33 protein-coding genes (2 of these 33 cut by a window edge) are annotated in these 57,671 nt (G+C 64.2%); 15 read left to right on the forward strand and 18 right to left on the reverse strand.

Annotated elements, in window-relative coordinates; translation table 11 throughout:
- Together H1Q64_RS32915 and H1Q64_RS32930 are read right to left on the reverse strand one after the other, a co-directional pair.
- Positions 1-1,420, reverse strand: partial view of a DUF4347 domain-containing protein gene (locus tag H1Q64_RS32915; RefSeq protein WP_269145447.1) — the 5' portion only. 863 nt of this gene lie to the left of the window's left edge; only the first 1,420 of its 2,283 coding nucleotides appear in the window; the start codon lies at positions 1,418-1,420; its stop codon lies beyond the left edge, outside the window.
- A gap of 428 nt (positions 1,421-1,848) precedes the next feature.
- On the reverse strand, positions 1,849-4,710 hold the full coding sequence (locus H1Q64_RS32930) for a DUF4347 domain-containing protein (protein WP_269145448.1): 2,862 nt from the start codon (positions 4,708-4,710) through the stop codon (positions 1,849-1,851).
- Between the two features lie 741 nt (positions 4,711-5,451).
- Between H1Q64_RS32930 and H1Q64_RS32945 the strand changes: the two genes are divergently transcribed.
- Positions 5,452-6,399 carry a recombinase family protein gene (locus tag H1Q64_RS32945; protein WP_237908286.1) on the forward strand — a complete coding sequence of 316 codons (948 nt, stop codon included), beginning with the start codon at positions 5,452-5,454 and terminating at the stop codon, positions 6,397-6,399.
- Between the two features lie 410 nt (positions 6,400-6,809).
- Here the strand turns inward: H1Q64_RS32945 and H1Q64_RS32950 are convergent, their stop codons facing one another.
- From H1Q64_RS32950 to H1Q64_RS32995, 10 genes are all read right to left on the reverse strand, one after another.
- Entirely contained in the window at positions 6,810-8,849 is a 2,040-nt protein-coding gene (locus tag H1Q64_RS32950; protein ID WP_237908287.1) for a hypothetical protein, read from the reverse strand.
- A gap of 590 nt (positions 8,850-9,439) precedes the next feature.
- Positions 9,440-11,017 (reverse strand): class I SAM-dependent methyltransferase, encoded by a 1,578-nt coding sequence (locus H1Q64_RS32955; protein ID WP_237908288.1) that lies wholly within the window; start codon positions 11,015-11,017, stop codon positions 9,440-9,442.
- An 83-nt stretch (positions 11,018-11,100) separates the two neighbouring features.
- A complete protein-coding gene (locus tag H1Q64_RS32960) occupies positions 11,101-13,713 on the reverse strand; it encodes a hypothetical protein (protein ID WP_237908289.1) in 2,613 nt (870 codons plus the stop codon).
- 67 nt (positions 13,714-13,780) lie between these two features.
- On the reverse strand, positions 13,781-14,140 hold the full coding sequence (locus H1Q64_RS32965) for a hypothetical protein (protein WP_237908290.1): 360 nt from the start codon (positions 14,138-14,140) through the stop codon (positions 13,781-13,783).
- Positions 14,141-14,334: 194 nt separating this feature from the next.
- Positions 14,335-14,835: an HAD family hydrolase gene (locus H1Q64_RS32970; protein ID WP_237908291.1), complete on the reverse strand. Its 501-nt coding sequence runs from the start codon at positions 14,833-14,835 to the stop codon at positions 14,335-14,337.
- A 144-nt stretch (positions 14,836-14,979) separates the two neighbouring features.
- Positions 14,980-15,918 carry a replication protein RepA gene (locus H1Q64_RS32975; protein WP_109067617.1) on the reverse strand — a complete coding sequence of 313 codons (939 nt, stop codon included), beginning with the start codon at positions 15,916-15,918 and terminating at the stop codon, positions 14,980-14,982.
- A 504-nt stretch (positions 15,919-16,422) separates the two neighbouring features.
- The gene (locus H1Q64_RS32980; RefSeq protein ID WP_237908292.1) at positions 16,423-17,382 is read right to left on the reverse strand and encodes a UDP-glucuronic acid decarboxylase family protein; all 960 of its coding nucleotides are present in this window, start codon (positions 17,380-17,382) and stop codon (positions 16,423-16,425) included.
- Between the two features lie 148 nt (positions 17,383-17,530).
- Entirely contained in the window at positions 17,531-19,405 is a 1,875-nt protein-coding gene (gene cysC / locus H1Q64_RS32985; RefSeq protein ID WP_237908293.1) for an adenylyl-sulfate kinase, read from the reverse strand.
- The gene (gene cysD / locus H1Q64_RS32990) at positions 19,405-20,310 is read right to left on the reverse strand and encodes a sulfate adenylyltransferase subunit CysD (protein ID WP_237908294.1); all 906 of its coding nucleotides are present in this window, start codon (positions 20,308-20,310) and stop codon (positions 19,405-19,407) included. Before cysD ends, cysC begins: the two co-directional genes overlap by 1 nt.
- Positions 20,311-20,420: 110 nt before the next feature.
- Entirely contained in the window at positions 20,421-21,395 is a 975-nt protein-coding gene (locus H1Q64_RS32995; protein ID WP_237908295.1) for a glycosyltransferase family 2 protein, read from the reverse strand.
- A gap of 123 nt (positions 21,396-21,518) precedes the next feature.
- On the opposite strand from H1Q64_RS32995, the gene H1Q64_RS33000 reads away from it, so the two are divergent.
- The 5 genes from H1Q64_RS33000 to H1Q64_RS33020 all read left to right on the forward strand — a co-directional run bounded on the left by H1Q64_RS33000 (position 21,519) and on the right by H1Q64_RS33020 (position 28,161).
- Positions 21,519-22,964 (forward strand): DUF2142 domain-containing protein, encoded by a 1,446-nt coding sequence (locus H1Q64_RS33000; protein WP_237908296.1) that lies wholly within the window; start codon positions 21,519-21,521, stop codon positions 22,962-22,964.
- A 92-nt stretch (positions 22,965-23,056) separates the two neighbouring features.
- On the forward strand, positions 23,057-24,154 hold the full coding sequence (locus H1Q64_RS33005) for a hypothetical protein (protein ID WP_237908297.1): 1,098 nt from the start codon (positions 23,057-23,059) through the stop codon (positions 24,152-24,154).
- A 148-nt stretch (positions 24,155-24,302) separates the two neighbouring features.
- Positions 24,303-26,078, forward strand: a complete 1,776-nt coding sequence (locus tag H1Q64_RS33010; protein ID WP_237908298.1) for a class I SAM-dependent methyltransferase — start codon at positions 24,303-24,305, stop codon at positions 26,076-26,078.
- A gap of 28 nt (positions 26,079-26,106) precedes the next feature.
- A complete protein-coding gene (locus tag H1Q64_RS33015) occupies positions 26,107-27,153 on the forward strand; it encodes a rhamnan synthesis F family protein (protein WP_237908299.1) in 1,047 nt (348 codons plus the stop codon).
- Positions 27,154-27,291: 138 nt separating this feature from the next.
- On the forward strand, positions 27,292-28,161 hold the full coding sequence (locus H1Q64_RS33020; RefSeq protein WP_237908300.1) for a glycosyltransferase family 2 protein: 870 nt from the start codon (positions 27,292-27,294) through the stop codon (positions 28,159-28,161).
- Positions 28,162-28,197: 36 nt separating this feature from the next.
- Here H1Q64_RS33020 and H1Q64_RS33025 read toward each other — a convergent pair whose 3' ends face one another.
- From H1Q64_RS33025 to H1Q64_RS33035, 3 genes are read right to left on the reverse strand one after another with little or no spacing between them, the layout of a single operon-like run.
- Positions 28,198-29,313: a glycosyltransferase family 4 protein gene (locus tag H1Q64_RS33025; protein ID WP_237908301.1), complete on the reverse strand. Its 1,116-nt coding sequence runs from the start codon at positions 29,311-29,313 to the stop codon at positions 28,198-28,200.
- Between the two features lie 8 nt (positions 29,314-29,321).
- Complete coding sequence (locus tag H1Q64_RS33030) at positions 29,322-32,165, reverse strand: glycosyltransferase family 4 protein (RefSeq protein WP_237908302.1); 2,844 nt, start codon at positions 32,163-32,165, stop codon at positions 29,322-29,324.
- 35 nt (positions 32,166-32,200) lie between these two features.
- Positions 32,201-33,232: a glycosyltransferase family 2 protein gene (locus tag H1Q64_RS33035; protein WP_237908303.1), complete on the reverse strand. Its 1,032-nt coding sequence runs from the start codon at positions 33,230-33,232 to the stop codon at positions 32,201-32,203.
- 318 nt (positions 33,233-33,550) lie between these two features.
- Between H1Q64_RS33035 and H1Q64_RS33040 the strand changes: the two genes are divergently transcribed.
- From H1Q64_RS33040 to H1Q64_RS33050, 3 genes are all read left to right on the forward strand, one after another.
- Positions 33,551-34,918 (forward strand): mannose-1-phosphate guanylyltransferase/mannose-6-phosphate isomerase, encoded by a 1,368-nt coding sequence (locus tag H1Q64_RS33040; protein WP_419468880.1) that lies wholly within the window; start codon positions 33,551-33,553, stop codon positions 34,916-34,918.
- A gap of 86 nt (positions 34,919-35,004) precedes the next feature.
- Positions 35,005-36,084, forward strand: coding sequence for a glycosyltransferase family 61 protein (locus H1Q64_RS33045; RefSeq protein ID WP_237908194.1), 1,080 nt, complete (start codon positions 35,005-35,007; stop codon positions 36,082-36,084).
- A 36-nt stretch (positions 36,085-36,120) separates the two neighbouring features.
- Entirely contained in the window at positions 36,121-38,634 is a 2,514-nt protein-coding gene (locus H1Q64_RS33050; RefSeq protein ID WP_237908195.1) for a glycosyltransferase, read from the forward strand.
- On the opposite strand, the gene H1Q64_RS33055 is transcribed toward H1Q64_RS33050, so the two are convergent.
- Positions 38,595-42,959 (reverse strand): glycosyltransferase family 2 protein, encoded by a 4,365-nt coding sequence (locus H1Q64_RS33055; protein WP_237908196.1) that lies wholly within the window; start codon positions 42,957-42,959, stop codon positions 38,595-38,597. The genes H1Q64_RS33050 and H1Q64_RS33055 overlap by 40 nt on opposite strands.
- Before the next feature lie 907 nt (positions 42,960-43,866).
- Here H1Q64_RS33055 and H1Q64_RS33060 point away from each other — a divergent pair.
- From H1Q64_RS33060 to H1Q64_RS33085, 6 genes are all read left to right on the forward strand, one after another.
- A complete protein-coding gene (locus tag H1Q64_RS33060; RefSeq protein ID WP_237908197.1) occupies positions 43,867-47,973 on the forward strand; it encodes a glycosyltransferase in 4,107 nt (1,368 codons plus the stop codon).
- 251 nt (positions 47,974-48,224) lie between these two features.
- The gene (locus H1Q64_RS33065) at positions 48,225-48,557 is read left to right on the forward strand and encodes a hypothetical protein (RefSeq protein WP_237908198.1); all 333 of its coding nucleotides are present in this window, start codon (positions 48,225-48,227) and stop codon (positions 48,555-48,557) included.
- A gap of 207 nt (positions 48,558-48,764) precedes the next feature.
- The gene (locus H1Q64_RS33070) at positions 48,765-49,808 is read left to right on the forward strand and encodes a tail fiber domain-containing protein (RefSeq protein WP_237908199.1); all 1,044 of its coding nucleotides are present in this window, start codon (positions 48,765-48,767) and stop codon (positions 49,806-49,808) included.
- 283 nt (positions 49,809-50,091) lie between these two features.
- The gene (locus H1Q64_RS33075; RefSeq protein WP_237908200.1) at positions 50,092-50,685 is read left to right on the forward strand and encodes an acyltransferase; all 594 of its coding nucleotides are present in this window, start codon (positions 50,092-50,094) and stop codon (positions 50,683-50,685) included.
- Between the two features lie 142 nt (positions 50,686-50,827).
- A complete protein-coding gene (locus H1Q64_RS33080; protein ID WP_237908201.1) occupies positions 50,828-51,991 on the forward strand; it encodes a DegT/DnrJ/EryC1/StrS family aminotransferase in 1,164 nt (387 codons plus the stop codon).
- A gap of 245 nt (positions 51,992-52,236) precedes the next feature.
- Entirely contained in the window at positions 52,237-54,450 is a 2,214-nt protein-coding gene (locus H1Q64_RS33085) for a tetratricopeptide repeat-containing glycosyltransferase family protein (protein WP_237908202.1), read from the forward strand.
- Positions 54,451-54,497: 47 nt separating this feature from the next.
- On the opposite strand, the gene H1Q64_RS33090 is transcribed toward H1Q64_RS33085, so the two are convergent.
- Together H1Q64_RS33090 and H1Q64_RS33095 are read right to left on the reverse strand one after the other, a co-directional pair.
- Positions 54,498-55,238, reverse strand: coding sequence for a hypothetical protein (locus tag H1Q64_RS33090; RefSeq protein ID WP_237908203.1), 741 nt, complete (start codon positions 55,236-55,238; stop codon positions 54,498-54,500).
- Positions 55,239-55,313: 75 nt separating this feature from the next.
- Positions 55,314-57,671: the 3' portion of a glycosyltransferase family 2 protein gene (locus H1Q64_RS33095; RefSeq protein ID WP_237908204.1), read on the reverse strand. It continues 150 nt past the right edge of the window; 2,358 of the gene's 2,508 nt are visible here — the last part of the coding sequence; its start codon lies beyond the right edge, outside the window — the gene reads right to left on this strand; the stop codon is at positions 55,314-55,316.

Raw genomic sequence — 57,671 nt, forward strand, 5'->3', positions numbered from 1 at the left:
CCGTGCCGGTGATGGTGAAGGCGTCGCCCACCACGGCCCCGGTCACCCCGCTGGTAAAGTTGCTGGCCTGGGCGGTGGTCATCGTCACCGTGTGGCGGACGCTGCCGACCAGATCGAGGTTTTCCACGCTGGTCAGGGTCATGCCGGAGATGTCGATCTGCGGCGTCGCCGTGGTGATCTTGCCTTCCGGATCGGTCACGTTGTCGGAGCTGACGCGCAACGTGTCGGTGCCGGTGCCGCCGTCGTAGGAGACCGTGCCGGCGTCGCCCTGCGCGGCGATGATGAAGGTGTCGTTGCCGGCGCCGCCCTCGATGACGTCGGCCTCGTTCAGGTCGCCGTGCTCGCCGCTGTAGAAGACGTCATCACCGTCGCCGCCGATCATCGTGTCGGCGTCCCAGTCGCCGACCAACGTGTCGTTGCCGGCCCCACCCATCAGGCTGTCCTTGCCGCCGCCGCCGACCAGCAGGTCGTCGCCGTCGTCGCCATAGAGCATGTCGTCGTCGGCGCGCCCGAAGATCTGGTCGTTGCCGGCCCCGCCATGGACGGTGTCGTTGCCGTTGCCGCTCTCCAGCGTGTCGTTGCCGGCCCCGCCGGTCACCAGATCGGCGCCGTCATGGGCCCAGAACCACACGGGGTCGTTCCCGGCCACCATGGTGTCGTCGAAGTTGGAGCCGACCCAGCGCTCAATGTCGATGAAGGTGTCGCCCGCGGCGTCACCCGTGCTGTTGCTCGGGTTCAGCAAGTCCAGCACGAGGCCGGAGGTCGCGGTCTCGTAGGACGCCTCGTCGAAGCCGGCCCCGCCGTCCAGCAGGTCGGCACCCGCACCGCCAATCAGCGTGTCGTTGCCGCCGCCGCCAATCAGCGTGTCGTTGCCAGCCCCGCCTTCGATCACATCCGGCTCGTCATCGCTGGTCAGCAGGTCGGGACCCGCCGTCGTGGTGCCGGTCACGGCCAGGACATGGGTCCAGCCCTCAACCGCCGCGAAGGGGGAGGGGGCGCCGACCGGCGCGGTGCTCAGATCAAGCGTCCAGGAAGCGCCCTGAGCCGCCGGACCGACCAGACCCGAGGAGGCCGCGACCGCGGCGCCCGTGGTGGCGGCCAACCGGTCGAGGAGGAGACGGCCCTCGGCACCCGCACCGGCATGGCAGGCGTGGATATGGATCTCGGTGCCGCGCGCATCCGGCCAGGAGCGGTCGAGCAGCGACCGCGCGTCCAGCGGCTGGGCGCCCAGCAGGATCCGTCCCGGCTCGCCATGGGCGACCAGATGCAGGACGGACGGGCGCGCGGCGAGCGCGGCGGCCAGAACGGCATGGGCATCGTCGACGGCGGAGACGAGCATGACCTGGACGTCGGGATGGCGGTGGCTGAGCAGCCCGTCGAGATCCTCAAGTCCAGCGTCCGCGATGATGACTTCGTTCAAGGGAAACTCTCCGTGCATTCTGTGGTGATCGCTGGGGCGCCCGGTCGCATCGTTCGCGTTTACGGGAGGTTCGCGGATACGGGGAAGCGCGACACACAATCACATGCGCTTTCGGAGAGCCTTTTCGCAATTGCCCAAGAAGAAATAACACGTACTCATCAACGGAACATAGTTGTTGGGTTATCTTGATTGATAACGGGAAACTCAATGATCCTATGAACTGTCATTGTCCTATGAGGAAAAGGAACGAAAACTATACATCAAGAGCGAATGCAGGGAAAACAGGCGATGTCATCACAATCTTTAGAAGGGGTAGCCCTCCTGCCGATGGGCTGCCTCAAATGGCGGCGGCGAACGAGAAACGGCCTGGGGAACACTCCCCAGGCCGTTTTTTCCGCTCGGTGCCTCAGATCACGAACCGCGCCGGATCACAGGCTGATGAAAGCGATGTAGTTCTGGTCACCCATGGTGCCGGTGGTGGTGGTCATGGCGCCCACGGCCTTGCCGGCGAAGGTCATGCTGGCGTCGATGGTGCCATTGCCATCGATGTCACAGTGGACCGTCGCGCCCTTGTAGCCTTCGGCACCGTCCATCTCCTCCCAGCGCAGGGTGGAGACGCCTTCCTTGTAGCCCCAGAGGGTGGACCACTCGCCCTGCTCCAGGTCGGTGACGGTGGACCAGGTGATCTCGGTGCCGCGGCCGTCGACGAAGAAGGTGTCCTTGCCCGAACCGCCGATCAGCCAGTTGGAGCCCGAGCCGCCGTCCAGCACGTCGTCCCCGGCCCCGCCCGCCGCCGCGTCGTCGCCGCCCAGCAGGTTCAGGAAGTCGTTGCCGTCCGACCCGCCTAGCACTTCGCCACGGGAGTCGCCCAGGAAGGTCCACTGCAGGGTGGAGACCGGCCCCTCGTAGGCGTAGGCCTTCACGTCCTCGGTCACGCCGTCCACGATGCGCTGCATGGCGGTCGAAGGACGGTCGTCCACCGGCGGGGTGGTGGTCGGCGGTTCCGTGGTGGGAGGCGTCGTGGTCGGCGGTTCAGTGGTGGGCGGCTCGGTCGTCGGCGGGGTCGAGGGGGTTCCGCTCAGGGTGATCCCGCTGCCGTTGACCTGGAACTGGTCCGCCGTAAAGCCACCGGCGAAGCGCAGCGTCACGTCGGCGCCCGCGGTGGCATCGGTACCGATGTGCAGCAGGGTAACGCCGTTCACCGTCTCGGCCTGGACCTGCCCGGCGGTGAGCTGGCTGCCGTTGCCGGCGGTGACCGCGCCCGCCATGGCCGTTCCGGCGATGGTGAAGACATCGCCGCCGGTGGCGCCGGTGATGCTGGCGAAGCCGTTGGCCTGGGCGACGCTCATCGTCACCGCATGGCGGACGCTGCCGACCAGTTCCAACCTCTCCACGCTGGTCAGAGTCATGCCGGAGATGTCGATCTGCGGCGTCGCCGTGGTGATCTTGTTCTCCGGATCGGCCACGTTGTCGGAGCTGATGCGCAGCGTGTCGGTGCCCTCGCCGCCATCGTAGGAGACCGTGCCGGCGTCGCTCTGCGCGGCGATGATGAAGGTGTCGTTGCCGGCCCCACCCTGGATGATGTCGGCTTCCGGCAGGGGATCGTGCGCGCCGCTGTAGAAGACGTCGTCGCCGTCACCGCCGATCATCGTGTCGACGCCCCAGTCGCCGATCAGCGTGTCGTTGCCGGTGCCGCCATCGAGCAGGTCGTTGCCGCCGCCGCCGGCCAGCAGGTCGTTGCCGGCCTCGCCATACAGCATGTCGTCGTCGGCCCGCCCGAAGGCCCGGTCGTCGCCGCCGCCGCCGTAGATCGTGTCGTTGCCGATGCCGCTTTCCATCGTGTCGTTGCCGGCGCCGCCGATCTCGACATCGTTGCCGCCATGGCCCCAGAACCAGACGCCGTCGTCGTTGCCGACCAGCCGGTCGTCGAACTCGCTGCCGATCCAGCGCTCGATGTTGGTGAAGGTGTCGCCCGCGGCATCGCCCGTGCTGTTCGCCGGGTTGCGCAGATCCAGCACGACGCCCGCGGTGGCGTTCGCGTAGGTCACCTCGTCGAAGCCGTCGCCGCCGTCGAACACGTCGGCTCCGGCGCCGCCTTCCATGGTGTCATGGCCGATGCCGCCGATCAGCGTGTCGTTGCCATCGCCGCCATACATCAGATCGTTGCCCTGGCCGCCGTCCATGCTGTCGTCGCCGGCGCCCCCGTACATGGTGTCGGCATCCCCTTCACCAAACAGGGTGTCGTTGCCGGCGCCGCCATCGAGCATATCGTTGCCCCAGCCGCCGTAGATCAGGTCGTTGCCGTCCTCGCCATAGAGCACGTCGTTGTCGGCACGGCTGTAGATCTGGTCGTCGCCGGCGCCGCCATAGACGGTGTCGTTGCCGTCGCCGCTCTCCATGGTGTCGTTGCCGGCGCCGCCGATCTCCACGTCATCGCCCGCGTGACCCCAGAACCACACGGGGTCGCTGCCGGCCACCATGGTGTCGTTGTAGTTGGAGCCGATCCAGCGCTCGATGCCCGTGAAGGTGTCGCCCGCGGCGTCGCCCGTGCTGTTCGCCGGGTTGCCGATGTCGATGACCATGCCGAAGGTCGCGTTCTCGTAGGTGACGACGTCGAAGCCGTCGCCGCCGTCGAACACGTCAGCCCCGGCACCACCGTCCATGGTGTCGTGGCCGCCCCCGCCGATCAGCGTGTCGTTGCCGCCGTTGCCGATCAGAATGTCGTTGCCCGCTCCGCCGTTGATGTTGTCCGCCGCGTCATCGCTGGTCAGCGTGTCGTTGCCGTCGGTCGGCGTGCCGGTGACGGCCAGCTCATGGGCCCAGCCGTTCGCCCCGGCGCCCTCGACCCCGGCGAAGGGGGAGGGGGTAAAGACGGGCGCTGTGCGCACATCGAGCTTCCAGGACGCGCCGCGCACCGCCGGGCCGACCGGCCCCGAAGAGGCCGCAACCACGGCGCCCGTGGCGGCGGACAGACGGTCGAGAAGGAGCCGGCCCGCCTCGCCCGCGCCGGCATGGCAGGCGTGGATGTGAATCTCGGTACCGCGTGCATCCGGCCAGGAGCGGTCGAGCAGCGAGCGCGCGTCCAGCGGCTGGGCACCCAGCAGGACCCGCCCCGGCTCGCCATGGGCGACCAGATGCAGGACGGACGGGCGCGCGGCGAGCGCGGCGGCGAGAACGGCATGGCCATCCTCGGCGGAGGAAACGAGCGTAACCTGAACGTCGGGACGGCGGTGGCTGAGCAGTGCGTCGAGATCCTCAAGCCCAGCGTCCGCGATGATGACTTCGTTCAAGGGGAACTCTCCGTAAATTTTGTTGTGATCGTTGGGATGCCCGAGCGCCCCACCCGCGTATATGGCAAAGCGTGCGACTTCCTATGACATGAATTTCCAAGGTGTACTCCTGCAACTGCCTAATAAGTAATAACTCCTACTACTCGCATGAAACGCCAATTCTATTGATATTCATTCCATACGGAGGCCTTCTTCAGAACCATCACTTTAGGACAACTTAAGTCCTTTGGATGGATTGAAGTCCCGTGCGGTGAAGGATGGGCGCAATCGATATTGCCACGATGTATTTCGAAGCTTTGACGGGCGGCGGCGGTGACGCGGATGCGCTGCCCTCTCCTTCGCGCTAAGCCCCCCGCCCAGGCCACCGCCTTATGCGCCTTCAGGGCTCTCGTGATACTTATCTCGCAGATCACTGCCGTGCTTCATCGCAACACATGCAAGGTTGCCGAGACGTGGATCGCCGCATCGGTTCCATGAACGGTTGTCGCTCCGGCTTTATGAGCGGACTCTCGTGGTTTTCGGCCATTTCGGCCCGTCTTCCGGCTTCAAGACCGAACTTTTCTCCGGCTTTATTTATGAGCCGACTCCCACCCATCCCCATCCTCGCGCCCACCTTGTGAGCGACGCCGGCTGGCGCGTCAGGCTGTTCAAATGGATTGTACAGGCGGCCAAACGATCGTTTTCTCAAAACGGATTGAACTGTACAGTGGGGCAGTTTTTCCGCTTTCATGAACGGACTCCATGGCCCTCATCGGCTACGCCCGCGTTTCCACCGAAGACCAAGCCACCTTCAGCCAGCTCGACGAGCTGAAAGCCGCCGGCTGCTCGGTGATCTTCGAGGAAAAGGCATCGGGCGCCAGCCGGGCACGCCCGGAACTCGCCAAGGCCGTCGCCCAGGTGAAGCGCGGTGACATCCTGGTCGTGGCGCGCATCGACCGGCTGGCCCGTTCGCTCTCCCACCTGCTCGACGTGATCGAGGGGCTGGAGGCGGTCGGCGCCCACTTCAAGTCGCTGCGCGACCCGATCGACACCTCCACACCGCAGGGCAAGTTCGCCCTCCAGGTGCTGGGCGCCGCGGCGGAGTTGGAGCGCGCGTTGATCCGTGAGCGCACCAAGGCCGGATTGCGGGCGGCCAAGGCGCGTGGGCGGGTGGGAGGCAATCCCGCCCTCAAGCGCCGCGATCCCGACGCCATTGCGACGCTCTCCGCCATCCGCGACCGGCAATATGTGGCCGATCTGTTGGCAAGCATGGAGGCTTGGCTGCCCAAGGTGCGCTCCATGCGCCCGGGGAACTCCTGGGGCAAAGTGGCCAAGACGCTCGGCCGGCTTGGCTCGCCCGACCGGCCCTGGACCGCCGACCGGCTGTCGCGGGCGGTCCACCGCCTTGTCGCGGAAGGCTTGGCCGAACCGGACCTGATCGCGCCGGCACCGCGCAAGCCGCCCAAGGACGACCTCCTGCTGGTCATCGCCGGCATCAAGGGGGCTGACCCGACCATCAGCCTGCGCGCGATCGCCGCGCGCTTGGAGGAAATGCACATCCGCACGCCGCGCCGTGGCACGATCTGGTCGGCGTCTTCGGTCAAAGCGCTGCTTGACCGCGCTGAGCGGTTCGGACTGATCATCCCAGTGGCCGAGGGGAGGCGGGCTCGTCGCCGAGCACCTGACGCGCCAAGCGCCCCAAAAGCTTGATCGGTCCTTGGCATCGAGCCGGCACGAGGCTTGCCAAACCGGACCGCGGAGAATGTCTTCGGCCATCCGCCGGTAGACGAAGGCCGGACGCAAACCGAAACCAGGGATCCTAGTTTCGGCGAAGGACATTCGTCGCGGTTCTTCACACGTTTGGCAAGTGTTTCTTGAACTATCCCACAGAGTTCCTCAAAAAAAACAAAGCATTAACTAATACCGCTAGCATTTAAAACATAGCATGTAACGAAAAAAGTAATTCAAAGAGACAAGCTGTATCTAGTATCTATACCTCATTTATTATTAATAAATTCACTTTTAAAAAACATAGCAAGACATAATAGTGCTATGGCCTAACATAAATCTGCTTCTTGGACACATCTATCATCCGTAAATATCAGATTTACTGATTTTAGTTATATAACAATCAATGGGCTTAGAGATAAAATTTTATTACCAAGTGGCAATACTTCACTTCGTGCGGCGAGCGCGGCCTGCGCTGCGGTGAGCTCGGCATCCCGTGCGGCGAGTGCGGCCTGCGCTCCGGTGAGCTCGGCGCCCTGCGCGGCGAGTGCGGCTTGCGCTCCGGTGAGTTCGGCATCCCGTGCGGCGAGCGCGGCTTGCGCTCCGGTGAGCTCAGCGCCCTGCGCGGCGAGCGCGGCCTGCGCTCCGGTGAGTTCGGCATCCCGTGCGGCGAGTGCGGCCTGCGCTCCGGTGAGCTCAGCGCCCTGCGCGGCGAGTGCGGCTTGCGCTCCGGTGAGTTCGGCATCCCGTGCGGCGAGCGCGGCTTGCGCTCCGGTGAGTTCGGCATCCCGTGCGGCGAGCGCGGCTTGCGCTCCGGTGAGCTCAGCGCCCTGCGCGGCGAGCGCGGCCTGCGCTCCGGTGAGTTCGGCATCCCGTGCGGCGAGTGCGGCCTGCGCTCCGGTGAGCTCAGCGCCCTGCGCGGCGAGCGCGGCCTGCGCTCCGGTGAGCTCGGCATCCCGTGCGGCGAGTGCGGCCTGCGCTCCGGTGAGCTCGGCGCCCTGCGCGGCCAGTGCGGCCTGCGCTCCGGTGAGCTCGGCGCCCTGCGCGGCGAGTGCGGCTTGCGCTGCGGTGAGTTCGGCATCCCGTGCGGCGAGTGCGGCTTGCGCTGCGGTGAGCTCGGCATCCCGTGCGGCGAGCGCGGCCTGCGCTCCGGTGAGTTCGGCATCCCGTGCGGCGAGTGCGGCCTGCGCTGCGGTGAGTTCGGCATCCCGTGCGGCGAGTGCGGCCTGCGCTGCGGTGAGCTCGGCGCCCTGCGCGGCGAGCGCGGCCTGCGCTCCGGTGAGCTCAGCGCCCTGCGCGGCGAGTGCGGCTTGCGCTCCGGTGAGCTCGGCATCCCGTGCGGCGAGCGCGGCCTGCGCTCCGGTGAGCTCAGCGCCCTGCGCGGCAACTATAGACTGTGCCTCCTCAAATTTATTTCTAAAATAGTTACCTTTAGTACGTTCAACTACTTTTTCACGAATAATATTTCTATAATGGGAAATCGGAATGCTATTCCTGAAGAAATGCTCGTGCTGCTCGAATTCAGCAGGAAGGGCCGCCGCTTCAAATATCTTGGTAGATGTATGAAGTATGTCCCTTGCCATTTCGTTTTGCGCCTCTATACACGCATGCCTTTCATTCTCGCCAAATGGCGCCAAACAATCCGAAAAAAGAAGCTCCTTTGGTTGATCAATAAATATGATTCTATCGTCTAGTTCTTCAAGGTATTTGTATATCCAGTCAAGCTTTCCATTAATAAAGTTTCTCCTTTCAATATTAAACCACCCATGCTTTCCCCATCCGGTTTCGAAATCCCCAGACTCGTTCAAAAAAAGTTCAACAAAATACTGCCTAATAACAAAAACAGGGACTGAAATATTAAGTCTAGGCAAAATATACAATTCATAAAATTTCTTCAGAGAATCACGCAAAAGAATGTCATGAAATTCAGAAACAGCGTCAATCTCAATGACACCTTCCCCAAAAATCGCCTTATTATCAACGGAGATATGCCAAGAGGTTTGGTTATTATTTGAAATATAGCTGTCATTAATCCGAATGCATCCGGTCGAAATATCACGCAAGAACTCTACAATGAGAGCAGAGTGAAGATTCGACAACAAACGCAATGCTGCAGATTTTGTGCAATCTTCTACAATCTGCCTCGCCAATCCGGAAGGCATCTCTGACGGCAATGACGGCGGAGCTATTGGCTTTGATACAAACGAGATCGTTGATCCACGCCAAATACGATGAGTACGACCAACTGCGTTAAAAAAATCTTCAAACGCATGTATATTGCTACCACCAAGGATAATATAATCAAAACAAAAATTTCTCTCATCTTGACTGATAAAACGATCATCAATTCGCAACTTATCATTGAGCAAACGCTCTTCAGTTTTTTTCCCGGAAATTTTCTTAACAAAAACAGAAAGCGGGCTCTTAATCATAATACGCCTTACTATGTTCTGTGATCGCAGCTAGCCATTTACGCCACGTTGTGAATGTGACCTTAGTCGGTCTTCGAGGCGGCCCAGTACCGCACTTACTCATACAACCAGTATGACATTGGTGGTGTGACCAAACGCAAACAACCTTATACTTTAGAGGGCGCGGAAGAAAGGCTGTGCGCGACCGTTGCCCACGCACCCACCAGCGATGTGCGTTGCGGCCCTTCTGGTCGAAGCAGGCTTCATCTTGGAACCAGGGTTGGAAGTGGTGGGGACTGTCGGGAGTTTCGCGTAGGGACCCACAGGCGAAGGGCCGAAGAAAGCCCCATATGGCATGACGCAAAGCCCCCAGCATTGGGATTGCTCGCTCCTTCGTGGAACAGATCAACAGCGAACTGGACACCAGCCACGATGCCGGTGTTGCCGTAACGGTCAAATTTTCGGGCTGAAAACCCCGGTCAGTGAAGCGTCCGTCACACGGCCCTCTGCTGCAGGCCGCGCTACGCGAGCGGACCTTTTCCGGCCACTCGCTGCGCGCCGCGCCTCTCGACGAAGTGAGCCGGGGGGCCGGTCCTCAAGCGCTGGAGAGGTCAGGGGGCGGCAATCATGGCCATGTGCTCAGTGGCAACCGACATCATGTGCCGGGCACTCTCCGCATGCTCGGGCACCTTCTGGAGTTGTTCGGCCAAACGCTGCAGCCATCGCAGCCGGTCCACGACACGGTCTTGCCGAGCGTAGACGTTCAAGTCCAGGATCGCCAGACAGAAAGCCAGATGCAGAAGGGTGCCGTCCTTCGGCAAGGACTGCTCCACCAGTTCCTGATCTTCGAAAAGATCGAACAGGCGAACGGCCAACCGATAATCGCCGTCATGGACAAGCCGCACGAACAGCTGGGCGGCCTTGTTTAGGCGCAGGACCAGCGGAACGACCGTCTGGCCGTCGAAACGGCTTCCCGTCGGCCGCCCCAGAGACACCAACGCCTCGATGGCGGCGTCGGGGTCGATCGGCCAGAGTGCGTCGACGGCCTCGCAGCGTGCCTGAAAGACGGTGTTCTCCAAATCCCCGTCGAACAGCCCGCCGGCCTGCAGAGCGCCCCCCATCTCCACCGCCAGGCGTTCCGCCACCCGCAGGAAGGCCAAGGTTTCCAGCGAGTCCTGCGCCGGCAGGCACCGCGCCAGTAGACCCCGCGTGAAAAGGACTGAGGCAAGGTTGTACGGTGCGCGCCTTGGCCGGCCCGGTCCGCCGGTAGGATCGCAGGACCCGATGGGAATCCGTCGGGGCCGCAGCAGGTCGATCCCGAAGCTCTCTTCATAGGCCTTGGCCAGCGTGCCGTAGAGTTCCAACGCTTCCAGGAACCGGCCGCTCAAGGCGTGGTGCCGGAAAAGCCGTGCTGCGGCACCGTTCCACACCGGCCCGCCCGGTGGCGAGACGCGCATGCGCTCTTTGAGATAGCGGGCGTAGACGGACGCATGCCCGCCCGCGCCCCCCGCCGAGGACAATGTGATCGGTGCATCCGACGCGAAGGCGGTCAGTCCTGACCCGTTGACTTCCACCATGACATGGTTGAAGCCGGCCTTGCGCAGCGCGCGCCGGATCGACAGGGGTGTATAGAGGATGAGGTGAGAGCCCGGCGCCAACAGGGCCCGAAGCATCCCCGGGGCGAAGGACGGCGTCAGAGCCTCCGCGTTGGGCGTCTTCAGCACCACGATGCCGCCGGGTGCCAGATGGTGGCGCAGGATCCCGATGAAGCCGTAGGGATCGTCGATGTGCTCGATCACTTCGGAGGAGTGGACGAGGTCGAACGGCTCTCCGATGCCGCTGTCGCGGTCCAGGTAGCGGGTGACGATCGGTGCGTCGAGCAGCTTCGCCCCGGACCGCGCCAGACCGCAGGGGTCGACCCCCACCGCCCGCCAACCGAAACAGCGGGCCGCCATGTCGACGGTGAAGCCGAAGCCGCAGCCCACGTCCAACAGGCTGGCTGGCCGGTGCGCCCGCAGCCGCGACAGCGTGTCGGTCATACCCCAGACATCCGCGCCCTGCTCGGCGTAATAGGCGGTGTAGTCGTCGGACGGGTCGTCTTCGTAGGAGGGGGGCGTACGGTCCTCGTAGAAATGCGCCGTGCAGACCCCGCAACGCAGCAGGACATGGGTCCTGTGCGTCTCGGTCACCGTCAACACCTCCGGATGATCCCCGTTCTTCCCACAGACCGGGCAGGCGTGACGGCGGCTCCGTCCGGAATCGGACCAAGCGATCACCGCTCGCCCCGCCGGGTAAGAGCTGCCGCACGGACGGCGCGCGCCGCCTTCAGATGCTCGATCTGCGGCGCGCGGTTGTTCGCCGTGGTGCGCAGGTCGTTCAGGCTGCCGATCAGGTTGGTGAACATTTGAAGCCCATCGCCCAACTGCTGGACACCGCCATGGCCGCGTTTCTCCAAGAAGCCGCGCAGCTTGTAATGCTCGTAGGCGTTCTCGAAGACGCCGTCGCGCAAAGCCTGATCCACGTCTCCGTTGACCTCCAGATAGGCGGCCTCGTTGAACTCGTCCGGGCTTAGCATCCGCCGGGTCATGCGGTTGAAGACGAAGGCGTAGGCGTCCTTCAGCGCGCGCAGGTGGAAGGGAGCATCCAGCCGTGCCGCCCGCAGCGCGTCGAGCCAAGGAGCCACCCCCCGGCGCCCGATCTGGCGGTCGTCCGGGATCATCGGCTCCTCGCCTCCCGCGATGAGCGTTTCGCGCGCCGTGCACAGGCCGTCGTACCAGGACTGGTATGTGTTGTCGCACAGTACACCGGCCCGCAGGGTGCTGTCGGCGAAGGGCGCTGCGGCGCTGAAGGCGCCGGCCAGGCCGGTCGCCAGGCACTCCAGCATCTTGATGTCGCTCTTGCCGTCGATGAAATCCTGGGTGGCCGGATCGGCGTGGGTTTCCAGCGGGCAGAACAGGATGGCCGGGGCCAGGGAGGACAGCAGCCGGAGATAATCCGCATAACGTTGCATCGGCAGCCTGTGGACGCGCACCCCGCTTTCGGTGATCAGCACGGGGGGCGTGTGGCCAACACAGACGAGCGTGAGGTCGAAGGCGAGACAGAAATCCCGCAGAGCCTTCAGGACCGGTGCGGAGGAAACGGTGAGCGCCGGCATATCGCTCGACACCCAAACCACCGCCCCTGGTTGGCCGGACGGTCGCGGAGCGGCCGGACCCAGAGCCAGGTTCGGCGTGACGACGGCCTTGGTCACCACATCCGTGGCGGCGTAGTAACCGAGCTGGGAGGCCAGCCGGGCGGTGGAGCAGGACAGGACGGCGCATTGGCGCACCAGCAGCCGGCCCATCTGCATGTGTTCCGGCGGGAACGATTCCCGGTAGGTGGGCGAAACCAGAAGATGATCGTCGAGGTCCAGAACGAAGGGCTTCCCCAGCACATGCAGCGCCAGAGCGGTGGCGGAGGACGGCCGGCGCTGCAGCCAGATCGCGTCCACCGGAGTCTGGTCCGGGCTGTTCAGGGTGCTCATCACCATGCGGTCGCGCGACCAGACGGTGTAGCCGCCGATTTCGCCGCGCCGGTACAGTTCGCCAAACGGCGCATGAAGCCGCAATTCCCGCAGGTTTTCCGGTTCGTCGGACAGGACGAGGACATGGCGGGGAGCATCCTCGGAAACCGGTGCGCCGGCCGCCAGCCCGGCAGTTTTCCGCTCGGGCGTCCAGGCGATCTTCCGCCTCAGCCGCGTGAGCGCACGGTCCAGGCCATCCGCCAGCCGGTCGGCCGCGGCCTCCCACTGGAACGGTCCATCCTCGGCCATGCGGCGGGCGGCGGCGCGCATCGCGGCATAGCGCTCCAAGTCGGTGTCCACAGCGGCATCAAGCGCGCGCTCAAGGTCCGGCATACCTTCGTCGGCCGTTCCTCCCTGCGGTAGGATCAGGCCGCAACCGGCCTCTACGAGCCGCCGGTTCAGCACGGTTGGCAGGTTGCCAAGAACCGGGAGACCACAGGCGAGCGCGTTGACGGTGCGGATGGGAACCGCCATCCGGCGCTCGGTCGTGTCCGGGTAGACGTCGAGCGCGAAGCCTCCCACGCCAAGTCCGCGGAACAACTCTCCCACGCTGCGCCCGAAGGAAAGGGAAACCTGCGGCGAGTGACGGAGCCGTTCCAACTGGGCGCGCACAGCGATGTGGTCACGGCTCGCCGGATCGATCGTCCCCACAATGTCGACGCGCACGTCACCCCGCCGCTCCGCCCAGGCGACGATCCCGTCCAGATAGGCCAGGGACGAGTTCCAGGGATAAATGGTCCCAGCCAGACACAAGCGTTTTGGCGATCCTGCGCCGGACGCGTCCTCCGGCACCAGCGAACGCGGGGTACAGTAGGGAACGACGGCGGTGGGCGTGCCGGCCAGCCTGTGTCCGAACTTGGCGATCCAGTAGCCGTTCTGTTCCTCCGAGCCGGTAAGGGCGAGATCCGCCCCCGCTGTGGCAGCGATCACCTTGCCTTCTGCGAACGGCAGAAGGCCCGGAATGCCATGGGCGATCTCGTGGTCTTGCAAACCGTTCAAGTCGCAAATCTGCACCACATCCCCACAACCGGTCATCGGAACGGCACGGGTGGTCGGCCACTGCCAGACGATCGCGTTCGGCTGGACCCGGCGGATCAGGCTGGACTGGTTTTTGGCGTCATACAGAAGGACGCCGTCGAGCCGGGCCGGGTCCTGGCGCCGCAGCAGCGTCACCATCTTGCTGGCGGCGGGAACGGCCACGACGACCTCGTGCCCGGCCCCGCGCAGCATGTCTACGATCTGGCGGGAGCGCAGGCCACCCCCGGTCCCGGTGTCGCCGTCATCGGGTAGCCAGTCGATTGCGAAGACAAGAAGACGCGCCATTCGTGTATTCCGCCGAGGAGCAAGAAAAGGGTAGGCTTATTGGCCTGCACACAAGGAATGAGTTCTGTCAGACGACTTCGTTGGCGATGGCCATGACCTCGGAAATCTGCTGGTCCTGTATCCGGAGGATATCGACCATGTCGGCAAAGGCCTGGAAAGCCCGATCGTCGAAGGTCCATTCCGCTTGGTCGGCCGTTCGCCTGGGGGCCGACAGGGTTGTGGCGGCGGCGTTCAGCAGAAGCATCAGGGCGTCACGGTCTTCATCCTGGATGTCCAGCCCGGTGGCGAGGCGTGCGGATGCCTGCTGGCAGGCGACCGTCAGGCTGTCTTCCTCGATCCATCGCAGAACACTTGATAGGAAATCCGAAGCGCTTGGCGTTTCTTGGCGGATGAGGGTGGAAACGGGGCTTGGCATGATCTGGGGCATCAGAGACCGGCTTGGCTCGTGGCATACCTGTTGATGGGAGCACATGCCCAGAAGTTGACTAAAGAATCATTTACATTCGCGCAGAGGACGGATGATTGCGGTAAAACCGATAAAGAGGAGAGTTTTCTGGGCGATTGAACACGCTCGCTTCATTTCTCCTGGGCAGGCCACACGCCGGCCTTGCGGCATGCCCGTCAGGCGAGATGGGGGATCAGGTCCGAAAGCTGCCGGATGGTCAGTGTCGCCATGCCTTCCGGGACCGTGCCGGATTTCGTCAGCATGATCCGCCGCGGGATGCCGGCGGCTTGCGCTGCAGCCATGTCGGTTGGCTGGTCGCCCAGAAACACTGACCGGAAGAGGTCGAGGTTCAGCCTCCTGGCTGCTTCCAGGATCATGCCGGGGTTGGGTTTGCGCCAGAAGCTGTCGCGGGTGTAACGCTCGACCTTGCCGGTGCGATGATAGGGGCAGTGGAAAACTCCGGCGAGTTCCACGCCTTGGGCCAGGAACATTTCCTGCATCCAGTCGCTCAGATGCAGAAACTCGGTTTCGGTGAAGTAGCCGCGCGCGATGCCGGATTGGTTGGTGATCAGGGCGACCCGGAAACCGCGGTCCACCGCGTGCCGTGCCAAGGGGAAGATGCCATTCATGAACGTGAAGCGGCCGATATCACCGACGTAGCCGTGGTCGACGTTCACGACTCCATCACGGTCCAGCAGCAGCGCCTTGCAAGGCATGAAGGCCCCTGATCGAATGGGGTGGTTTGGAGTGTTGTCGCGAGGCGTTGTGCGGCGCTATTTGGAGTCTTGTCGCGTGTCCCTAAACGCGCCCGCAAGCCCGGTTCAGCGCATGAACTGGGTCATTTTCCGTTCCGGAATAGGGGGGGGTGAGGGATGCAGGAGCAGCCCGTGATCCTCGACATCGACCCGGGCTTCCGGATAGACGGCAAGAGCGAGTTGAAGCGCTTCAATGAAGCGTTTCCGGAAATCACGCAGACGGGAATAACCGGCGCCGAACTGTTCGAACACCGCTGGCCAAGTGATGGTCGTAGATTTGCTCAGGCTGTGCAGTCGGTAAGCCAGCCAGATGTAGATATCGATGCTGGTGCTGTTGTTCTGGATATGGCGTAGCGCCGGTTCCCAGATCGGAACAGGGTGGGCTTTCAGTTCGCGGAAGAACGCTTCTGAAAGCAGGACGCGGTCTTCCCACAGAGTGCCTTGCGGGGAATTGTGTTCCGACGAGAAATGGATGCCGCCCTTGACGATCGAATCCTTTTCAAAGCCCAGGCTGTTGGCGTCTTCCCAGGCGAAGGTCAGGTTGCAGGCGGCGATCCGCGACGCTTGTTCCCGGATGTCGCGGTAGGTTTGACCACCGACCGAGAGGCCCATGCGGTCGAGCCAGTCGTGCATGCTGCGGCCCAACTCGACCTCCCGGCTGTCGGTCTGGAGGGCGCGTGTCTGTAAATAAAGCAGGATCATGCGCGCCCGGCTGCCATAGGGAACGCCATAGAGTTTGAAGCCGCCACCACGAACAGGCAGTCGGCCCGGCTCGATCAGCAAACGAATCCGGTGTCCGCGCCTTTCCCAAGGTTGATCGTCGGGAAGGCGTCGATGCGGAAGCGCGGTCAAGGCAAAGCCTGAATAGGTAATGCCAAGGTCCTGGCGTTCTTCTTCCAGTACCGCAGCCGCGATGTCCACCAGAGACCGTTGATCAGGGTCGGTCTGGAGTGCTTTGGCCTGTTCACGGCCCACTTGGCTGATCAGGCGATGCAACTGGCCCATAGCGCGCTGTTCTCGCCGTTTGTTCCGGGTCGACTTATGGTCCGATCCATAACACGGCGGGTTGACACCCGCAATTTGGAATCTTGTCGCGCAGACTATTAGTAAGGTTACTAGATTCTCCTATTAGTTTGAGCGACAAGACTCCAGTAGAGAATCGCGATTCGCGCGACAAGAGTCCAGGAATCCCGCGACAACATTCCAGGGGATAACCCGTTCGTCCTGTGGAAGCTTGGGTCGACGCGACAAAACTCCAGTTCTACGTTTCCGAATCGCTTTCGGAAGCGATTCGGTCGGCGACTCGGCGATTTGTGCTCCGGGAGTGCCGTCCATGCTCCGGGCTGCCGGGTGGCCCGGCCGGAGTCGGGAAGGGGGGCGCGACAAGACTCCAAACCTGGACCGGTCGGTAGGGAGCGGTATGAGGGGAGCCGCGGCAAGAAAAAAGGGGAGGATGCCCGATGGCATCCTCCCCTTTCAGGCCCTTTTCGTAGGGGGCCTTCGTTCACGTCAGCCGAAGAAATGGCTGCGGAAATAGTGGATGGTCCGTTCCAGCCCGTCGCGCAGGGGAATGGTGGGTTCCCATTCCAGAAGGCTCTTGGCCTTGGTGATGTCGGGGCGGCGCTGCCTGGGGTCGTCCTGGGGCAGCGGTCGGTGCTCAATGGCGGAGCGCGACCCGGTCAGCGCAACCACATGCTCGGCCAGTTCCAGCATGGTGAATTCGCCGGGGTTCCCGATGTTGATCGGCCCGGTGACCTCGGCGGGCGAGTCCATCAGCCGGATCATGCCTTCGATCAGGTCGTCGACGTAGCAGAAGGAGCGGGTCTGGGAGCCGTCGCCATAGACGGTGATCGGCTCGCCCTTCAGCGCCTGCATGATGAAGTTCGACACCACGCGGCCGTCGTTGGGATGCATGCGCGGCCCGTAGGTGTTGAAGATGCGCATCACCTTGATCGGCAGCTTGTGCTGGCGGTGATAGTCGAAGAACAGCGTCTCGGCGCAGCGCTTGCCCTCGTCGTAGCAGGAGCGCGGCCCGATCGGATTGACGTTGCCCCAGTATTCCTCCGGCTGCGGATGGACGCTGGGATCGCCATAGACCTCGCTGGTCGAAGCCTGGAGGATGCGGGCGTTCAGCCGTTTCGCCAGCCCCAGCATGTTGATGGCGCCATGCACGCTGGTCTTGGTCGTCTGCACGGGGTCATGCTGGTAATGGACCGGGGATGCCGGGCAGGCGAGGTTGAAGATCTGGTCCACTTCGACGTACAGGGGGAAGGTGACGTCGTGGCGGATCGTTTCGAAGTTCGGGTTGCCCAGCAGGTGGGCGATGTTCTGCCGTGAGCCGGTGAAGTAGTTGTCGACGCACACCACCTCGTCGCCGCGGGCGATCAGCCGCTCGCAGAGGTGGGAACCGAGGAAGCCGGCGCCGCCGGTTACCAGGACGCGCCGATTGTAACTACGAATTCCGGTCATGGACTGTCTCTGGAGAGTTTCTCTGGGCGGTTCGGACACCGGGCGTCACCGCCGGTGTCCGAATGGAAAGCACTCTTGCACATGGCCGCAAGTCCACAGCTTTGGCAAGCGATTATGCCGCGACCACCGTTCCGCAGGCGAAGGCCGTTCAAACTCCGGCGATGCCTTTCCGGCGCAGAAGCTCCACCACCCGTTCGGCAAGCGAGTCAGCGTCCTCCGCCACCGTGTCCAGCCGCAGTTCCGGCGCATCCGGCGCCTCGTAGGGCGAATCCACCCCGGTGAAATTGCGCAAGGTTCCGGCCCGTGCCTTGGCGTACAGCCCCTTGGGATCGCGCCGCATGCATTCCTCCAGGGGTGTGTCCACGAATATCTCCAGGAAGGCGCCGTCCGGCAGAAGGGAGCGCATTGCTTCCCGCTCCGCCCGGAAAGGGGCGATGAAGGCGCACAGCACGATCAGTCCGGCCTCCGTCATCAACTTCGCCACCTCGCCGACGCGCCGGATGTTCTCCACCCGGTCGGCGTCGGTGAAGCCCAGGTCGCGGTTCAGTCCCAGCCGGACGTTGTCGCCGTCCAGCATCATCGTGTGGTGGCCGAGCACGTGCAGACGCCGCTCCACCCGGTTGGCGATGGTGGACTTGCCGGATCCCGACAGGCCGGTGAACCACAGGACCGCCGGGCGCTGCCGCTTGAGCGCCGCGCGTTCCCCGGTGGACACCGCCAGCTCCTGCCGGTGGAGATTGGCGGCGCGCCGCAGCGGGTGCCGGATCATGCCGGCGCCCACGGTCCGGTTGGAAAAGCGGTCGACCAGGATGAAGGCCCCGGTGTGCCGGTTGGTCTCGTAGGCATCGAAGGCGAAGGGGGCCGCCGTACACAGGTTGCATAGGCCAACCGCGTTCATTTCCAGCACGGTGGCCGCCCCATGCTCCAGCGTCTCCACGTTCAGCGTGTGGCGCAGTGCGGTGACGGTCGCCGGAATCCACCGCGCGCCCGCGCGCAGCAGGTAGGAGCGCCCGGGGATCATCGGCTCCTCCGCCATCCACAGAAGATGGGCGGCGAACTGGTCGGCCACCTCCGGCGCGGCGCCCGGCCCGCTCAACAGGTCGCCGCGTCCGGCGTCCACCGCTTCTTCCAGCGTCACGGTCACCGCGTCGCCGGCCCGCGCCCGTTCCACGTCGCCGTCGAAGGTCACGATCCGGGCGATCCGGGCGGACCGGCCCGACGGCCACACCGTCACCGCGGCGCCCGTCTCCAGCCGTCCCGACAGGACCGTTCCGGACAGACCGCGGAAATCCGGGTCGGGGCGGTTCACCCACTCCACCAGGAAACGCAGCGGATCGTCCGCTTCCGCTCCCCCCTCGACCGCAATGCTCTCCAGACGCTCCAGCAGGGTGGGCCCTCGGTACCAGGGCATGGCCGCGGAGCGGTGGACGACGTTGTCGCCGCGCCGTGCCGACAGCGGGATCGCCGTCACCGACCGGAATTTCAGGGGGCCGGCGAAGGCTGTGAAGTCCTGCAGGAGGGTGGTGAAGACCGCCTCGGCGCCGTCCACCAGATCCATCTTGTTGATGGCCAGAATGACGTGGCGGATGCCCATCAGGGAGGTGACGATAGTGTGGCGCCGCGTCTGCGGCAGCAGACCCTTGCGTGCATCCACCAGCAGCACGGCGAGCGACGCACCCGACGCGGCGGTGGCCATGTTGCGGGTGTACTGCTCGTGCCCCGGCGCGTCGGCGACGATGAAGCTGCGGCGCGCGGTGGCGAAGTAGCGGTGCGCCACATCGATCGTGATGCCCTGCTCGCGCTCGGCCTCCAGCCCGTCCACCAGCAGGGAGAAGTCGATCTCTCCCTCTTGGTCTGGCCGGCCGCGGCTGTCGCGCCGAACCTGTTCCATCTGGTCGTCGGGGATCAGGCCGGCATCGTGCAGGAGCCGCCCGATCAGCGTGGATTTGCCGTCATCCACCGACCCGCAGGTGAGGAAGCGCAGCAGCCCCTGCCCGGAGCCGGCCGTCGGAGAGCCCGCCATCAGAAATATCCCTCCCGTTTCTTGCGCTCCATCGAGGCCGGCTCGTCGCCGTCGATCAGGCGGCCCTGCCGTTCGGAGGTCCGGGAGGCCCGCATCTCCGCGATGATGTCCTCCACAGTCGTGGCATCGGAGTCGATGGCCCCGCTCAGCGGGTAGCAGCCGAGCGTCCGGAAACGTACCCGGCGCATCTCCGGAACCTCGCCGGGATGCAGCGGCAGCCGCCCGTCGTCCACCATGATGAGCGCACCCGAGCGGCGGACCACCGGGCGCTCCGCCGCGAAATAGAGCGGCACCACGGGGATGGACTCCGTGGCCACGTAGCGCCAGACGTCCATTTCGGTCCAGTTCGACAGCGGGAAGACGCGGACGGACTCTCCCGGCCGGATGCGGGTGTTCCACAGGCGCCACAACTCGGGCCGTTGACCCCTCGGGTCCCAGGCGTGGGCAGCGTTGCGGATGGAGAAGACGCGCTCCTTGGCGCGGCTCTTCTCCTCGTCGCGCCGGGCGCCGCCTATGGCCGCGTCGAAGCCGTGCCGGTCGAGCGCCTGGCGCAGCGCCTCGGTCTTCATGACACGGGTGTGGACGGAGGAACCGGACCGGATCGGGTCGATGCCCCGGGCCAGCCCGTCCTGGTTCGTGTGGACGAGCAGGTTCAGTCTTAACCGCCGCGCCGTCTCGTCCCGGAAGGCGATCATGTCGCGGAACTTCCAGCCGGTGTCCACATGCAGCAGCGGGAAGGGTACCGGCGAGGGGTGGAATGCCTTGCGCGCCAGATGCAGCAGCACGCCGCTGTCCTTGCCGATCGAATAGAGGAGCACCGGCTTGCTGAAGCTGGCCGCGGTCTCGCGCAGGATGGCGATGGATTCCGCTTCGAGGAGCCTGAGATCGTCGGGCAGGGTTGGCATCGGTTCTCCGGTTGCGCGGCTTCGCCTTGTGAAGTGTATGCACTTTATCAACGGGCCGTTTGGGCTCCGCCGGCGGGATGGGGCGGTCCAGCCGATGTAAGCCGGCCGGCCTACTCAGCCCGCCGTGTTGGAAAGCCCAGCAGGGACCGCCACAGAAGGACGCTGCCGCGCAGCACCGCGCGGGCGTCCGCCGGGGAGCGGGCGGCGAGCGCGTGGGCCAGCCGGGTCAGCGGCTCCACCATCAGGGTCGCCGCCGCCACCAAGGCGGCGGCGGGGGCGGAAAAATGCTTGGCGGCGAACTGCATCCGGCTGCGCAGGGCGTAGAACAGCCGTCGGTCGCGCACTTGCTCGGTGGTGCCGCCGCCGCGGTGGTAGGCTTCCGCCCCGGCGAAATGCACCACCTCCCAGCCGGCGCGGCGGGCGCGCAGGCACAAATCCACGTCGTCGAAATAGACGAAGAAGCGCTCATCGAAGCCGCCCAGTCCTTCGAACAGGGAACGGCGGATCAGCAGGAAGGCGCCCATCACCTGATCGACGGGGCGGCTGTCCAAATGGTCCCACTCCGTCATGAAATGCGGCGGGAACAGGCTGGGCGCCAGCCGGTCCAGCCCCATCGCCTGGGCGAGGATGCGGCCCGGCGTCGGTGCCCGCGCACAGGACCGCTGGGTCCGTCCCGCTTCGTCCACAAGCCGGATGCCGAGGATCCCGGTGCGCGCTTGCGCCGGCTCCGCCAGGAAGGCGAGCGCCGGGGCGAGAGACCGGTCCGACAGCCGGGTGTCCGGGTTCAGGAACAGCAGCCAGTCGGCCTGGGAGCCGGCGGCGCCCTGGTTGCAGGCGGCGGCGAAGCCGCGGTTTTCCGGGTTGCGCAGGACGGTCAGCGGCCCGCCACCTGCAACCAGGGCGCCGGTCTCCAGCCCATCCGCCGACCCGTCGGTGGAGGCGTTGTCCACCACCACCATGGCTTCCAGCGTCATGCCTTCCAGTGGGGCGGCGCCGGTCAATGCCAACGGCACCGAGGCGGCGCAGGCGCGCAGCAGGTCCTCGGCATTCCAGTTCACGGTGATGATGCGGACGCTTGGGATCATGGCCGGTGGGGGGCGATTCGGCGTTCCAGCCGCCAGGGGAATGTGGTCTGTTACCGCGCTCCCCCCATCCTGGGCAACGCCTGTCCGGCATGAAGGAAGAAAAAAGAGAGGATGCCCGGCCGCATGCGCACGATCTCCCGGCATGAGCCGACCCGCTCCGGTCCATCGCTGGCCGCCGCACTTCTCTACGCCGCCGCGGCGCTCTTCTACGTGCTGTTCAGCGCGCAGCTTCTGGTGAAGACCCCGCCCTACGCCGGGCTGGACGAGCCGTTCCACTGGCAGCGGGTGCTGCAGATCGCCCAAGGGCACTTCCTGGCGGAGGAGCTCGGCCCCAACTCCTGGGGCGGGCCGATCGATCGGGCCAGCTACCTCCACATGCTCCATTACATCGAGCTGATCCAGAAGCACGCCCCGGTCGACGCCGCGCAGGCCCGCGCGCTGTCCGACCATCTCGCCACCCTGCCGCCGCGGGACGAGGTGGTGCCCTTTCCCAGCTCGGCCAGCTTCGCGCCGCTCGCCTACCTGCCGCAGGCGGCCTTCACCGCCGCCGCGCGCGCCTGGGGGCTGGGTCCGCTCGACCAGATGCACGCGGGGCGGATCGGCAACGCCGTGGCCTACGGGCTGATGGTGCTGGCGGTCCTGTGGGCGTTGCCCGGCGGCCGGCTGGTCTTCACGGCGCTCGCCCTGTCGCCCTTCGCCCTGCAGAGCGCCTGTTCGCTCAGCGCCGATCCCCTGAACCTGACGATTCCCGCCCTGCTGCTGGCTCTGGTCTGGCGGTTCCGCGCCCGCGGCGCACCGCTTGGGGCTTGGGAGGTGGCGGGGCTTCTGGCCCTGTCGGCGGCGCTCGGTTTCCTCAAGCTGACCATGGCGCCCTTCGCCGCCGCGGTGTTCTATCTGCCGGGCGCGGTGGCGGGCGGGACGCGGTGGCGGATCGCGTTGCCCGCGTTGTGCCTCGGGCTCGCGTTGGGCATCGCGCTGTCGTGGAACATGGCCTATCCCTTCGTCCCCGGCCCCTATTGGGGCACCGCCGCCGACCCGGCAGCGCAGATCGCGGCCATGCGCGCCGACCCGCTGGAGACGCTGCGGATCTTCGGCGCCACCACGTGGGACTGGGCGATCATGTGGTGGCGCGACAGCTACGGGCGCTACGGCGGCCACCCGCCGCCCTGGAGCGGCTACGCCGACGACCGGCTGATCCTGGCGGCCTTGTGGGTCCTGCCGGTCCTGGCCCTGTGCGATGGCGCCCGCCGCCGCGATCCGGTGATCGGGGTGGGCTATCTGCTGCCGGCCCCGGCCTATGTGCTGCTCGTCATGGCAGCCTTCTGGGTCGGCTTCACCCCGGTCGGGTCGGACATGGTGCTGGGACTTCAGGGCCGCTACTTCCTGCCGGCGCAGGTTCTGGTCGTCCTGGCGCTCGCAGCGGCGGCGGGTCCCTGGACCCCGGCGCGCCTGCGCCACGGGCTGCGGCTCGGGCTGTTCGCCCTTTTCATGACGCTGAACGGCGCGGTTCTGCTGGACGTGCTGGCGGCCTGGAACAGGCTGTGGGTTCCGGTAGCCGGCGTGAATTGACAGCAGTCGCGCGCAACGCCTATCTGTTGCGGCCCGTTTCTCCTTCCCGCGCCGGTGGCGGTGCCGCCTGCGGAGCCTTCCAGGACAGTCGCATGGAACAGCGCCCTTCCGCCCTCCGCCTCGCCGCCAGGACTCTCCGCGCCGCCCTGACGAGGAGCGGCCTGTCCGCGCCGCCACCGCAGCGCAAGCCCTTTGTCTATGCCATCGAGGTCTTCTGGTGCGACCGCGACGGCGCCTATCTGGAAGGCTGGATCCACGCCTATGAGCGCAGGATCCTCACCTTGCGCGTGGTCGCGGGGGACGATGCCTATGAGATCGTCAGCTTTGCGCCCCGCCCGGACGTGCTGCCCCATTACGCGGAGTTTCCCAACAGCGCGGAGAGCGGCTTCAAGCTGTACCTTCCCTGGCGGGCCGGGACGCCGGTGACCTTCGAGGTCGTCACTGCCGACGACCGTTTCGTCGAGACGGTGGAGCTTCCCCGTTCTCCGGAGGCCAGCCGCAAGCCCTACTGCCTGACCGACGGCAGCGTCTGGCAGGACCCCAAGCCGGAGCACGGCGCGGCGGAGCGGGCGTTCGAGGATTTCCAGCGCGCGGTGAACGAGCGCAAGCTGGTCGTCGCCGAGGTCGGCGCCCGCGTGGTCAGTTCGCAGATGAGCCCGCTGCGCGCCGCCTTCGCCGGGGCGGAACGCTACATCGGCATGGATATCCACGCCGCTCCCAACGTCGATGTGGTCGGCGATGCCCATTATATCCACGAGCTGATCGGGAAGGGGGCCGCCGGGGCGGTCTTCTCACTGTCGGTGATGGAGCATCTGGCCCAGCCCTGGCTGTTCGCCTACGGCGTGAACCGGGCCTTGGAGGTGGGCGGCCTGACCTATCACCTGACGCATCAGTCCTGGCCCCTGCACGAGGAGCCGAACGATTTCTGGCGCTTCAGCGACGAAGGGCTGAAGGTGCTGTTCGGACCGGCGATGGGGTTCGAGGTGATCGCCGCGGGGCTGAGCAGCCGTGTGCGCATCTATCCGGACCAGCGCCAGCCGGCGCAGGCGCTGATGCCGTTGGTGTCCTCCTTCGGCGGCGCCTTCGTGCTGGCGCGCAAGGTGCGGGACCTGCCGGACGGCGCGGTGTCCTGGCCGACCGACCGCGACACGTCGGAAAGCCGCGCCAAGCATTATCCGCAGCGCGGCTGAACTCGGCATCAAGGGCGCGGCATCAAAGGCATTGCGCTTTGCCGAGTGTTTCCCTTAGGTCATCCCGCAGCGTTGCGGGCGGAGACCGCATGTCGAGGCACCGTTTTTCGAGGGCAGGGGACTGATGGATACGATCTCTTGGGATTCCGTGTCGTGGGAAGACGGCGGCGAGACGATGCCGGCGGTCTGTCCGGCCTGCGGCGACGGGGCGGCCAAGCCGGTACGTCTGAAGGTCCGTTCGCCCTGGCCGCCGAACCCGGTCCAGTCGCTGGTGGTGTGCAGTGCCTGCGGCACCGCCGCCTACCCGACTCTGACCCAGCCGCCCTACGAGGCCGTGTTCGACCCGCTGGTCGCCTGCTACCTGGAACAGAACGCCGGAATCGACAGCATGGCCCGCGTGCTGTCCTCGGTCGAGCCGTCGCAGGTGAAACGCTATCTGGAACTGGGCTGCGGCTACGGGCTTCTGCTCGACTACGCGCGCACGGTGTTCGGCTGGCAGGTCCGCGGCTTCGACCCCGGCTTCAGCGCCCAGGAGGGCCGCGAGACGCTGGGCGTGGACATCGCGCACAGCTATCTGGAGAAGCCGGAGGACGCCGGGGAACCCCATGACCTCGTCTTCTGCTCCGAGGTCATCGAGCATGTCTTCGACCCGATCAGCCTGCTGGCGCTGCTGCGCGGCGTGCTGACCCCTGGCGGCACTCTGATGCTGACCACGCCGAGCGCCGGGGCGATCCACGCCGGCACCCGGCCTGGCACGCTGCTGTCGCTGCTCAGCCCCGGCTATCATTTCGTGCTGTTCAGCAAGGAGGGGATGGAGACGATCCTGCGCCGGGCCGGCTTCGCCGATGTGCGCGTGGTCGACCAGGGCCATTCGCTGCTGGCTGCCGCCTCGCCGGGGACGCTGTCGGTCGATTTCGACCGGCCCTATGACCGCCGCCTCTACCGCTCCTATCTGGAAACGCGCATCCCGACGCTGGACGCGGCGTCGCCGCTCGGCCTGGGCTACCGCTACCGCCTGCTGAAGGAGCTGACCCACGCCGGCGACTACGCGGCAGCCCGCGGTGCGGCCGATCAGGTCGCGGAGGCGCTGCGCCTGCGCTGGGACCATCTCGACCTGTCCGATCCCGCCGCCCTGCTGGCCCATTTGAAGGCCGCCCCGGTGCCGCAGGGGGTCGAGCCCTACCACGCGACGGCGCCCTTCAATCTGTGCGGCATCCTCTATTTCCACGGGATGCTGGCTTGGCAGCTCGACGGGCGCCGCGATCTGGCCGCCCTATGGTTCGAGGCGTCGGCGCTCGCCGGGGAGCGGATGCGCGCGGCCCTGCACGTCATCGGCGCTGACGACGGCGAGACGGAGGAGCTGTCCTGGCGCGCCCGCGCCAACATCCCGCATGTGCTGGCCTGGGACGCCCCGGACCGGGCGGCGGACGGCGCCGCCGCGCTCGGCACTCTCGAAAGCCCGCTGCTGCGCGAGCGCATTCCCGGCGACATCCTGGAGGACGCGCAGCGCAAGATCTTCGTGGATCTGGTCAATCTCGGCCAGTACAAGGCGGCGGACCGGCTGGCCGCGGCGGTGGAAGCCGCCCTGCCGGAAAGCGGCGCCGTTCTGGCCTCCACCGCCTTCGCGCTCGGTATCCTGACGCTGAACCACCGCAAGGCCCCGCGGAGCGCCGCGGCCTTGTTCGGGCGCGCCCACCGGGCCTGCCTGGACCTGCCCGACCGCGCCACCGCGCCGATCGTCCAGGCCCTGCTGTGGCCGTCGCTGTTCCACCAGGGGCAGGCTCTGGTCAACGTCGGAAGGAAGGATGAGGCGGGCGAGGCCCTGCGCGGCCTGCTGAAGCCCGAGGCTGGCCTGCCGTCCGTGCCGCTCGACCTGCGGGCGCGGACGGAGCTTCTGGTCCGCACCCAGCGCCTGCCGGTCTGACCACGCGTCCGAGGACGGAAACGCCCCCATGCTGAGCACCCTGATCCGTCTTCCCTTCCGCCTGCGTTTCCTGGTCGCCTGGGCGATCGTGCAATGCAAGATCATGGCGGGCTATGTGTCCTACGCGGCCAGCACCTTCCGCAAGGACAGCTACGTGCGGGAGCGCTGGGACGGGCGGGTGCCGCTCGCCGGGGCGCGCCGTGTGGTGGTGTTCGTGCATTACGACCGGCAGGGCATCGTCCACGATTTCGTGTGGCATTATCTGCGCCAGCTCCACGCGCTGGGCTTCGCCATCGTCTTCTCCAGCAATTCCCCGCGTCTGGCCGAATCCCAGGTCGAGCCGCTGCGGGACATCTGTGCGCTGATCCTCCGCCGCGACAACGTCGGATACGACTTCGGTGCTTACAAGGAGGGCATCGCCGCCGTTCCGGATCGGGTGGCGCTGGATATGCTGCTGCTCGCCAACGACAGCGTCTACGGCCCGCTGCACCATCTGGCGGGTTTGCTGGAGCGGATGGACCCGCAGGATGCCGACGTCTGGGGCGCGTCGGACAGTTGGGAGTTTTCCTTCCACCTGCAAAGCTATTTCCTGCTGTTCCACAAGGCGGCGCTCGCCTCTCCCGCCTTCACGGCCTTCTGGGACCGGCTGCGCTACGTGCAGTCCAAGACCTGGATCGTGCGCAAGTACGAGATCGGGCTGACCCGTGCGCTGCGCCGCGCCGGCCTGCGCTGCCGCGCCGCCTTCCCCTATCGTCAGGCGGCAACCGCCCTGATCGAGGCGGTGGTGGAGCGCAACATCGCCGGTGATGGCATGGACCCGGTGCGAAAGACGTTCATCCAACAGGTTTTCCGGACCATCAATGCCGGCGTGCCGCTGAACGGGACGCATTTCTTCTGGGACTATCTGATCGCCCAGATGGACTTCCCCTTCTTGAAACGCGACCTGTTGCAGAAGAACCCGGCGCGCATTCCGCTGCTCAATTATTGGGAGCGGGTGGTGAAGCAGTCGAGCGACTACGACACCGAGCTGATCCTTCGTCATCTTGAACTGTCCCTGAAGAACCGCAGCGTCTGACCGGATCCGCAAGCAAGAGGCGGAGGGGGGCTGGTCCGAAGGAAAACGACGCAAGGTGCGCGTCGCCTCTTCCCGCCGTGCAGGGTGCTGCCCTATGGTCGGACCGCAACGGTTGCCGTGCCGCGAACGAGATCGTCGATGGAAGAGCCACTGGTCAGCGTCGTCATACCGGCTTTCAACCGGGCTCATACGCTGCGCCGTGCCATTGAGAGCGTGCAGGTGCAGGACGTCACTTCCTGGGAACTGATCGTCGTGGACGACGGCTCCACCGACGGAAGTGCGGACATTCCCCAATCCTTCGGCGATGCGCGTATCCGTCCGATCCGGCACGCGATCAACCGCGGGGCGGCAGCGGCCCGCAACACGGGGGTGGCGGCGGCGCGCGGCCGCTACATCGCCTTTCTCGATTCCGACGACGAATGGCTTCCGGGAAAACTCCGCGCCCAGATCGATGCCTTGGAAAGCGGACCGGACGCGCCGCAGGCCTTGTGCACCGGCTTCCTTCTGCACCGTGAGGAGACCGGACGCTGCACCAAGCGATGGCCGAAGCCGGAAGGGACATGGTTCGAGACTCTTCTGGATGGCTGCTACGTCTCGCCTGGCTCCACCCTGATGGTGCGGCGCGATTGTTTCGTCGCCGTTGGGCCGCTCGACGAGACGCTGCCCCGGCTTGAGGACTGGGACTGGCTCCTGCGCTGCATGGAACGCTTCGCCTTCGATTGCCTGCCGGTGCTGGGGGCGGTCGTGCATGTGGGACGGCCCGCACGGTCCGGTCCGGTCGCCATCGCCATCGACCGCCTCGACCGGCAGCACACCGACCGCGTGCTGCGTGTCGCCGGTCCGGACGGGCTGCGGCGCTTCCGCGCCAGCCTCGCCATCGAACAGGCGGTCGCCGCGGTGCATGAGGACGCCCATGCGAAGGCGCTCAGCCACATCGGCCGCGCTTTCTCCTGGTCCCCGACGCGCACCGCGCGCTTCCTGGCCCGTTGCGCGGTCAGGGCTTTCTGACGGCGCGCCCGTCTTCGGCGGCGGGCGGTGAATGGATTAGTGGCGGGCAGGCAGGCGGCGGTAGAGGGCCAGCAGCCGGTCGGTCGCCGCCGGCCAAGTGAAGTCGCGGACGCGGCGGCGGCCGTCGGCGATCAGCCGGTGCCGCAGAGGGCTGTCGTCGAGCACCCGTTCCAGGGCCTCGGTCAGGCTCTCGGGCGTGGCGGGGTCGAAGTAGACGGCGGCATCGCCGGCGATCTCGGGGAAGCAACTCCGGTCGCTCAACACCGCCGGGCAGCCATTGGCGAAGCTTTCCAAAATCGGCAGCCCGAATCCTTCGTACAGCGATGGGAAGACGAAGGCGGCTGCGTGCGCGTAGGCGTAGGCGAGGTCGTTGGCCGGCAGCGTGCGCTGGTGCAGGCGGGTGGCGCAGCCGGCCTCCAGGAAGGGCTGGCGCTCCTCGTCCTGGAGATGACCACCGCCGACGCAGACCAGATGCAGGTCGGGTCGGCGCGCCAGCAGGGCGGCCAGACGCCGCGCCACGCCCGCGAAGTTCTTGTAGCCGTCGCGGCGCCCCACGATCAACAGGTAGCGGTCCGGCAGCGCGATCCCCGCACGGCGTCCCGGCACCCACACGGCGTCGCGCGACAGGCCGTGATGCACCACCTCCACCCGCGCCGGGTCGATTCCGTAGAGCCGGACCAGATCGGCCTTGGTGTGCGCCGACACCGCGACGATGGCGGCGGCGGCGGCGCAGAGCGCCCGCTTGCCGGGGTGGATCTCCTCCGGCTTCGGGAAGATCTCCGGCATCAGTTCCGGCGCCATGTCGTGCACCGTCACCACCATGGGCCGCCCGTGCAGGAGATCGATCAGGCCGGCATCGTAGAAGGTCTGGTGGAAGACGTCGAAGGCTCCATGGCCGAGCGCCCGGCGGACGAGCCTGCGGTTGTGGGCGCGCAGCAGGCTGCGCTTGCCGGGAAAATGCCCGCCCCCCAAGAAGCCCCGGACGTCCAGGCCCGGCTGGTCCATCAGGTGGCTGTTGATGACCTGCCGGAAGGGCAGGACCACCTGCACGCCGGGACGGGCGCGCATTTCCGTGACGACCTCGGCAAAGCAGCGGGACACTCCGCCGTGACGCTGGATGGAAAAGATATGGTCGTCGAAGAGGACACGCATGCCGCGGCTCAGCGCCGCCAGTTCACGCCGAGTCGCACCAGGATGCCCAGCGTGACCGCGCGCAGGCGCCAGAAGGGGCTGTTCTGCATACTGCTCAGCTCGTTCCGGACCGTGTGCAGATGCTGTTCACTGCGCTGCAGGCGGCGGCGCAGGACCCAGGGTGACTCGTCGTCCTCGTCGCCGGTGCCGGCGGCCATGCCCGCGGCCTGCGTCGCCCGCAGTTCCTGCCACACCGGCGCCGGCGGGGCGAGGCGCCCGTCCTTCAGCTTCGCCGCGCTGTCCAGCAGATGGGCGGCCATCGCCTCGGCCATGGCGCCGAAGGTGAAGCGGGCGGCCTGCGCCAGACCGCGGCGGACCAGTTCGGCGCGGCGTTCCGGGTCGCGGGCGGCGGCAAGGGCCGCCACCATGCCGGCGGCGTCATCCTCGCCCACGAACAGCGCGGCGTCGCCGGCCACCTCGATCAGCGAGGAGTTGGCGCAGGTGACGACCGGGCAGCCGCAGGCCATCGCCTCGACCACCGGCATGCCGAAGCCTTCGTAGCGCGAGGGGTAGGCGAGGGCCTCCGCTCCGGCGTAGGCCAGCCGCAGTTCCTCGTCGGTCAGCGACAGGCGCAGCGTCCGGGTGTCGGGGGCCAGGGCGCGGAACATCGGCTCCACCTCCTTGCCGCCGCCCACGCACACGACCGTCAGGTCGCGGGTCGCCGGATCGCCCAGCCCGAGCGCACGGAACAGCAGAAGGCCGTTCTTGTAGCCCTGGTAGCCGGATCGCTCGCCCACCATCAGCACATAGGGGCCGGTCAGCCCGTGCGCCTTGCGGAAGCCGTCCACCTCCGCCGCGTCCGCCGCGCGGAAAGCGTCTCCGACGCCGCAATAGGCCACCGCCGTGCTGCCAGCCGGGACCGAGGGAAACAGCCGTTCCAGGTCGCGGGCAGAGTTCCGCGAGATCATGATGTGGGCCGAGGCGTGCAGAATCGCCCGGTGCTTCTCCCGCCAGGTCTCGTCGGCGAGTGGGAAGCCCAGCGCCTCCGGGATCATGTCGTAGCCCATGAAGACCGAGGGCGTGGCGGTCGGCGCCGTGTAGTAGGTGGAGACGAAGAGATCCGCCCCCTCCTCCCGGCAGACCCTCTCCAGATGGAGGCTGTCGGCGCCCGGGGAAGCCTTGTTATGGGCACGGATAGTCCGGGTGTGCACGCCGGGAATCCGCGGCGCGGTGCCGGCGCGGTCGAGCAGGACGACATGTTCGGCGAAGCCGGATGCCGCCCAGGCCTGCAGCACCGCCGTCCAGACCCGCGCGATGCCGGAGCCGAGATGCTGGTAGAACACCCCATCCACCAGGATCTTCGGCCGCGTCGGCGCCAGGGCCTTGCGCCGTTCGGCGACCTCCGCGGGATCGAGGAAGCGCCAGGCCCCGCTCCCCGCCGCCTCATCCGGCACGGCGATGGGCACCACGCCACGGGCGGCGGCTGTGTCGGCCAGCGTCTCGTCGCTCACCCAGGGCAGATAGTCGCGCAGCAGCGCCGACCCCGTCACCTCCTTCTGAAGGCGGCGCCAGTGGGCACGGGCGTCCTTGTAGCCGTAATAGCTTTCCTTGAAGGCGGCCTGCGCCTCGGTCGCGTAGGCGAAATGCTGGAAGACGACGCCGGCCTCCTCCATCTCGTCCTGGGTGAAGGGGTCGATCTGGGCACCGTCCTTGCCGTCGGCGCCGACAAGGGTCGGCGGCTCGTGGGCCGCCCAGGTCATGCCGGGCTCGAAGCGCCAGGTGCGCAGCCATTCCTGTTGCGGGTTCTGGGCGTAGTTGTGGCGCGTGCTGACGATCCGCTCCGGCCCGACGAAATAGTCGCACCAATAGAAGGCGGCGGTGCGCTTCAGGTTGGCCTGGAACATGGCGTGGACGGTGCGGATCTGCTCCGCCGTCCACAACTCGTCGGCGTCCACCTGCCAGAGCAGCCCGGCCTCGCGGATGTGGGGCAGGGGAGCGTTGACCATCTCGCGCTTGCCGTCCCAGAAGGAATCCAGGGGCTTGCGGTGGATGGTGATGCGGTCCGGGTGACGGGCCGCCAGATCGTCCAGATAGGCGGAGGTGCCGTCGTTGCTGCGGCCCCGGTCGTGCACGCTGTCCAGCACCCGTCCGCCGGACGCCAGACTCCAGCCGGTATCGTGGGACAGCGAGGCCACGCCCTCCACGATGTGCCAGTGCCACCGCAAGGGCAGCGAGGCGAAGACCGCCTCGTGGTAGCGGATGAAGGGCTCGCCGTTCAGGACGATGGTGAAGAAATGGATCGGCAGGTCGGACCCGGACTCCAGGGGGCGCCGCCGGAAGGCGACCCAGTCCTCGCCCTCCGCGATCGTCTCCCAGCCGGGCTCGTCGCGCAGGCGGCGGCGCATCAGCCAGCCGCTTCCGGTCTTGGAGGAAGCCCGGATCACGACGGTGGCGGTGTCGTCAGCCCGATCCAGCGCGCGCAGCCCGGTGAAGCCGGCGTCTTCGACCAGCACCAGGCCGAACCCGCCGCGTGCCCGCCGTGCGCCGGTCTCGGGAGGGGCGGCGGGGTGGCGCTTCAGGTCCTCTTCGAGTTCGGCGAGCAGGCCGGCAAGCGGCGGCAGGTCGGCGTCGTTGCGGAAGCGCAGCCACGTTTCGCCGATCTCGTGCGCGTTGGGAAGCGCAAGGGCGGGACCGTCCCCGATTCCGGCCTCCGTCAGGGACGGGCGCAGCGGGTTGCCTTCCAGCCCGCGCCGCAGGGAGTCCCGCCCCGGCCCCGAACCGACCGCCAGAATTCGGGCGACCGGCTCGGTGCTCGCAAGCCGTTCGACAAAATCGGCGAAGTCGGGCGCGGACTGGGACTGGGATAAGGACATGGACAAGGAACTCGGCTGGAAAGACGCGAAGGGTGTCAGGGTGTACCGGGGCGTTCCTTTGCCCGTTCATGGCGACGAAGGCAATAGTGGCGAAGGCAATAGCCGCTCGCCTGAAGCGCGAAGCGGGCCGGCCAGACGGGGTCCGTGGCGATGCCGCCGACGGCCAGCCGGGTGGCCTGCCCAGCGCCGCCCGTGGCCAGGGCGCGGGTGGCGGCCCGGCCCAGTTCGAAGGCATGCCAGTCCCGTGCTTCGCGGCACAGCGCCGGTGAACTGGCCGGATCGTTCATCACCCGGCGGGCGAGCCGCAGGTGTTCGTCGAGCCATGGGACCATGTGCCGCATGCCGCCGACGATGGTCATCGAGCCGGCGTGCTGGCGGTAGAGATAGACCCGCTCCGCCACCGGAACGGTCTTCATGCCGGCGGTCCAGGCGCGGATCAGAAACTCCCGGTCCCCGGCGTAGCGATAGGACGGATCGTAGACGCCGACCCGCTCGTACAGGCTGCGTCGGAAGAAGCGGGCGTTGATCATCGGCACGCCGCGGCACAGGTCGAAGGGGCGCAGCCCCTTCATCGCCGGATCGTCGTAGCCGCAGGTCTCCCGCGGCCCTCCGGCCCCATCGATGCCGGAGCCGCCTTCGACGACCGTGGCGCCGCCACAGGCTGCATCGGCGTCCGGCGCCATGGCCAGGGCGCGGGCAATGGCGGTCAGTGCCCCGGGAAGCAGGAGGTCGTCGCTGTTGAGATGCCCGATGACCGAGCCGCGGGCAACGGCCAGCCCGCGGTTGATGGCGTCATAGACGCCCCGGTCCGGTCCGGTCAGGACGCGCAGGTGCGGATAGCGCGCCAGCACATCCAGCGTCCCGTCGGTAGACCCGCCGTCCACCACGATGTGCTCGACCGCCATCCCGTCCTGGGCCAGAACGCTCTCCACCGCCTCCGCCACGAGACCGGCGCGGTTCAGGCAGGGCGTGATGATCGTGAAGGCGGGCGCCGCGGCATCCTCCCGCTCTGCCGCGGATGGCTTCAGAGCTGTCGCGCCTTGCTCGGAGGATCGGTGTTCAGGCATGCCTATGATCGTCACTTTCTCGTAAGAAGCTCTGGCTTACGGATGTTACAGTCTTGAAACCGCGGGCATAAGGAAACAGACCAGAAGGCTGCGGGCCATCAATAGGCGATGGAGTGCATCAAGCCACTACGGGAATCGTGTGGCGGGAAGCTCCGAAGCATCGGATTTCGCTGTAGCATGTCTGTCCCAAAACCTCTACACAGGGAACCGGTTTCCTTTCCGATAGTGCAAGTTCCGGCTGCCATGACGATTTCCTTGCAGAACACGCGCATTCATCCCGTCATCCTTTCCGGCGGCGCCGGGGTCCGGCTTTGGCCGATGTCTCGGGAACAGTATCCCAAGCAGTTCCTGCCGCTCTGCTCGGAACGCTCGATGCTCCAGGATACCGCGCAGCGGGTGTCCGATGCAGCGCTGTTCGCCGCTCCCCTGATCGTCTGCAACCAGGAACACCGCTTCGTCATCGCCGAACAGATGCGGCATGCCGGATGCGGCAAAGCGCGGATCGTTCTGGAGCCGGTGGGGCGCAACACCGCCGCCGCCGCCGCCGTGGCGGCGCTGCTCATCGCGGAGGATGACCCCGACGGACAGCTCCTGCTGCTGCCGGCCGACCACGCGATCAAGGACGAGGGCGCGTTCCTCCAGGCCGTGGCCACGGCGTCCGCCGCCGCCGCCGCCGGCCATCTGACCACCTTCGGTATCGTGCCGACCGCTCCGGAAACCGGCTATGGCTACATCCGCCGCGGCGATGCGGTGGGTGGCCATGACGGCGCCTTCCGGGTCGCCGCCTTTGTCGAGAAGCCTCCACGCGAGCAGGCTGAGCGCTATCTGGCGGAAAAGAGCTTCTTCTGGAACAGCGGCATGTTCCTGCTGCCCGTGCGCCAATATCTGGCCGAGCTGGAGCGCTGGGAACCCGCGGTCCTGGACGCCTGCCGGAAGGCGCTCGCCCAGGGCCGGTCCGACCTTGATTTCTTCCGCCTCGACGAGGAGGCTTTCGCCGCTTCTCCCAACATCTCCATCGACTACGCAGTGATGGAGCGCACGGAGGCCGCCGCCGTGGTGCCGTGCAGCATCGGCTGGACCGACGTCGGCGCCTGGTCGGCGCTGTGGGACATCGGTGAGAAGGACCAGGGCGGCAACGTCTGCCACGGCGACGCCATCGCCTGGGACAGCCTCAACTGCTACGCCCGCAGTGAGGACGGCGCCCTCATCGCCTTGCTCGGCATGGAGGACACGGTGGTGGTCGCCACCGAGGACGCCATCCTGGTCGCCGCGAAAGACCGGGCGCAGGACATCAAGCCGCTGGTGGAGCATCTGAAGAAGCAGGGCCGCAGCGAGCCGCTCCTGCATCGCCGGGTGCACCGCCCCTGGGGCTTCTACCAGTCGCTGCACGCCGGCGACCGCTTCCAGGTGAAGCGGCTGACGGTGGCGCCCGGCGCCCGCCTGTCGCTCCAGAAGCACTATCATCGCGCCGAGCATTGGGTCGTGGTCAATGGGACCGCGCTCGTGACCCGCGGGGACGAGCAGATCCTGCTGCGCGAGAACGAGTCCGTCTACATTCCGCTGGGCACCCCGCATCGGCTGGAAAACCCGGGCAAGGTGCCGCTCAACCTGATCGAGGTGCAGTCCGGCTCCTATCTGGGCGAGGACGACATCGTCCGCTTCGACGACCATTACGGCCGCTCGTAACCGCACCGTTCGGCTGGGGTGCTCCGCCCACGGTGGCGGGCACCCCGGGACGGGAGCGGCCAGACTCCCGATGGAATTCTGCCCGGATGCGACCGACACCGATCAGCCTGCCCGATGACTCGGTCATTCTCACGCTCGCGTCGCCCGGTTTCGATGCCGGTTACCCCCGTGTCGTCAACAGCGAGCTGATTCCCCAATCCATCCTGCAAGCCATGGAATGGGCATGGAACACCCCGCGCTTCCCGGAGCGCGCAGTGCGTGTCGCGCGCCTCAAGGACGTGTGGGTTGCCAGGGAGGGGCTGGTCTTCGACCAGAAGGGCGATCTCTACCGCGAAACCATCACCCAGCATTCCGAGGCGGAGATCGACCAGGCCCACGCGGCCGTTCTGGCGGCGATCGGGCAGGGCGGACGGGCTGCCGAACCGGACACGGCTGGCCCCATCCTTCTGTGCAAGAAGCGTGGAATCGGCAATTACGGCCATTGGATGATGGAGATGCTGCCCAAGGCTCATCTCGTCCACACCCATCTGCCGGATCTCGGTGTCCGCTTCCTCGTTGGGCTTGCGCCGGGCCACCTCAACGACAGCATGGCCTTTTCGCTGTCCATGCTGGGCATCGACCTTGCCCGGACCCTGGTCGCCGACGACACGCCCCTGCGCTTCGCCGATCTTCTGCTGGTGGACGGGCTGAGCGAGCACGGCGGCTTCATGTCGCCGTTGGTCCTCGACGCCGCGGAAGCCGTGGCCCGAAGCGTGACTCCGGGCGGTGCAGACCGGCTGTTCGTCTCCCGCCGGACGACGGGGATCCGCCGGATCGTCGATGAGGATGACCTGATCGGCCTCGCCCTGTCGCATGGCTACCGTCTGGTTGAGCCGGATGCGCTTTCGCTGCCGGAGCAGGTGGCTTTGTTCAAGGGAGCGTCGCGGATCGTCGGAGTGATGGGGGCGGCGATGACCAACATCGTCTTCGCACCGCCCGGCGCGCGCGTCGTCAATCTGACGCCGGCGGGTATGCCTGACACATTCTTCTGGTTCATCGCGACCCTGCGCGGTCTCGACTACACCGAGATCCGCTGCGCGCAGAGCGGCCCGGTCCGGGGGGTCATGCCCTGGGACACCGACCTGATCCTGTCCCTGCAAGACCGGGAGCGTGCCTTCGCCGGCTGACCGCCTGGCCGGGTGCGGCAAGAGAGGCATGAGACAATGACCACGGGTGGAGCGTTCGGCTACTTCATCGAGCGGATCGAGGTCGGGACCGAGTTGCGGATCGAAGGCTGGGCCTTTCACAGCCGGCATGGCGCCTGCGGTTTCGACGTGGTGATCGACCGTGGGAAACGGCCTCCCGCCGTCCACGTCCAGGCGGGGATCGACCGCCACGACGTCGGCCTTGCCCTCAGCGATCCCCTGGCGGACCATTCCGGATTCGTGGTGATCGCGGCTTTGCCGCTCGACACGTCCGCCGTCGTTTTGCGACTGACCGCCGGGGACGAGGAGTGCCTCGTCCCGCTGATGCTGCGCGAAGGACTGTCGTTGCGCAGTTGGCAGGTCGCCTGCGAGCGCGGTCCGGCGGCGGTGGACTACCGTTTCCTGACCGAGCGGGGGTTGCGCTACGCCACAGCCATGCCGTCGTCCCTGAGAGGGGCGCGCGAGGCGCTCGGCCTGCTCGGTCCGGCTTCGGGGGAAAAGGCCCCGCCCGTTCCTCCGCTCGCCGCACCCGTGTCCATCATCGTGCCGGTTTATGGCGGCAAGCGGTTCCTGACCCCGCTGGTGCATGCGCTGATCGAGACGGTGGAGCTCAGGCACAGGATCGTCTTCATCGACGACGGCAATCCCGACCGCAGCATAACCGCCTTCCTGATTGCTCTCGCCACGTCGCTGGACAACGTGACGGTCGTGTCCAAGCCGTCAAACGAGGGGTATCTGAAGGCCGTCATCACCGGATTGGAGGTTGCGACGCGCTTGAATCCCGATGGCCATGTCGTTCTTCTCAACACCGACGTGGAGGTGCCGCCCGGCTGGCTGGAGCGGTTGGTCGGGCCGGTCGAGAGGATACCGTCCATTGCCAGCACCACCCCCTTCACCAACGCCGGGACCATCTGCGGCTTCCCCGCGATGCCCGAGGACAACGAGCCTTTTCTCGGCGCCACGGTGGAGCGCATCGACGCGGCGTTCGCAGCCTTGTCGGACCTGCCTCCGGTGGAGGTGCCGACCGGTGTCGGCTTCTGCATGGCGCTGAACCGGCGGGCGCTGCGGGAGATCGGCTTCTTCGATCTGGACGCCTTCGGACGCGGCTATGGCGAGGAGGTGGACTGGTGCCGGCGGGCCTTGCGGCGCGGTTTCGTCAACGTCGCGGTGCCCAATCTCTATGTCCACCACCGGCACGGCGGCAGCTTTTCCAGCGACGAGAAGAAGGCCCAGATTCAGGCGTCCGGCGACATCATCCGGCAGCGGTATCCCGAATTCGACGCGGAGGTCCAGGACTTCATCCGCGCCGACCCGCTGCGCCCCGTACGCGCGGCGGCGGCCGTCCGGATTTTGCAGGAAGACGCCCGGCCGCGGACGGTGCTGCTGTTCGACCACGCCGGGCACGGCGGGGCCGCCACCTTCCGGGCTAAGGAGATCGCGCGACTTCATGCGCAGGGGCAGGCGGTTCTGCTCGTCCGCCCCACCCGGCAGCCGGTGCTGGGGATGCCGGACGAAGCGGTGGACATCGAGTTGCTGCACAAGGAAGCCACCTTCCGTTTTCCGGCGAACGGCCTCGCCGATCTCGGCACTCTGGTCTCCGCCCTGCCGCTGTCCGAGATTGTGGTCAGTTCACTGGTCGATCATCCGAATGCCGTTGCGTTGATGGGGTTCATCCGGACGCTTCGGAGCGGGCAGCGGGTGCCGTTGCGCGTTTTGCATCATGATTACTTGCCGGTCTGCCCATCCCTGAACCTGATCGACGCCGAAGACCGCTTCTGCGGGGTGCCGTCGCCGGAACGCTGCCGGGAATGCGCCCCGGCCAACCGGCATTTCCGCCGGCGGGAGGGGGACAACGGCCCGGCCGCTGGGAGCTTCGACATCAAGGCGTACCGCCGGACCTGGCAGGATTTCTTCGACCTTGCCGACCGCCACGTTTTCTTTTCCAGAAGCGCGCTCGCCGTGGTGCGGCGGGCCTTCACACTGCGCGACGAGCGTGTCCGGATCATCCCGCATCTGGCCGATCATGTCATCGTCTCGCCGCTGCCGACACCGGCGGCGACACCGCTGGCCCGCGTGGCGGTCATCGGGGGGATCAACGTGGCCAAGGGCTCCAAGATCCTGGACGCGATGGTGCGGCTGGCGGACACCCACCAACTCCCCTTGCGGTTCGAGCTGTTCGGGAACATCGACCGGCCCATCGACTCCCCGCGCTTCCACGACAACGGCTGTTACGAGCCGGACGATCTGGCGCGGCGTCTCGCCATGCGTGGCTGCCACGCAGTCTTCCTGCCGTCGGTCTGGCCGGAAACCTACTGCTATGTCCTGGACGAGGTGGCCGGGCTGGGCCTGCCGGTCGGCGTCTTCGACATCGGTGCCCCGGCGGAGCGGCTGCGCCACTGGTCCAACGGCTTCATCGTCTCGTCGCCGACGCCGGAGGCGGCGCTGTCGGCCCTGCTGACGGTAACCGCTGGCGTGGTGAGGGCGTCTGTGGATCAGCCTCCCTCATCGTCGCCGTCATACCCACGGGGCTGATAGCCAAGCGCCGCCGCCGGATGCAGACGGGGGCTGTACCACCGGCTCCGCCGCGGCACCGGGGCCGGCAGGCCGGCCAGCACGGCTTTGCTGGGAAGGGGCGGCTGGACATGGGTGCGCTCCGTCAGATGCCAAACGCTGAAGGGCGTGTAGAGCGTCCTCTTGTCTTCCGCATGGGCGTGCAGCGCGATGGCGCTCGCGATCTGAGCAGCCGGCGTGTCGGGCGGGAGCCGGCGCAGAAGATCGCGCAGGAAGCCGGCGCGGGCCAGCCAGTGGCTTGGCGACACGCCGTCCACGAACCGCTGGCAGAACAGCATGCCGTGATAGCCGGCGTCGCCGGCCGGGCGACCGTAGTCGGCGGTGGCCAGGAACCCTCCCAGGCCGAAGAAACCACCGGCCCAGGCGACCCGCTCGTCGGGATCGAGAATCCGGCCCCCGATGGCGACCGCCTCGCCAACCCCGTTCAACAACCCCGCGAGTTCGAGCAAGGCATCCGGGGTTCCGGGACGGCAGTCTGTCCGCAGAAAAGCCACGGCGTCGCCATCCGCGCAGGCTTCGGCGAGCAGGATGGCGCAGGAGTCCCTGTGCAGGGAGATGCGCGTCGGCCACCGCTGCACCCCGGCTCTCTCCAGGCCCGCCGCCAGGCCCGCCGCGTCTGCCGGCGAGGACACCTGTATCCGGACTGACGCGATCGGGCAGTTCCGTTGCGCCAAAACCGCGGTGATCATGTCCACCGCGTCGTCGTCGTCCCTGTCGGCCGCGATCATGTCGACCGCGATCACCAGCGCCACGCCGCACCCGGCCCCGTCCCTGGGCGCCAGCCGCCAAACCCCCGGCTTTGGGAACAGGCTGTTGATGGCGACGGTCAGCGTCCGGTCCTGGCCGGTCAGGGCCAGATGCCGTTCCAGCACATGCCGCTGGCTGTGCAGCGCGTCCGGTTTCAGGCTGGTTTCGGCGGACGCGGTGGAGCCGGGATTGATCCGCCAAGCGTACAGGAGATGCGGCACATGCACGATGCCGTATCCGGCCCGTTCGACGCGGGTGAAGGTGTCCCAGTCGTGGCTCCAGGTCGCCTTTGGGTCCGTGTAGGCGCCGATCTGCACGGCCACGTCGCGGCGCAGGGCACAGAGATGGCAGGTGAAGCAGATGTTGGTGTGCAGAATCCGGTCGAAGTCCGGCTTGTGGAAGGGGGAGAAAAGCCGCGACTGCGGATCGCTCTTGAACTCGTCGGAATAGAGGACCGCCGGCAAGCCGTGGGCATGTATGTGCTCCGCCATCACCTGGAGCGCGTCGAGCGTCAGGAAATCGTCGGCATCGACCGGCAGGACATAGTCGCCGCGGGTGGCCTGGAAAGCCAGCCCATAGCCGGCCATGATGCCCTTGTTCTCCGGGCTGACGATCACCGTCACGTTGTCATGGACGGCCACGCCGCGCAGCCAGTCGAGCAGTTCGGGACGGTGGTCGCCGTCGCTCACGATCACCCATTCGAAGTTCCGGTAGAACTGGTTGAGGATCGTCTTCTCGATCTCGCGCAGGAACCGGAGCGGCTGTTTGTAGATGCTCATGAAGAAGGAGAAACGGATCGTCTCGGCCACCCGCGGCCGGGTCCGCGCCGCCGCGATGCGGGCCAGGATCTGGGCCTCCACGTCCCGGACGGGGCGGGCAGCGGGGGCGCGTTCGATCTCGTAGAAGGGATTGGTCGTGGAGAAGTTGGGGTTGAGGTACGGGTCGGCTTCGATCCCCCAGCGCTTCACGAATTCCTGGAGTTCCCAGTTGAAGGTGCCTTCCTTCGACAGGGATTCGAAATGGTAGAGTTCGATGGCGGGGTCGATGACGATCCGCAGCCCCTTCACGCGCACCTTGTTGCAGAAATCGACATCGTTGTAGTTCAGGCTGAGGCCGGTGTCGAAGCCCCCGACCTCCTGGTAGAGCGCGCGCGACACCAGAAGGCAGGCGGCGGTCGTGGCGGCCGCGTTGTGCGTCAGTTGCGCGATTCCCTGCGGCCCGGAGGTCAGACGATGCTCGCCGATGACGGCGTGGGTCGGCACGCCGTTGGGAAGCAGGACGCCGACATGCTGGATCGTGCCGTTGGCGAACAGCAGGCGCGGGCCGACGACACCGACGCCCGGCTGGGTGGCCAGCCCCACCATGTCGCGCAGGAAGTGCTTCGAGATGGCCTGGATGTCGTCGTTGAGCAGAAGCACATAGTCGCCGCGCGCCTGCTCCACCCCCAGGTTCACCCGCTCCGAGAAGTTGAAGGACGGGCGGTTGGCGTTGATTTCGCGCAGGTTCGGAAAGGCGCGTAGAAAGCCCAGCGCTGTGGCGTCCAACTCGCCGTTGTGCACGACGACGATCTCGAAGCGCTCATAGCATTCGCTGCCGAAAAGGCTGAGGATGCAGTTTCGCAGGATGTCGACCGACGCCCCTGAGACGGTGCCCTTGCGGCCCGCGGTGGGGATGACGATGCTGACGAGCGGGGCGGGCGAGGGCGGCGCGTAGACGACGCGCCAGTTGCCCGCCGACCAGTGCGGATGCACCTCGAAGGGGGTGGCCGCCTGCTGGGCCAGGGCCTCCTCGATGGCCGTCTTCTGCCGTTCGACCGCGTAGCTCTTGGCCGACAGGACCTCGGCGCTCGATCCCGGAATGGCCACCCAGTGGTACAGGATCTTCGGAACATGCACGAAGCGGTCGGTGATCCCGGCGACGCGGAGCGCCAGATCGTAATCCTGGGTCCCGTCGTACGCGCTGCGGAATCCTCCGGCCTCGTGGACGATGGACGCGCGGTAGCAGGTCAGGTGCCCGATGTACATGGTGCTGCGCAGCAGCTCGGGCGACCAGCCCGGCTTGTGGGTCGCATCGTAGAAACGACCGTCGACGCTCATCTTGTCCTCGTCGGAATAGACGGCGTCGGGGTCGTGGGCGACGATGGCGGCGGCGATTTCATAAAGCGCGTCCGCCGTCAGCAGGTCGTCATGGTCGAGCAGGGCCAGCCATTCGCCGCCGGCCATGGCGAGCGCGGCGTTCGACGCGGCGGCGATGCCGCCGTTGGACGGCCGGTGAGCCACGCGGATGCGGGGATCCCGCGCCGCGAACTCCCGCAACAGCTCCTGGATGTGCGGGCTGGGGGAGGCGTCGTCGACGATGCACAGCTCCCAGAAGGGATAGAGCTGTTCCAGGACGGACCCGACGGCAGCGCGCAGCCACCGCTCCGGCGTCTGGTAGACCGGCATCAGGATGGAGATCGTCGGCCAGCCGTCCCGTTCCGCGATCCGTCTCAGGATGCCGGCGGGAGAGAAGGTCCTCGGCGCGGGTTCTCCCGTGTCGGGTCCGCCCTTGCGGTTCTCCGCGAGCCCATAGCTGAGAAAATGATGATAGCCCGAGGGGGTGTCGCCGCCGGCGATCGCCTCCGACACGTCCGGGTTGTTCACGAGATAGCGGTGTTCGCAATAACCAGGCAGGCGCGGCGTGGTTCCGGCCAGATCCTCGCGCAGCCCGTAATGGCGCCAATGCTCGGCCCCGGATGGGAGCTCGTCCCTGGAAACCGCGCCGGCCACATCGGGGCGATGCGCTTGGTAGAGGCTTTCGGCAAAGCTGCCGAAGGTCGGCTCCACGGCGGCGCCCGCGGCTTTCTCAGCCGCCCAGTTCCGGCCGGTCGCGGTGCTTTTGCCATGGGCGTCGGCGCCCTGGACAAGGTTTGCGAATTCCGGTGTCCCCAGGAGTTGTTGGGGAGGAAGCGTGGGCAGCGCGCTCCATGATCCCGTGCCGCGGCCTTCGGCGGCCCCATGGAGCAGATAATGCTGGTATCCGCTTACAAAATGGCGCTCCTGCACCAGGGGGTGGATATCGTCGTTGCGGTCCAGATAGGTCTGTTCGTCGAAACCCGGAACGGCGTCGAAGCCGAAGAGGCTTCCGGCGATGTGATAATGATCGGCGACGGTCCTGGCCTGGACGCCAGCCATGTTCCGGATGGCGCTGCCATACCGTTCGATGTACCAGGACTCGTTCATGGGAACGTGGGGGAAGCGTCCCTGCGCAAGACCGACGGACAGATAGTGCAGGTAAGGCGACGCGGCCTTCTCGTTGCACCAACTGGTCACGTCCGGATAGGCCCGCTCGTACCAGAGCGCGTCGAAGACCTTCCCGTTGGCGAGCAGGGCTACATGCCCGATCACGTCGACCGGCCAATGCTCCGGAGAAAGTCCTGTTTCGGCCAGACGGGGTGGAGTGCGGCCATGTCCATCAAGGCGGTGTCCCCCGAGGGAGACGCTGCCGATCAGCGTAGTATCGCCGAGAACGTGAATGACCGGCGCGTTCTGACTGGACACGCGTTCCGTGGGGATGAGGATGGAAAAGGCATGGAACCCGGCGCCCATCCCGCCTTCCAGGAGGTCGCGGCGAAAATAGCGTGCGGATGAGAGTGCTATAGGCTGTCCTTCGGAAACAACCGTGATTTTGACTTTTTTCTCCAAATCGCCATCATTTATAGACCATCCCTGCGCAATGTAGCCAAAATATTCATCAAATATCACAGAGTCAAGAGACCCTGATGCTATGCCTGTCTTTTTCACTTCGTTTCTCTTTTGGTTTTTGTTGGTAGGAAGTCAATTTCACGGAAATTCTCGATCCCCATAGGATGTGCTTTAAGGTAAAGATCGATAGTAAAAATATTGCCTTTATTCATTAACATCCCTCTTCCTCTCCGTCCATCGCAAATAGGCTGCTGTCATTTCTCATGGTGCCCTCCGAAGGGCGGATGCCAAGCGCGGCGTGGTGGCACAAACATGTGGAATGGCGTGCCCTCATCCAGCGTTCACTTGCGAGAGAGGTCCTGTAAGAAAAATTCATCATCCAAAACATTGATCCCTGTTCTGGAGGAGGCACGGTGAAGGATGTCCCGCGTTACATTTCTGAAATGGTCCAGCATGGTTTTGGCTCTCTCCAGGCGGCATGGTTTCGTTGTCCCGAAATGAACCATTGCCTGTACCTGACATTGCCTTCCTGCATTGCGCCGGCTGGAAAAACGCGTGTTTTTTTTAAGCCTTCCCCAATCTTGGCAGAGGTTTGTTAGTAACCTGTTAACTGGAAGTTCTTGTATATCGATGTGCGCTTGCCAAGCGTCGATAGGGCGGAGTACATGTGCGCTTCCGTGCTCCCATCTCTCTACAGTGCCGGGCGGGCTATCAGTCGCGGCGTGTCAAGTCCAAGTAATGCACTAATTCGGAGTTGTGTGTGATGGCTGAATCGACTTTTGGCCTTGATTCGGTAGAGGCGATCAATTGGACGAACCGCCCCAGCAATAGGCAAGCGGGTGAAGTGAAAAAGAGTGCAGGTTTTCCTTTGAGCATCGTCGAAAGTCATGAATACTGTTCATTTGATTTGCAGAATTTTTCACAGGGTCCGCAGTTCCGTGGCTGTGTTGAGCGCATCGATCAAAGCTGCATTGGTGGTTGGTGCATAGATACGCATGGGCTTTCTAATCAAATTTACCTTAAAGTGTTGTTCCATGGTATTGTGATCGGCGAAACGGCTGCTCTGCAATCTCGACCGGATGTCCAGGCTGTTGTTGGGCAACCCTGTATGCCAGGGTTCAATTTTCCTCTGCAAAACTGCCGCATCACGGTCCAGGAACTGGAGATCGTCCGGCCCTTTGCCGAGGTGAATCTGGAGGCGCCCGCGGTGCTGGACATCATGATCGCCGAAGATGGCGTCCTGCTGCCGCGGATTGGTCAGGGCAGTTATGGTCTGACGAACGGAGCGGTCCTCAAGATCCTCCATCATCTTGTTGTCAAGGATGGGGACGCTGCGGTCGAGAGAGGCGCAGGGAACGATCCGAACCCGCAATGCTCGGCGTTGCTCGATGACATCGTTCTGGGTATCGCGTCCCCCAACGGAAGCGTGCTGCGGGGTGCTCTGGAGCGGGTTGACGAGGAAGGGGTCGTCGGCTGGTGTTTCGACCCGTTTGCTCTGACGAAGCAGGTTGCCCTGAAACTGGTCTTCCTGGGAATCGAACTTCGACAGTTCCTGGCCAACATGCCCAGGGGCGATGTCGAGAACGCTGTTGGCCATTCCTGCGCTCCCGGCTTCGCCGCGCAATGGTCGAGCGTCAGCCTGACCCCGGAGATTGCCCGCATCCTCTTCGCCCGCGTGATGCAGGACCCCCAGTCGCCCGCTGCCGTCGCCGTTCTGACGGTGGAGGAAGGCATCCGTGTCGAGCAGATCGTGGAATGCTCCATCCGCATGACGAACATCGAGCTTTTCTCGATGCTGATGGCGTCATCCTTGGCGACGGGAGGCGACACCACGTTCCTGGATGAATTCCTGGACGTCTTTATGCGCAACGAGGCTCTGTTCCATGAGGATTGGGCCATCTTCCGCCGTCTTTTCAGCGCCGGTTCCCTGGTCTGGAAGGCGTCGGATGCCGCCGACGGTGAAGTCGGGGGGAGCAACGCGATCATCGATTACATCAAGGGGCGGTGTGTCCTGCATGGACCGCTGTTCGATGATCGCCATTACGTCTATCTGAACTCCGATGCGGCGGCTTCCTGCTTTCCGCCGCTTCTGCATTACATCCTCTATGGCCGGAAGCGGCAGCTTCAACCCCACCTTCTTTTCGTTCCAAAGTCGCTTGATCAGCAACCGGTCCCCCGTGCCGACTTGGCTTATCTCGACTTCTTGGAACGGCGGACAGCGGAGGACTGGTATCCGCTGATTGACATCGTCGCGTTGCGCGCGGAAGCCCGATACAATTCTATCAAGAATGCCGATATTCTTGTTTCCCTTCACAAGGGAGAAATCTCTCCGATTTCGCTTTTCGATGTCGATTTTTACAAAAAATCCTGTGAGTTGAATGGAATTTCTTTGGATCAGGCGCCCGTCTATCATTACATGATGGAGGGGTGGAAGCTCGGCATTGATCCTCATCCGCTTTTCGACGCCAAATATTACCTTGTCGATCAGCGATCGGTCGACAAAATCTATAGTCAAACTGACCCCTTGACGATGTTTGTTCAGTCGAATGACCAGAGCCGGTTTTCGCCGTCTCCTTTCATCGACCTGATGCATCTGCGGCATTTGATGTGCATGGGAGGGTATGTTTACACCGGTGACGCCCGGCTCATCATCGATGCCCTGAAGAAGGATTGGATTTCGACCCACCCGCATTTGCAGGAGGCGATGATCGGCTTCCTGATGCAGGCCGACGAAGTCGCTGTGCTGAAAAAGCCACTGACGACCATGAACGACCTGCACACTCTGGTGGGAGCCATCCGTCTCGGCGAACTTCCGGATCATAAGGCCGGACCGGATGTCCCGAGCATCTCTGCTGCGGTGCAGCCGGCCATGGCGGAAGGCGAGACACTCCTCAGCATCATCATCCTCAACTACAACAAGCCGATCTACACGCTGCTGAGCGCCTATTCCGCCTGGGTCGCCGTTGCCGGCAGCAATTCGGAGGTGCTTGTGGTTGACAACGGCAGCTCGCCGTTCTTCGTTGAGCTGCTGTATCGGTATCTGGCACGCCTGCCCGGCGTCCGCGTGATCTCGAACCGGAAAAATCTGTTCTTTGGCGAAGGCAACAACGTTGCGCTCGACGTCGCCACCGGAAACTACATCCTGTTTCTAAACAACGACGCGGTGGTCCGTCGAGAGACCCTGGAGCGTCTTGTCGGCGCTATGGAACAGGACAAGGACATCGGTCTTCTGGCCCCGGTCTTGCTACTTCCCGACCGCCGGGTGCAGGAATCCGGCGGCATCATCTCGGGCTGCGGTCAGGTCATCCAGGAATCCAAGTTTGTCTCCTTCGAAGACTTTCACCGGATCTTCTCGAAGCGCGACCAGGTCCGCGTCTGCGATTACGCTTCGGCGGCCTGCTGCCTGCTGCGCAAGGAGGTCGCCCGCAAGGTGCTGGGCTTCGACATGCTGTTCGAGCCCTTCTACTTCGAGGACACCGATTTTTGCGTCCGCGTCCGTGCCCAGGGGTACCGGGTTGCGGTCCATCGCGGGGCGTTCGCCTTCCACTTCGAGAACGCGTCGACATCCGAGTTCCTCGGCCGCTCCATGCTCGAGGTGATCGACCGCCAGAAGACCAAGTTCCGCAAGCGCTGGTTCGGCGTGTTCGAGGAAGGGGGCTTGGCGCTGCCCGCGGAAGCGACGACTCGTTATGCCGCCGCCAGTCGCTACGAAGTCCTTACGCCGCTGGATGTCCGGCCCGGCTATTCGGGGAAACCAGTGGCGTGGGTCTATTCCCCCTATGAAATCCGCGTCGGTGGCGGCGAGCGTTACATCCTCAGCCTGACGCAGGTGCTGTCCAACATCTTCGAGGTCTGGTTCCTGACGCCCAACAACGTCAGCCGGGCTCGTCTGGCCATGACCATGGACGATCTGGCCATCCGGCCGGGCCGCTTCCACACCGCCACGCTGGAAGACACCGCCAACTGGCCGCGGCCGGAGCTGTACGTCTCGATGGGCAACGAGATCGAACCTCCGACTCCCGGATTTGGCAGGCGCAACATCTTCCATTGCCAGTATCCGTTCCCGCTCCACCACACCGGTCCGTTCTCGATCAAGCGCATTCACGGCTATGACGCTGTTGTGGTGAACTCGCGCTACACGGCGGGGGCGGTCGAAAAGCTCCTGAAGGTCTACAACGTCGCGCCCCGGCCCGTTTACGTGCTCAGCCCGCCGGTTCCCGTTCCCAGCGAGGAGCAGCAGGCCCGAATCCTCTCCGAGAAGCCTTGGGACGCGGAGAAGGCTTTGGCCGTCAACATCGGCCGCTTCATGGCCGGTGGTCACAACAAGCGCCAGGACATTGTCCTGCACCTTGCCGAACGTGCCCAGAACGAGAAGCTGCCTGTAAATTTCGAACTGTATGGCGGCTTGAACAGCAGCTCCGATGACCAAGCCTTCTTCGCCGGCCTTGTCGAGCAGGCGACACGGATCAAGGCGCAGTTGCGCATGAACGCGGCGCGGTCGGAAATCGAAACCGCGCTCACCAACGCGCTGCTCTACGTGCATCCCTGCGGAATGGGATGCTACCCGGGTTTCAAGCCGGAACAGGTCGAGCATTTCGGCATCACGGTGGTTGAAGCCATGGGCTACGGCGCCTTCCCGCTGGTTTACAAATGGGGTGGGCCGGCGGAAATCGTGTCCGAGACAGGTGTCGGCGCCACCTTCGAAACGATGGAAGACGCTTATGGCAAGCTGAAGGAACAGCTCGCGCGTCCCGCCGAAGAACGCCGTTCCCGGATGGTGCAGGCCATGAAGCAGAGCCAGCGGTACAGCGAGGCGAACTTCCAAGCCACGATGCTGAAGATCGTGGAGGCGGTCGCCCTGGCGCGGTAATCGGTTCCCGTTCCAAGCGGGCAGACACGAAAACGGCATGACGGTGCGCAACGGCACCGTCATGCCGTTTTTCATTTCCGGTTTTTCCGGTGCGGGTGATGGCGTCCGGGTGCGGATGTCTCCATGTCCGGTGTGGCAGCAAACAAATAGGATTCACATCCTAGGATATTTTGCTGAATAAATTCCTTTCACCGGGCGGTCAGGATTTGCCGCATCCCCTCCAACGCCAACCGGAAAGGGCCAGTTTTCTGATGACCACTCAAATTCCCAGTGATGCCGATGGTGTGCCGATTCCCGCGTTGCGGCTGAAGCCCAGCGGCAGTCATGCCCTGGCGGTGACCGCGACGAGCGGCCGCCTCGGTCCCTTCGATCCGGACACCCGTGTGGTGGCTCTGTTCGCCACCGGCCCTGTGTTCCTGAGATCGGGGAACGGCACAGTGCAGGCGTCCGCGGGCGATCATTACTTTCCCGATGGCATTTGGTGCACGCTGTCGTTGGGCGGCGGCAAGACGGACCGGCACACCCATTTCGCGGCGATCACCGCGGCGGCCAACTGCACTCTGTACCTTTCGGAGATGGAATGATGCTGGCCCGTTTTTCCCTGGGACTGATGACCATGATGCGGGCGCCGTGTCGCCCGGACAGCACGCTCATGACGAGCGAAAGCGCCCTTCTTCTCACGACCGAATCGGGTCTCTGTCTGATCCAGGAGTAGAGCCGCCATGTCTCAGACCGTTAGGATCTCCCAACTGCCCGGCGCAACGGCGCTTTCCGGCGAGGAGATCATGCCCGTGGTTCAATCCGGCCAGACCCGCCAAGCCAGTGTTGCCCAGTTGCGGGCGGGGTTGGCCCGTGCGGTGAACCCGACTTTCTCGGGATTGGCCTGCTTCGGCTCGCGCTCGGTGGCCATGGCCGGGGAGACGTTGCTGCTGTCGCCGGCCGCGGCGACCGCAACGGGCGCCTCCGTCAAACTGGCCGTGGCGTCCAGCGGCCATGGCGACGGCAGCCCGAACATGGCTTATCTCGGCGTCGACGGCCCGGCGCTTGGCGGCGTGGCCTTCTTGGACACCGGCTATTTCGGAGTCGCCGCGCGGACGCCGCTGGAACTCCGGGTGAGTGGCGTGGCGATCGCCAAGTTTCTGCCGGCCCAGGTCACGGTCGCCGGAAACATCCTTCCGATGGCCGATGGCACTCACCACCTGGGCGCTCCGGCCGCGCGTTGGGATGACGTTTACGCAATCAACGCGGCGATCCAGACCTCCGACGCGCGCAGCAAAAGCGACGTGGCGGACTGCACCCTGGGAATCGACTTCATCAAGGCGTTGCGGCCGGTTCAGTACCGTCTCGCCGACATCGACGATCCCGGCGAAGTCGCCCGCCGGACCGTCGAGCGGGTGAAGACCGTTCGTCGCGTCAGGGTCGGCGAGGAGATCCGCAAGGTCGAGGGCCAGTACCGGGTGTTTCCGGTGGAAGAGACGGTCGAGGAGGCTGTCCTCCGTTATGAGCCACTGTTCGATTCCGAAGGCCGTCCTCTTCTTGATGATGAAGGGAGGCAGCGCCTGCACCCGGTGCCGGAAACCGAGACGCTGGAGGTCGAGGAGGTCATGCGCCCGGCCTGCGTCAAGCAACACCGGCGTCCGCACTATGGCCTGATCGCCCAGGAGGTCAAAGCCGTGCTGGACCGGTTGGGGATGGACATGGCCGGTTACGTCTATGAGCCGGATGCCGACCGCCACGGGCTGCGCTACGGCGAGTTCATCGCCCCGCTGATCCGGGCCCTCCAGGAACTGGCAGGACGGGTTGAAACGCTGGAGAACTCAACCGCCGGCGGCTGACGACGCCCGCTGCGTCTCTGCGACGGGTGATGGGACGGGCGCACCCCATCACCGCCGCGGCGAACCGGGCATCGCGCTGTTGAAAACAAGCGGCCAGACTTTATCCCGATAGCGCTATGAACGCTCGTGGACAGGAGTATTCCCGTTGGTGTATTCTCCCGAACACGCTTCTCGCAAAGGGCTGAGAGTAAGATTTTCTGAAGCCTCAGCTGAAGGCAAATGCCGTTGGGCTGTGGCGCCAGGATGGGAAGCGATGGAACAAGGCATCAACAGGATTCTCTGAATGACGAGTCCCCACCTGTTCAGTCGCGATGAGCTTATGGAGATGGGGCTCCGTTCGATTGGCCGCAATGTGCGAATCGATCGAAGTGTTCGGCTTTTCGGTGCAGAGAGAATGTCTTTCGGGGATCATGTCCGCATTGATCCTTTCTGCATTCTCAGCGCGGGGCCGGATGGAATCCGGGTGGGCCGCAATGTGCACATCGCCGCCTATTGCTCATTGGTTGGACAGGCAAAGATCGAGCTTGAGGATTTCGCGGGCCTGTCGGCGCGGGTATCGATTTTCTCATCCACCGATGATTATTCGGGTGGCGCGCTGACCAACCCGACGGTGCCAGCAGCCTTCCTGAACGTGCGCAGTGCGCCGGTCTTTCTGGGACGGCATGTCATCATCGGCGCTGGAAGCGTCATTCTGCCGGGCGTCACCATCGGCTTGGGCGCCAGCGTCGGCGCCTTGTCGCTGATCCGGAAGAATGTGGACGAATATGCCATCATGGCCGGCAACCCCGCCAAGCAGATCAGTACCCGTGCGGACAGCCTTCTGCAAAGGGAAGCCGAGTACCTTGCATGGGAAAAAGCCCAGGACGATCATCGATAGCGACGAAACTTGTTCACCGCATCCTGTTGATGATCCGGCATGTTGAAAATCCGACAATGTCATTTTCAGGCGGCAGTGTAACCGGGGGGTGTCCGGTCCTATAATTGATCCGCCCAAACAAATCCTTCCCCTGCGATCTTGAATGCAATCCCGCATCCTGCCCAGCGGCGGGCCGCAAGAAGAGAAGCTCTCCATGATCCCTGTTTTTCGTCCCAAACTGCCGACCGCGTCGAAGCTTCTTCCGTATCTCGAGCGCATCGACGAGGCGCGCTGGTATGCGAATTTCGGCCCGCTGTACAAGGAATTCCAGGCCCGCATCGCCGCCCATTTCGGCCTGGGTGCCGATCAGGTCGTCCTGGTGTCGAACGCCACCATCGGCATCACGCTCGCCTTGCAGGCGATCGGGTTGCAGAGGCCGGACCGTCAAGCCATTTGCCCATCCTGGACCTTCGCCGCGACTCCTCACGCCATCGCGGCGGCCGGGCTGTCTCCGGTCTTCGCCGACGTCGATGCCGAGACCTGGACGCTCAACCTGGATCTTCTTGACGAGCAGGATGTGCGCAGCGCCTCGGGCATCGTGATGGTGTCGCCGTTCGGAAGCTTGGTGGACACCGACAAGTGGGAGCGTTTTTCGGAGCGCAAGGGCATTCCGGTGGTGTGCGACGCCGCCGCCAGCTTCGATGCGATCGGGCGGGACAGCTTCCGCGTCGGAACCATTCCCATCGTCATCAGCCTGCACGCGACCAAATCGCTGGCGGCGGCGGAAGGCGCCATTATTCTCTGCACCGACCCTGACGTCGTGGAGCGGATTCGCCAGATGTCGAATTTCGGCTTTTCCACCACCTCGGTTGCGCAGGTGCTGGGAACCAACGCCAAGATGAGCGAATACAACTGCGCGGTTGGGCTTGCGTCGCTCGATGCGTGGCAGGAGACTCGCTCGCGGTTGGCCCAGATCCGGAATTATTATTGGGAAAAACTTCGTGACGTCTCCGGAGTCACGCCGTTTGGGGGCGGGCAGGATTATGTGGCCAATTACATGGTCATTGAAACCGTGGGAGACGGCTATCAGCTTTCCAACCACTTGGCCCAGCGTGGAATCGAAACCCGGCGGTGGTGGCGCAGCGGGTGCCACCAGCATCCTGCCTTCGCCTCCTACAACGTGAAGCCGCTTCCTGAAACCCGTCGTCTTGGCATCCATACCCTCGGCCTTCCGTTCTTTACGGAACTGACGGAGGCGGATATCGATCATGTGGTCGGCTCCGTTGCCGAGTACCATTCTAAGGAGCCGGCACTCGCTGCTCATTGACGGCTTGGTGTTCGTGCTATGAGGATGGGCTGCCTTCTGGGAAACCGGGACGTGGCCCATCTTTGTAATCTTTTGCTTTACCCACTCATGCCCGTTTTTTCAACGCAGCGTGAGGTCCGTAAGGCATATCAAGGCTATGATACAGGGAAAATCCAGTAGATTTTCTTGAGTATCTGCGCATCGATTCTGGATTTTCCTGAATTCGAAATGATCGAGTTTAAAGTACCGGATCACAGGGGGTTAAAATGAGTGCTATTGAAGAAATGAATCGCTTTCTTCTGGAGGGGAATTCTATAGCAGCTCTCCACATTGCACTTTCATCTAATGAATTTGACGAGACAATCTGCAATTCATATTTTTCGATCATATCCCGTCGTTTGCAGGAAAACGATACTGAAGGGGCAAGTAAGCTTGCCGATAAGATTCACCGTATTAGCATGGGAAATGGTCGTTGGCTTGAGAGTATAGCGGATATTTTTATTCAATTTGACAATTATGATCATGCATTGAAATATATGCAGCATGCTCTGACCATTAACTTCCAGGTATACCAATGGCATATTAAAGCGGCATTTTGCTATGAGCACATTGGAGCAAATGATATTGCAGTATATCATTTGCAAATGGCTCTTCATTTCTCAAATTTCGAAAAAAGCGTTTTCACCAAGCTTCTGTCCATGTTGCGACGTAGTGGAAGAAATCTGGAAGCGGACGGCTATAGTCTTCTTGCGACCGCTCGATTGAGCAAATCTGACTTGATGGATGTTTCCATTAATTTCGACTTTACGGAATTGCCCAAGCATGTTGGCCAAAATATAGTCAAGGCACGTCTAGAGCTTCCTGTTGAAAACAGCGGATACCGTACTGAAGACAATGCCGACATGTGGGGGAAGGTCATTGTTTCCATCGTCCGCACAACTGACGAAGACGCGCAGACACGAGCGAAAATGGTTCTTCGTGTTCTATCCTGGATTAAACATACTGAACACGCGCTTGAATTGGCCGTTGGGCAACTATTCCGCACATTCGACTTGGACACGTTCCTCGTTTTTCAAAGTATGTCGGCTGCAAGCAAAGACTGGAGTATTCTCGACAGAGTGTGCCGGACCCTGATTGCGTCTGGAGCAGATTGCAATGTTCTTGCAACGGTGCATGCTGAGCTTTGTCAGTGGGAGTTCCAGCCGCAGGTTTGGGGCTTGGTTCATCCAGTAATGCTTACTGTACGAGAAGTGCTTTCAAAACAGATTGAGGACCACGCTGCCTTTTCTGAACCAAATCTTGTTTTCGAATCTGTAGACCCTTCTAAGATTCTATTGATTCAGTCGACGCTCCGGGGCTTTGCGGAGCATTCGGTGCTGCGTCTTATTATTGATCATGCAATAGCAATTCTTCGTGTTAACAAGAGTTCTGAAGTCATGATCCTCTCAACAGATGAGGTCGTTCCACAGAATTTCGACGGAAGCAATCATTTCAAGTGCTATCATGATCAAATAGTTTCGGAGTGTGTGAAAAATGGAGATGGTAACATTTGCGATCGCCTGAAGATAGTTTACTGCGCCAAGCCAAGTCAGACGATCAATTATGTTGATCATGTTTTTAGCTGCATTGATGAGTTTTCTCCGCATTGCATAATTAATTATCACGGCGTAGCCGACGATTCGTTTATCTTTTCTGGGGGCATATATAAAAAATATCCCTTTATATATCACCAGACTAATATTTTGCAAAGGCCTCGATATGATGCAGATTTGTTCCTCTCGAACGGACGTATTGTTGATCAAGGGGATATTCATCTGGAAAACCGTGAGCGTTGGGTTAATGGAAGGATTGGCTTTACTCCCTTCAAGAAGCTGAAGTCCTACCAGAGGTCAGAACTCCCGTTTGCCGACCATTCGATTGTCATGGTTACGGTTGGCAACCGGCTGCCGCACGAGGTTAGCGATAACTTCTGCCATATCGCCATGCGGGCCCTGGATCGGTATGAGGAACTGGCTTGGACACTCGTCGGGCCGAACTCTGATTCAGTCGGCATGATCGATGAATGTGCGAAAGCCTATTCCAAGAATGTCCGGAAGCGAATCTATAGTATTCCGTTCGAGAAAGACCTCAGGGCACTGTACGAGCATTGCTCAATTTACCTCAATCCTTTCCGCGCCGGTGGCGGTACAAGCATCGCCCTGGCCATTTCTGAGGGAATGCCGATCGTTTGCATGCAAGGATGTGATATCGAAATGGCTTTGCCTCCGGAAGAGGTGAGGCGGGATTTGGAAGATTACGAAAAGGCTCTATCCAAATTTATCGAAGACCAAGCTTTGCGCGAGCGTGTTGGCTCCTATTGCAGGGATTGGTTCTCGGAAAAAATATCGATTGAAAGCGGCGCCCGGCACCTTCTCAACAATGCACTCTTGGCTTGCAAGCTGTTTTCAGAAAGAAAAAAAATTCCGATATTTCAAGACTAACTGAGAATTTAGCCCCCGCCGAGAAAAATTCGTCGGCGGGGACGTTGTTACAGATTAAACTTGTTTTCAACAATATCGAAAGTGTAATCGTTCACAAAGCAGGTTCCGTTGAATGGGCGAGAGAATTCTTCTTCTACTGAGGATACCCAGTCGCGTTCGCCTTTATGGCCCCAAGATATAACTTTCTTTAACATTTCATCTTTATTTCTGACCCACGAAAAGTGATGTATCATTATCTGATCTTCGTGAGTTACACTTCGCACTTGCCGTCCTTTTACATATTGATGAACCTGCTGGCGGTCTCCAGATTGATCCGCAGGGTCAATTTTCACAAATTCCCGTCGAATGAGGACGGCTGAGGTCTCCAAGGTTTTTGCCCGAATTGTCGGATCACGGAAATACCAATAATTGCTTAGAGCAATGGTATCATAGTTTTTCCACTCGCCTTTCTCTAAGTACAAAGAAAATATATCTGTGTCCACGATTTCATCGCAGTCAAGAAAAAGAACCCAATCGATTTCTGAGCGTAATTTTGAAGCGCCTAGCGCGCGCGAATAAATGCCTGGGCGTGGTTGATATTGATTTTGTGCATTATATACAATGAATTCAGCATCAGGATTTTCGTTGGCAATTCGTTTTACTAGATCAAGGTCCTCAGGCTCTCCATCAAAAAAATGGTCACTTACCGGAACGACGATTTGTTTGGCAATTCTTGAAACGCTGTTGATGCACGCATTGATGAAGCGCTTTTCATTTGTGCAGAAATTGATGACGACGCCAAGATTCATCGTTGATGCCTTTCACTTGAGGGATCGCGATAATTCCGGGATTTGACCGTTCTGCCGCTTAAGTCGGATGTCCGGTCACTCCGGCAAGGGGCGCAGCAGGCGGTATGGTGGGCCCAGCGGTTCGAAATGCGGGTTGTAACAGGGATCGTTGGACAGGCGCTCGCCCCAGCGGTTTCGCAGATGGCGGGCTTCTCCGGCCAGGCGGGCTATCTTCTCCGGCGTATCGTCGGTGCCGCGCGTCTGGGTTTCGAGGTGATAGAGCCGCGCGTGCGGCGTCCACAGAACCCGCAGTCCTGCCTGTTGGAGCTTCAGGCAGTAATCGACGTCCGCATAGGCGACGGGCAGATGCACCATGTCAAACCCTCCGACCGCTTCGAAAGCGGCCCTCGAGGTCAGCAGGCAGGCGCCGGTGACCGCCGAGACGGTGCGGGGCAGCGCGGCTTGGCCAAGATGTCCCGGCTCGTCGGCGCCAAGCCCCACGAAGGCGTGCCCGGCCGCGCCATCGGCGCCGAGGACGACGCCGGCGTGCTGAACCGTGTTGTTGGGGTAGAGCAATTTCGCCCCCACCGCCCCGACTCCGGGCCGGGCGAGCAGGGCCACCATCTCGCTCAGCCAGTCCGGGGTGATGGCGACGATGTCGTTGTTGAGGAAGCACAGCGCGTCGCTCTGGCTGGCGCCGGCTGCGGCGTTGTTGATGGCGGCCCAGTTGAAGGGACCGCGGAATCCGGCGACACGAAGCCGCGGATCGCGCGCCAACGAGTCGAAGAAGGGGCGCGACCGAGGATCGGTGCTGTCGTGATCGACCAGGATGATCTCGTAGTTGGGGTAATCGGTTCTGCTCAGAAGGCTGGATACACAGTCCCGAACCAGATCCACCGCATCCTTGGTCGGGATGACGATGGTCACCTTCGGGGCGGGCGAGGGGAGGGAGTAACGGACACGGGCACAGAACAGCCCGCCCGACCGGCTCCGCGTCTCGTGGTCGGCCGTGACGGTGGCGCGGCTTCCGATACGCCGCTGGTGCTCGCCCACCACGCGCTCAATTCCGGCCATGATGGCGGCCGGGTCACCGCCGCCCGACAGCGAAGCCGGGTTGATGCGCCAATGATAGAGGATTCGGGGAATATGCCGGATGCCGCCGGCGCCGACCCGTTCCAGAAGGCGCAACACCAGATCATGGTCCTGGACGCCCTCGGTCCCCTCGCGGAGTCCTCCGACCTCAAGCACCAGCCGCCGCTCGACCACCAGGAAATGGCAGACATAGTTGATGGATTGCAGCAGTTCGGGATCGAAATCCGGCTTGAAGGCGGGAGCGGTGTGCCGGCCGTCGGGGCCGATACGGTCTTCGTCGCTGTAGAGAACGGGGGAGGGCGCCTTGGCCAGTTCCTCCGCCATGCAGAGCAGGGCATCGATGGCCAGCCGGTCGTCATGGTCGAGAAAGGCCACATGGCTTCCGGTCGCCAAGGACAGTGCCCGGTTGGTGTTGGCGCTGACGCCGCTCCGGGTTCCGCTGAACACTGCGCGGATTCGGGCATCGCGGGCAGCTTCCCGCTGGATCAGCATGCGCACCGCGTCGTCGCGGGACGCATCGTCGGCGATGCAGAGCTCCCACTCCCCATAGGCTTGGGCGCGAACGGATTCGATCGCCTCCGCCAGCATCCACAGCGGCGGATCGCAGACCGGCATCAACACCGAGAAGAGTGGGCGTTTCTCCAGCGCGGCGGCCCGCTTCGGCAGTTGGAGCCGGCGCGTGGAGGTTTCGCTGTAATGGTTGTCGAAATAGGCGGCGTAGTCGGCAATGGACCGGGCGGAGGACACCCGCCGCCGCGGCACCTCGGCCCGAATTTCCCGCAGAATGCCGGCAAGTTCGTCCAGCCGATCCGACAGCGCGTCGGTCCGGTCGGCCTCGGCCTCGTTCAGCTCGATGGCGAGGGGGCCGAACACCACCGCGCCGCTGCGCCGGTCGCACAGTTGCAGGGTACGGCCCGACCGGACGGTGAGCAGAACCTCGAATCCATGGTCGCAGGTGGCGAAGCGGCTCAGGAGATCGCGGCGCTGCTGGTTGGCGACCGCTCTGGCAACGATGCGGTCGTCGACCAGGACATCGAGTTCGACCGTTTCCCGCTCATCCTCGGCATTGACCGCCCAGCCAATGACCCGCGCCCCCTCCACGCTGTCGACATTCGCCTCCACCTTGCGGCTGGCGGACAGAGACAGGCCGTTCTCCAGGACATGGCCAGTCGCGGCGACACGCAGGGCGACGGGGGTGCGCGCCGGGTCGATCCCGGGGAACAGGGAGGCGATATCCAGGGCGAAGCCGCAGGGCACCGGGCGGCCCAGCAACTGCGAGAGGCTTCCGCTCTCGCGGTCGGGCGTGAAAACCGCCTCACCCGTGCCGGCCGAGACGATGAGCGGCACGGGCGTGTCGGGCGC

Origin of the sequence: Azospirillum brasilense, from assembly GCF_022023855.1 — a bacterium.
GTDB lineage: Bacteria > Pseudomonadota > Alphaproteobacteria > Azospirillales > Azospirillaceae > Azospirillum > Azospirillum brasilense_F.

What these genes read in the sequence shown, in the direction of transcription:
- H1Q64_RS32945 (WP_237908286.1), top strand. Translation starts at nt 5,452, where the DNA reads ATGGCCCTCATCGGCTACGCCCGCGTTTCCACCGAAGACCAAGCCACC.
- H1Q64_RS32950 (WP_237908287.1), bottom strand. Translation starts at nt 8,849, where the DNA reads ATGATTAAGAGCCCGCTTTCTGTTTTTGTTAAGAAAATTTCCGGGAAA.
- H1Q64_RS32960 (WP_237908289.1), bottom strand. Translation starts at nt 13,713, where the DNA reads ATGGCGCGTCTTCTTGTCTTCGCAATCGACTGGCTACCCGATGACGGC.
- H1Q64_RS32965 (WP_237908290.1), bottom strand. Translation starts at nt 14,140, where the DNA reads ATGCCCCAGATCATGCCAAGCCCCGTTTCCACCCTCATCCGCCAAGAA.
- H1Q64_RS32975 (WP_109067617.1), bottom strand. Translation starts at nt 15,918, where the DNA reads ATGGGCCAGTTGCATCGCCTGATCAGCCAAGTGGGCCGTGAACAGGCC.
- H1Q64_RS32980 (WP_237908292.1), bottom strand. Translation starts at nt 17,382, where the DNA reads ATGACCGGAATTCGTAGTTACAATCGGCGCGTCCTGGTAACCGGCGGC.
- cysC (WP_237908293.1), bottom strand. Translation starts at nt 19,405, where the DNA reads ATGGCGGGCTCTCCGACGGCCGGCTCCGGGCAGGGGCTGCTGCGCTTC.
- cysD (WP_237908294.1), bottom strand. Translation starts at nt 20,310, where the DNA reads ATGCCAACCCTGCCCGACGATCTCAGGCTCCTCGAAGCGGAATCCATC.
- H1Q64_RS32995 (WP_237908295.1), bottom strand. Translation starts at nt 21,395, where the DNA reads ATGATCCCAAGCGTCCGCATCATCACCGTGAACTGGAATGCCGAGGAC.
- H1Q64_RS33000 (WP_237908296.1), top strand. Translation starts at nt 21,519, where the DNA reads ATGCGCACGATCTCCCGGCATGAGCCGACCCGCTCCGGTCCATCGCTG.
- H1Q64_RS33005 (WP_237908297.1), top strand. Translation starts at nt 23,057, where the DNA reads ATGGAACAGCGCCCTTCCGCCCTCCGCCTCGCCGCCAGGACTCTCCGC.
- H1Q64_RS33015 (WP_237908299.1), top strand. Translation starts at nt 26,107, where the DNA reads ATGCTGAGCACCCTGATCCGTCTTCCCTTCCGCCTGCGTTTCCTGGTC.
- H1Q64_RS33020 (WP_237908300.1), top strand. Translation starts at nt 27,292, where the DNA reads ATGGAAGAGCCACTGGTCAGCGTCGTCATACCGGCTTTCAACCGGGCT.
- H1Q64_RS33025 (WP_237908301.1), bottom strand. Translation starts at nt 29,313, where the DNA reads ATGCGTGTCCTCTTCGACGACCATATCTTTTCCATCCAGCGTCACGGC.
- H1Q64_RS33030 (WP_237908302.1), bottom strand. Translation starts at nt 32,165, where the DNA reads ATGTCCTTATCCCAGTCCCAGTCCGCGCCCGACTTCGCCGATTTTGTC.
- H1Q64_RS33035 (WP_237908303.1), bottom strand. Translation starts at nt 33,232, where the DNA reads ATGCCTGAACACCGATCCTCCGAGCAAGGCGCGACAGCTCTGAAGCCA.
- H1Q64_RS33040 (WP_419468880.1), top strand. Translation starts at nt 33,551, where the DNA reads ATGTCTCGGGAACAGTATCCCAAGCAGTTCCTGCCGCTCTGCTCGGAA.
- H1Q64_RS33045 (WP_237908194.1), top strand. Translation starts at nt 35,005, where the DNA reads ATGCGACCGACACCGATCAGCCTGCCCGATGACTCGGTCATTCTCACG.
- H1Q64_RS33050 (WP_237908195.1), top strand. Translation starts at nt 36,121, where the DNA reads ATGACCACGGGTGGAGCGTTCGGCTACTTCATCGAGCGGATCGAGGTC.
- H1Q64_RS33060 (WP_237908197.1), top strand. Translation starts at nt 43,867, where the DNA reads ATGGCTGAATCGACTTTTGGCCTTGATTCGGTAGAGGCGATCAATTGG.
- H1Q64_RS33065 (WP_237908198.1), top strand. Translation starts at nt 48,225, where the DNA reads ATGACCACTCAAATTCCCAGTGATGCCGATGGTGTGCCGATTCCCGCG.
- H1Q64_RS33075 (WP_237908200.1), top strand. Translation starts at nt 50,092, where the DNA reads ATGACGAGTCCCCACCTGTTCAGTCGCGATGAGCTTATGGAGATGGGG.
- H1Q64_RS33080 (WP_237908201.1), top strand. Translation starts at nt 50,828, where the DNA reads ATGCAATCCCGCATCCTGCCCAGCGGCGGGCCGCAAGAAGAGAAGCTC.
- H1Q64_RS33085 (WP_237908202.1), top strand. Translation starts at nt 52,237, where the DNA reads ATGAGTGCTATTGAAGAAATGAATCGCTTTCTTCTGGAGGGGAATTCT.
- H1Q64_RS33090 (WP_237908203.1), bottom strand. Translation starts at nt 55,238, where the DNA reads ATGAATCTTGGCGTCGTCATCAATTTCTGCACAAATGAAAAGCGCTTC.